Below are 55,661 nucleotides of genomic sequence, written 5' to 3'. Positions count from 1 at the left end.
ACCGGCTGACCACTCCCCGCACAGTGGAGAAAATCCACACCATAGCCAAGATGAGCCAATATCGCCAATTCAAACTGGCGCAGGGCATATTCGGGCGATCCATCACTGCCTGCCAAAGCCTGTAAGCAATGCAGATAATCGAAGAATAAAGCAGAGTAATTGGTTTGATGTTCTAACACGCGGGAAAGCAGCTCATTGACATATAAACCGCTATACAACATAGAGCCAGTCAATGGAAGAGCCAGTGATACTGGCTCAGCACTGCGTAAGGTTTTAACTTCACCACGCCCGGTCCAGCGAACCAATAATGGCGTAAAAGGCTGCAAGCAGCCTTTTAGATTGGAGCGGCGACCCCGCGCACCTTTGGCCAGCACCCGCATGCGGCCCTCTCCTTCAGTAAATAAATCCAGCATTAAACTGGTTTCACTGTAGGGTCGCCCATGCAGGACAAATGCGCGTTGCCAACCGTCCATTGGCAAGTCTTACTTCAGATCGTCGGTATAGCCTAAGCTGCGCAATGCACGTTCGTCATCTGCCCAGCCTGATTTCACTTTCACCCACAGCTCAAGATGCACTTTTGCTTCGAACATTTGTTCCATGTCCTGACGGGCTTCAATACCAATGGTCTTGATTTTCGAACCTTTATTACCGATGACCATTTTCTTCTGGCCTTCGCGTTCAACCAAAATCAGCCCATGGATGTTATAACCACCGCGCTCATTTGGGACAAACTGTTCAATTTCAACTGTGACTGAGTAAGGTAATTCCTCACCCAAGAAGCGCATCAACTTTTCGCGAATGATTTCTGACGCCATAAAACGCTGAGAGCGGTCAGTGATATAATCTTCCGGGAAATGATGACCCGCTTCCGGCATAAGCTTGCGCACGATGCCAGCGATGGTATCCACGTTCATCCCTTTCTCGGCAGAGATTGGTACGACGTCCAGGAAATTCATCTGCTTACTTAAGAACTGAATATGGGGCAACAGCTTGGTTTTGTCTGTTACGTTATCAACTTTGTTGATCGCCAATAATACCGGGCATTGTAAACTGCGCAGCTTATTAACAACCATTTCATCGTCGGCAGTCCAATTGGTGCCTTCGACTACAAAAATCACTAATTCCACATCACCGAGAGAGCTGCTTGCCGCGCGATTCATTAAGCGGTTAATCGCGCGTTTTTCTTCAATATGCAGTCCCGGGGTATCAACATAAATGGCCTGATAAGGCCCTTCAGTATGGATCCCCATAATACGGTGGCGTGTGGTTTGTGGTTTACGTGAAGTGATGGAGACTTTTTGCCCCAACAGTTCATTTAGCAAAGTAGATTTACCCACATTCGGGCGACCTACAATTGCAATAAAACCACAATACGTTTTTTCTACTTCGCTCATTCAAGCTCCAACTGTTTCAGCGCTTGTTCCGCTGCCGCCTGCTCAGCTTTACGGCGACTTGAGCCGGTACCTATTACCGGTTCATTCAAGCCACTCACCTGGCAGTGGATAGTAAATTCCTGGTCATGTGCTTCTCCGCGAACCTGCACAACCAGATAAGAGGGCAATGGCAGATGACGGCCTTGCAAATATTCTTGCAAGCGCGTTTTCGGGTCTTTCTGCTTATCACCTGGGCTGATTTCTTCCAACCGACTGCGATACCAGTCGAGAATCAGCCGTTCAATCATATGAATATCGCTATCGAGGAATATACCGCCAATTAAGGCTTCGACGGTATCTGCCAAAATTGATTCACGGCGGAAACCACCACTTTTCAATTCACCCGGCCCAAGGCGTAAACATTCACCGAGGTCAAATTCACGGGCCATTTCAGCGAGTGTATTTCCTCTAACCAATGTGGCACGCATCCGACTCATGTCCCCTTCATCGACACGGGGAAAGCGACGATACAGCTCATTGGCAACAACGAAACTTAATATAGAGTCACCCAGGAACTCCAAACGCTCATTGTGTTTGCTACTGGCGCTACGATGAGTCAGTGCTTGCAGCAAGAGCTCCTGCTGTTGAAAAGTGTAGCCCAGCTTCCGCTGTAGCCTGTTTATTACGATGGGGTTCATGAGTTACCAATAGATCAAGAATGCGTCAAAAACTACAGCATACGGAACAGGTCTGATCCGCCAATATTGCAGGACAAAACTGTTTCGTTTGCAGTGGCTCCCATAAAGAAGCCAACTTTTATCGCTCGAAGGGTTATTCTACAACGAGTGGAAATATAATGCTGCGTTTAAATACCCTGCTTACTTGAAGTTGCAGCAGTGCTAGCGGCGTTCAAATCTACTCCCAGCAGATTTGTCACCCGAATTACTGACTTTTGTCGGTTCATCGGGATGTGCTCGTTTGCTACCTGGCTGCAACTCCACCATCTGGGTATAGCCGATACTAATGAATTCCACCAATTCGACTTAAACGAACACCCGTTGGCCATTCACCTTCTTGCTTTTCAAAACTCATCCAAATAGCAGTGGCCTTGCCAACTAGATTACGTTCCGGCACAAACCCCCAGAAGCGGCTATCTGCACTGTTATCCCGGTTGTCGCCCATCATAAAATAATGACCTTCCGGCACCACCCAAACCCCTAAAGGCTGGTTAGGTTGTTGATAATAAGCGCCTATCTGCTCCTGACGCCCAGGGACGGTCAGAATATGGTGTGCCACCGGTCCAAGAGTTTCGGTGCGCTCACGCAAACGTACACCACCATCAGGCACTGCCTGATTTGTCGGGATTTGGAAGAAGCCAGCAGAAGCCTCGCCATTGCCGCTATAGCGGAATGTCTGCACAAAATCGCTTGGCTCAGATGCACTGTAAGTAATTGGCAACGCACTATCACAAGAAGTACCGGTATTACATGCAGGCTGCACCGTCACTTCCTTGCTGATTGGATTATAGCTAACGCGGTCACCCGGCAAGCCCACTACACGTTTGATATAGTCCAAACGCGGATCGAGCGGATATTTAAATACCGCGATATCACCACGTTTTGGATGTCCCGTAGGGATCAGCGTAGTTTGCGTGATGGGATCTTTAATACCATAAGCAAACTTCTCAACCAGAATGAAGTCACCGATCAATAGCGTTGGCATCATCGAACCAGAAGGGATCTGGAACGGTTCGTAAATAAACGAACGAACGATAAATACCAGAGCTAACACCGGGAAGACTGAAGCACAAGTCTCTATCCAGCCAGGCTGCCTTGCCGCCTGTGCTAAAGTCTTATTATCTACAGCACAACCCGTTTGTGCCTTGATCGCCGCAGTTTGCGCATTAACTGCCGCAATTTTTGCCTGGCGAGCCGGTCCCCATTTAAACCGCTCGAAGCACCAGATAATCCCTGTCAGCAGTGTTGCTATCGCTAAAATCAAGGCAAACATGTTAGCCATCAAAACTCCTTATTTACTGTCTTTTCCAACGTGCAGAATAGCCAGGAAAGCCTCTTGCGGTAATTCAACGTTACCGACCTGTTTCATACGTTTTTTACCGTCTTTCTGTTTCTGCAAAAGTTTCTTCTTACGGCTAACGTCACCGCCATAACACTTCGCCAGTACGTTTTTACGTAACTGTTTCACAGTAGAACGGGCAATGATGTGGTTACCGATAGCAGCCTGAATTGCAATATCAAATTGCTGGCGCGGGATCAATTCTTTCATTTTCTCAACCAGATCACGGCCACGGTATTGCGCATTATCACGATGGGTAATAAGCGCCAGCGCATCTACACGCTCGTTGTTGATTAACACATCAACACGCACCATGTCAGAGGTCTGGAAACGTTTGAAATTGTAATCCAGCGAGGCGTAGCCACGGGATGTCGACTTCAGGCGATCGAAGAAATCGAGCACCACTTCAGCCATCGGAATTTCATACGTCAGCGCCACTTGGTTACCGTGGTAAACCATGTTGGTCTGCATACCACGTTTTTCAATACACAACGTGATGACGTTACCCAGGTATTCCTGCGGCAACAGCATATGACACTCAGCAATTGGCTCGCGTAGCTCTTCGATGTTGTTCAACGCAGGCAGCTTGGATGGGCTATCAACGTAAACAGTTTCCTGACTGGTGGTGATCACTTCATATACGACCGTCGGTGCGGTGGTGATCAACTCCAGATCGTACTCACGCTCCAGACGCTCCTGAATGATCTCCATGTGCAGTAAGCCAAGGAAGCCACAGCGGAAACCAAAGCCCAATGCGGTGGAGCTTTCTGGTTCGTAGAACAAAGAGGCGTCATTAAGACTCAACTTGCCCAGTGCATCACGGAAAGCTTCATAATCGTCTGAACTAATAGGGAACAGACCTGCATAAACCTGTGGTTTTACTTTCTTAAAGCCAGGTAATGACTTCTCCGCCGGGTTACGGGTCAGAGTCAATGTGTCGCCGACCGGTGCGCCTAAAATGTCTTTTATCGCACACACCAACCAGCCAACCTCACCGCAGTTCAACATATCGCGATCTATACGTTTTGGTGTAAAAATACCGAGGCGCTCAGCATTATAACTCTGCCCGGTACTCATTACTTTAACCTTATCGCCTTTACGCAATGAGCCATTTTTAATACGAATTAACGATACAACACCCAGATAATTATCAAACCAGGAATCGATAATTAGCGCTTGCAATGGACCATCAGGATCACCCTCTGGCGGCGGAATATCACGCACCAAACGCTCAAGGATATCGGGTACACCTACACCAGTTTTCGCTGAGCAACGTACCGCATCAGTCGCATCAATGCCCACGATGTCTTCAATTTCTTCCGCAACACGCTCAGGGTCAGCAGCCGGCAGGTCGATTTTATTTAAAACAGGAACCACTTCCAGATTCATTTCCATCGCGGTGTAGCAGTTCGCCAGCGTTTGTGCTTCAACGCCTTGCCCTGCGTCAACAACCAGCAACGCCCCTTCACAAGCCGCTAAGGAGCGGGAAACTTCATAAGAGAAGTCAACGTGACCAGGGGTATCGATAAAATTGAGCTGATAGGTTTGACCATCTTTAGCATGGTAATCAAGCGTCACACTCTGTGCCTTGATGGTAATACCACGCTCACGCTCCAGATCCATAGAATCCAGTACTTGAGCGGCCATTTCACGCTCAGATAATCCGCCACAAATCTGAATAATACGGTCCGACAGTGTCGACTTACCGTGGTCAATATGGGCAATAATAGAAAAGTTTCTTATGTGCTTCATTTATATGAATTTTTCTCTAGTCGTTGTCTTTAATTAATTATTGGTGGACACAGCGATGGACTCAAACCCAAAACTACCCACATAAATATGCACGCATCTTACACTGTAAGTCTGCCTCGTGAAAGGCATCACACTTAGCTTGTTAGCTGATTTATCCTGTAAAAATGTATCAACGCCTTACCTTACATCGCTATTGATAGTACATACTCTTAGCGCTGTTCCGTGCTGATATCCCGGTAAAAATAGTTTAATACCAATAACTTTATTGTGCCTATCGCTTATAAAGCGCGCTAGTGTCTATTATTTAACTGATTATAATCAGCACGATAGATACCCTACCCGCCTAATTTAGGGGTGCACATATTTCTATTTTGTCGAACTGATGATTAATTCATTTTCGGAAAATGCTCATTTACCCTGTTGGATAATAATTTAAAGTATTCATGTGACTTTATAACAACCAAGTGAAATATCCTCTTGGCGGCCATATGGAGAATATTATGATTGATGAAGGAAAAATACTGAGCCGCCATGAGTTTAGAAAAAATAACTCCAGAGCCACTATCGTCGCAATAATACTTATATTAGTATTTAGTTTTATAATAATTACCTTATCAATAGCGACATCTATTTTTTCAACCCCATCAATTCTTTCGATCTTATGTGTCGCTATTGCAGCTATCTCGCTGAGTACCTTCCTGTATTTGCGCTTACACTGTAATCCAATGTTTACCTACTTTCTTTATGAGAAAGGAGTACGGGTCTTCAATCATCACAGTGGAAATGTCTATTTTATTACATTTAATAAAATACAATACATTCATAAATACCATACAGGAGTAAACCCTAATGGCAAAATTAACACAATGGCATTTCGCACCTCTAAACTGCAGCCATGGAATATTATAATTAATAATATAACTAATGCTTACCCGCTGATAAACACAATAATCCATCAACAAGTCATGCATGTCGGGATAGTAAGTTTAAACTCTTTATCCCGAGGGAAAAAAATTGTATTTGATGTAATTAAAAAGAATGACAACTGGCTAAAATCACTCATATACCATGGTCTTTTAAATGTAATCATGGTGAAAAATGTTCAGATAGATACAACTCCACTTTCACTTAGTGCACACTCATTAATTACAACAGACGGTATTATCAGCATTGAAGACATCCTGCGTGTCGAGACGTTACGCGAGAAAGATCATGATAAAATACGCTTATTTGATGCTAAAGGTAACATACTTTTCTCAGTAGATTACTCAGCGCTTATCAGTGCCGATCTTTTTATTGCTTTAGTTGAACATATGATACAGAACCGTATTCCGGCCTATCATGGGTAAGAGGAAAGGAATTATTCTGTTACTGAATTCGTATAGTCGTTGGGGGTAAACCAATCTGTAGAATCATTGGTTGATAGTCACTCTGTCCTTCAACTCTGCTGGCTAATGTTCTGGCGAGCAAAAAACCTAGCCCCGCACCTAAAATAGCGCCTAGAGCAGTAAAAGCATCGGTGACAAATAAAGCCTGAAATAAACCGCCACCCGCAATCAATCCGGCTAAAGGCGTTAGATAAACCAAAGAAGCAGAACGTAATAAACTCCCCTCACTAATACCGACTTCAACCTTTTGGCCAGGTTCAAGCGGTTGCGAGATAGCTATTTGTAATTGATGCTCCGACTCCGGCCCCAATTCATTTAATAAATGACTACCGCATCCAGTGCGCGCATTGCAACTCCCACAACCAGACTGTGGTTCACAACGCAATAGAGCAACACCATTTTGCCACGAAATAACTGTAGCCCATTCTTTCATCATTTTGTTGATTCCAAAACAATACTGTCAGCGATACGTTTTGCAGTTGTAGGCGGAAGCTCGCCAACTATGGTAATTTCAACATTATTACGAGCTTCAGTATGCACAGTTCTACGACCTTGACGTAAGGATTGCTCTGAAGGCGCATCTTTACCCGCCGGATTTATATTTACTGAAAAACTGAATAACCCATCAGAATATAATCGTGATTCTGTTGGTGCCTCCATATTCGGTAATGTACGGCGACTGCGTGAAATCTCGGAAACACCTTCCGGCAACCAACGTGGGGCCCAGATAAAATCAACCTTGGTTTTAGCAGGTAATGCAAGTAATGGCGGTAAAGAGAGCTTTACCAGACCTTGCAAAATATCCTGAATAGGTTCACCGATAGCAAAAGAAATCACACGAAATTGCTCAAGTGTTTCACCATCACGATCTAACAAATCTACCCGCATTGGGAGTTTGCTCGTTTCATCCATCCAAATAATATAGCTGTATCGGGTACTGTCACGGGCGACTACCCGAATAACCTGACATGGTCGGTCTGCAATACGGGCACGGCCAAGTGCAATATAGTTATAGTATTGTGACAGCTTTTCAAAATCGGGGAATACGATAGACGGCAATGCATCGACTATATGTTCACCCGCCAGAGTGAAAGCATCGAAACCAGGTTCGAAATAACTTATTTCATTACCACGCTGTAAGATCTCAGTACGTGGGCCATCCATACGCAGCAATTGCGCAAAGGTTTTTTTATCTAAAATAGCATGTCGATAGCGAAGAGAATCAATCCCTTGCTTATTAACATTAATGTAGGATAGCTCATAGTTGAGCGACTGGCTGGCACTGCTCATTTCCTGCAACATTGCTATCGGCGTCGTTTCCGCCGAAGCAATTGTTGGCATGAACAGGCTGCCCGTCATTAAACAGACGGAGAACCAAAGTTGCTTCATTACTGCTGCTGCATTCCTAAGGACTGAGTTCCGGGAACCTGAATAGCGGCTTGTGTCGATGTTGAAGGCTGCTGCAACACGTCAGTTTGTGGCAAGCGGCGTTGCAATTCAAAATCTTGCAATTGAGTCATCATATTGACTCGCCGACGTTGCTCCTGAACCTGATGCTGTTGAGACGTTCCGAAAGAACCATCAGCAGGCACACCAAAACTTACTGGCGAGGCTTTACCCATCATCGGTAAGGTATTAAATGCAGGTGATTCTGGTTGCAAATTACCTGATTCGGGCTGGTTGTATTGTTGAACCCCAACAATTACCGCTAGAGAAACACACGCGGCAACCCCAACCTGAGTAATCTGGCTGGCCCATGGGCGAACTTTTTGCCAGAAAGGCATTTTCTGCCAGACATGAGGTTGTGGCTGAGATTCAGGCACAGCAATAGGTACAAAACGAGCAGGCTCGTTTTTGAGTGCCTCTGCGACTCGGCTGGCGATATCCAGATGCAAGACTTCACCAACATCCCCCCGCAGGGTATCACGGATTAAATGGTAGCTCTGCCAGCTTTGCTGCAATGCTTTATCTTTCGATAAAGAACCAAGCAGCTCACTATCGAGAGTTTCTCCGTCCATCAGAGCGGAAAGCTTTTCTTTCTGCATGCCAAATACCCTTTATGTGTCCGCTTATCGCTGAATTAGCGGCTGAACTTTATTATCGATAGCCTCTCTGGCACGGAAGATACGGGAACGAACAGTACCGACCGGACAGTCCATAATCACAGCTATCTCTTCATAGCTTAGACCATCTAACTCCCTGAGTGTAATTGCCATCCGCAGATCTTCAGGAAGTGACTCTATGGTTTTAAAAACTATCTGCCTCAATTCTTCAGACAACATTAAGTTCTCAGGGTTCGATATTTCTTTCAATGCACCCGCATTTTCGTAATTTTCAGCATCATTTGCATCCACATCACTGGATGGTGGGCGCCGCCCCTGAGCAACTAAGTAATTTTTTGCTGTATTCACAGCAATACGGTAAAGCCACGTATAGAAAGCGCTATCGCCACGAAATGACTCCAATGCACGATAAGCTTTGATAAAAGATTCCTGAACTACATCAGGGACATCACCCTGAGGCACATAGCGGGATACAAGGCTCGCAACCTTATGCTGGTATCGAATTACCAGTAAATTGAACGATTGCTGATCACCTTTCTGGACCCGTTCAACCAGCATCTGATCCGTTAACTGCTCGCTCATCCGAGGTGAACTCTCCCGAAATCTATCCTCACGCTAAAAGTAGTACTGCCAGCCATATCTTTATTTTCCTGAGCAAGCACACGCTTGGAGTTTATAAAAATTGCAAAGTTCCATGTTGCCAGATTATTTGTCTGAATATTCTTTAGACATCTTATAGCCATAGCTTTTGCTCTGGCAGATAGGCTAACATGAATTTCACTCTTCTTCTGCACACATCATACGATATGCAATCATCATCTGAACACGTTAGCGATGTATTGATCATCGGGAGTGGCGCTGCCGGTTTGTCATTGGCTTTACGCCTGGCGCCACATTGTAAAGTAACTGTTCTCAGCAAAGGGCCACTTAATGAAGGTGCCACTTTTTATGCTCAGGGAGGTATTGCTGCCGTTTTTGATGAAACTGACAGCATTAGTTCACATGTCGATGACACCCTGATTGCTGGGGCCGGGCTTTGTGACAAAGACGCCGTAGAGTTTATTGCCAGTAACGCCCGCTCTTGCGTGCAATGGCTTATTGATCAAGGCGTCCTGTTTGATACCGAAACCAATGCCAGCGGCGAAGAACGTTATCACCTTACCCGTGAAGGCGGCCATAGCCATCGCCGTATACTGCATACTGCTGATGCTACAGGTAAAGAAGTAGAAACTACCCTGGTAGGTAAAGCAAGGACCCACCCTAACATTTTAGTGAAAGAACGCTGTAATGCTGTCGATCTTATCACGTCCAATAAAATTGGTCTGACGGGCACTAAACGTGTGGTCGGCGCTTATATCTGGAACCGGGAGCTTGAGAAAGTTGAAACTTTTCGGGCTAAAGCGGTCGTTTTAGCTACCGGTGGTGCCGCCAAAGTTTACCAATATACCACTAACCCCGATATCTCTTCTGGCGATGGTATCGCCATGGCATGGCGTGCTGGGTGTCGTGTCGCTAATTTAGAATTTAACCAATTTCATCCTACCTGCTTGTTCCATCCGCAAGCGCGTAACTTCTTACTGACCGAAGCATTACGTGGCGAAGGTGCTTACCTTAAGCGCCCTGACGGCAGCCGCTTTATGCTTGATTTTGACCCCCGAGGGGAGTTGGCCCCGCGTGATATCGTCGCCCGCGCCATAGACCATGAGATGAAGCGCCTTGGTGCTGATTGTATGTATCTGGATATCAGTCATAAACCGACTGATTTCGTGATGCAACACTTCCCGATGATCTACGAAAAACTACTGTCGCTCGGTATCGATCTGACCAAAGAAGCCATTCCTATCGTACCTGCTGCTCACTATACCTGTGGCGGTGTAATGGTAGACCAACATGGGCGTACTGACCTGGATGGTTTATATGCGATTGGCGAAGTCAGCTATACCGGCTTGCATGGCGCTAACCGCATGGCTTCTAACTCTCTACTCGAGTGCCTGGTGTATGGCTGGTCTGCCGCTGAAGATATTCTTATGCGCTTGCCACATGCCAAATTGGCGAAACATTTGCCAGACTGGGACGAAAGCCGTGTTGATAACTCTGATGAACGTGTCGTCATTCAGCATAACTGGCATGAACTGCGTTTATTCATGTGGGATTACGTCGGTATTGTGCGCACCACCAAACGCTTAGAGCGCGCTTTACGCCGTATCAACACATTACAGCAGGAGATTGATGAATATTATGCCAACTTCCGTATCTCCAATAATCTGCTGGAATTACGTAACCTCGTGCAGGTCGCTGAGTTAATCGTGCGCTGTGCCATGGAGCGAAAAGAGAGCCGTGGTTTGCATTATACGCTTGATTATCCTGATCAAATAGAGAATCCACAGCCTACCATTCTCCATCCATAATAGCTTTTCAGGGCGCGTTTCACTATCGCGCCCTGCTTATCCTGATTTTTGACTTATCACTACAACCACTTATCACGATAACTAATAGTTGAGATAAAACTCGCTGATCAACTGACAAAATTCAGGGGAATAGACCCCTTCAGATTGACGCAAAGCTAAATGCTGATACTCCGTCTCTCCCGTCTGGCGCGATAACGTCAATAACATTCTATTTAGCGGCTTACCAGGACGATCCCTGATGTCTACTTGGCAGTGAACGAACCAGTTTTGTTGAATAGCAAGGCGGGAGAGTTCAATTCCCAAGTCATGAGGTAAAACCACACAAAACGCACCGCTCGGTGTGATAAGCTTCTCAGCACAGTTTAGTAAAGCATCATGCGTTAAGGAGCCGGTGTAACGCGCAGTATCGCGGGCCTCATCCCGGCAGGCGACCGCCGGAGCAAAATAAGGTGGATTGCTGACAATCAGATCATACTGATGAGGGTGGTTTTCAGCAAACTGGTGCACGTCCTGCTGATAAATACGAACCCGCTCAGCCCAGGGAGATGACGCCGCATTGCTGCTTGCCTGCCGTGCGGCTTCTGGCTCCAGTTCAACGCCATCAATCAATACCTCAGATGTTGAACGTTGAGCAATCATTAGAGCAATAAGTCCACTGCCACAACCGATATCCAGCACTTTACGGGCTTTTTCCACCGGCACCCAAGCCCCAAGTAGAACACCATCAGTGCCTACCTTCATCGCACAGCAATCATGTGCCACAAAGAATTGTTTAAAAGTGAAACCACCACCACGTAACACCGGTTTTTTTTTCAATTGTTCGCCCACATTAGTCACCAGAATCCATAACCGGCGTAGCATAGGACAATATGATTGAAGGGAAAAGACATCATTACAGCTTAAACAGGTGAAGAATTCGGCTAACCCGTCTATAATCGGCGCCCCAAGTAGAGGAAGACCATGACTGTAACCAATTTTTCCGAACTCGATCTCGATGAACGCCTGATTGACGCACTGCGCGACAAAGGCTATGAGCGCCCTACCGCCATTCAAGCTGCGGCTATTCCGCCAGCTATGGATGGGCGCGATGTATTGGGTTCGGCTCCAACAGGTACTGGCAAAACTGCCGCCTTTTTGCTGCCTGCCTTGCAGCATTTGCTCGATTTCCCACGCAAAAAATCTGGCCCGCCACGGATACTGATCCTGACGCCAACCCGTGAATTAGCCATGCAAGTTGCGGATCAAGCCCGTGAATTGGCCAAGCATACACAACTGGATATCGCCACGATCACCGGCGGTGTGGCTTATATGAACCACGCGGAAGTGTTTAGTGAAAATCAGGATATCGTTGTTGCGACCACTGGCCGCTTGTTGCAATACATCAAAGAAGAGAACTTTGACTGTCGGGCAGTAGAAACCCTGATTCTGGATGAAGCCGACCGTATGCTGGATATGGGCTTTGCGCAGGACATTGAAACCATCGCCGCAGAGACTCGCTGGCGTAAACAAACCTTACTGTTCTCCGCCACGCTTGAAGGTGAAGCTATCCGTGAGTTTGCGGAACGCATCCTGAATGAGCCGGTAGAGTTGGAAGCCGATCCATCTCGTCGCGAACGTAAAAAAATTCAGCAATGGTACTATCGTGCTGACAATATCGAACACAAAACCGCGCTGCTAGTGCATCTGCTCAAGCAACCGGAAGTGCAGAAATCCATCATTTTCGTCAGAACCCGTGAAAAGGTACACCAACTGGTCAGTTGGCTACGTGAGGCCGGAATTAACGCCTGGTTCCTCGAAGGTGAAATGGTTCAGGCGAAGCGCACCGAAGCCGTTATTCGTTTAGGCGATGGCCGGGTTAACGTTCTGGTTGCCACTGATGTGGCTTCACGCGGCCTCGACATCGACGATATCAGTCATGTATTCAACTTTGATCTGCCGCTGACATCTGACGTCTATCTGCACCGTATTGGCCGTACTGGCCGCGCCGGGCGCAAAGGTGTTGCTATCTCATTAGTTGAAGCGCATGACCATCTATTGCTGGGTAAAATTGGCCGTTATCTGAACGAACCATTGAAGCCACGGGTTATTGATGAATTACGCCCGACCAGTAAGGCACCAAGCGAAAAAACCACCGGTAAGCCTTCTAAAAAGGTTTTAGCAAAGCGTAAAGAGCTAAAAGAAGCCAGCAAAGAGAAGGTAAAGGTTAAGGTACGTCACCGCGATGCCAAAAATGTTGGTAAGCGGCGTAAGCCAAAGGAAAAACCTGATACCAAGAGTGCTGATTGATTTAGCATTCTTGCGAAGAAGCCGCTTACAATAGCGGCTTTTTTATTATCAGCACGATGGCGACAACCTTACTGTATTTCGCACTCAAGTTGCGTTTTAGCCTATCCGGCTAATATTCTGCTACTGCTGATAAATCTCAGCGAGTTTCTTCCCGCGCAGCCAGGTATTCAATTGCTGGTGTTTTTGTTGCATTTCAGCACTTTGAATATTCAAAGGCGTCATGGCAAAATATTGTTGAAAGGTCGCCCCCTGCTTGTTGCGTAATTCAGGATCAGCACCGGCTTTTAATAGCCGCAATGCCAGATCTGGCGCATTGGTTTTGCCCGCTAAATGCAGTGGTGTATCCCCCATCCGATCAGCCATATTCGGATCGACCCCAGCAACTAACAGCAGGATAACCTGAACTCCGCGCCCCGCCATAACAGCCGCAGCCAATGGCGTCGCCAGTGTCACACTATTGCGCGCATTAGGTTTCATACGACCTTCAAGTAAAATTTGCAGGTAATGCGCATCTTGCACACTAGCCGCCGTATGCCAGGCGGTATCACCCTGCATGCCCGACTGAAATGGATCAGCATGCTCTTGCAGCAACGCCGCTAAACTTTCTGGCTGTTGGTTGAGAATAGCCCACTGCATCAGGGTTAGCGACCGATCACCTTGCTGCTGCAACAACTTTTCATTTGCTAACTGATGGATCTGTTTTACATCTCCGTGGACAATCGCATCAGCGATCGGTATTACAGTCGGATCAGTAAAAGCTGTATTAATATCTGTCATCGCCTGCCCCTCAAAACTTATTAATGGCATCAAAACACCGTAGATGGCATAACGCAAATGGCGCCTCACCCTCATTGCCAGTGTCGATTCAGGCATACTGCCGCTCCCAAGGTTGTTGTTCACTCATTGAGCTGATCACTTTATCAATACTGTGTGCCGATAAGCGGCGTTCAAGGTGCTTATGTGGCAGCCAATCATCTATCCCTGTGAGTTTGTCACTATTTGTCAGAGTGATTTTATGGCCTACCGCATCAGGAATTAACCACGTAGATTCCTGTGCATCTGTCAGCAAATCATATTGTTCGCTATAGCAGCGCACACCACCGTTTCCTGCTGAAATCCGTGCTTGAGTGGGGTCCATACCAAGGCGATTTATGGTATGGTCTGAAACACCCGCGGCATTAAATGTCACCGCAAATGTTCCACTCGCTAATGCTGCGGTCGCCGCCAAACCGCCCCCCAATGAGTGCCCGGTAATCACCAGCGCATCACCAAATGCCATTTTTGCTGTTTTCCCTACAGCAACGGCTTGATTATACTGTACATCATCGTAGCCAGTGGCTTGCCGGATGTTACTTAGCCAATCATTTACATCATTAGTACCGGCAAAGGATAAAACATACTGCTGATTATCATGATAAATCCCAGCCTGAAATCCTGAAGCACTATTAAATAAACTCGCCGGATCTATTCCCGCAGCCAGTAACTCACCATCACTCAAACGTGTAAACCCGCCGATGCTCCCAGCAGCAGGAGCGTAAACATCTTTAGCGAGTAATGCTAATGAATAGTCCCCTTGCTGTGATCCTTGTCCATTTGATATCGCAACATGCTCACTCCCCGTCGCAGATCCGTTACTTCGTGTCAGGCTAACGTTAGCTTGCATACTGTAACAAAGCTCATTACCTGCCAGCGTTGCTGCTGTATGATGAGTCGGTTGTCCCACTGAAGGCTTGTCCGCGGTGGTGACATCCCTCTTTGGCAGTTCCGATGGGTTCACTTGACTCATTAAACCTACTAATGCAGTAGGCCCAATCAAACTGACAGGTCCACTCATGCCAACTCCTTGTCGAAAGATAATCCAGATAATTAGTTCGGCGTTATGGGTTTATCTATCGACACATCGGATGAGTTCTTAAATGGAAATGATAAGATTTACTTATAAATATAGAGAAGTGTGATCGTTATCAAATTTATCGACCACTAAATAGCAGAGATGAAAAAGGGAGCCGAAGCTCCTTTTATTACATTAATTAAATCAATAAGTTAATTAAAATCAGCGCATTAATGGCGCTTTAAAAACAATCAAACAGTACCTAAATCAACCCTACGTGGTCATTTTGTGGATCATTGACCACGACAGCTACGGGTTCAGTGATTTTTGATGATTTATAATTGTTAAGCGGATTGAATGTAACAGCATCACGCAAATGATCCGGGGAAAAATGGGCATAAACCATCGTTTGATTTATGGTGCTATGGCCTAGAATCTTCTGCAACGCAAGGATGTTGCCGCCATTCATCATGAAGTGACTGGCGAAGGTATGGCGTAATACGTGTACCGCCTGCCCTTTTGGTAAATCCGGCGCGACTTGCTTGATAAGACCGCGGACAGTTTCATAATCAGTAGATGGAAATAATAACCGCTGGGTTCCCTTGGTTATCTCTGCAAATAACTCTTTTGAAATAGGAACGGTTCGATTACTACCGCTTTTAGTTATGGTAAAAGTAATTCTGCTATTAGAGACATATTCACGTTTGAGGTTTGCAATCTCACTCCATCGGCCTCCTGTTGCCAGACAAACTTTAGTAACTAGAAGGCTGTCGCCACTCAACAGATCAAGTAATTCATTTATTTGATTTATATGTAGAAAACCCATTTCTGATGTTTTCATTTTTAGCTTTTTAAAATTCGATAGTGGATTGTCTCCATGATAAAAACCCAACCGAATTAAGGCACCAAAAACACCACTTAACCAATCTTGGTCATGGTTTATTGTATTTGCTGTTTTGCCTGCCTCTAACCGCATTGCTCGATAGTCGGAAAAGGTAGCTGGCGTTATTTGGTCGGCGGTGGGATAACCCATCAGCTTATCAATGGCGACTAACTTTCGCTTTGTGCTGACGCCATCAGTTAAAGTTTGTCCGTGATGAGTCCACCATAGCTCTATTAGTTCAGAAAGGCGTCGACGGTCTGTAGGCTTCTCGATCCAATCTTTATTATTTTGCGTCGCTATAACCCATCGTTCAAAATGTTGAGCCTCAGCTTTAGTGGGGAATTTTTTTCTAACTCGCTTCCCATCCCTGCCTTGGGGGCGAAGATCAACCATCCAGCCATCAGCACCCAATGATTTAATACTCATCGAAATAATTCCTTTCGTAGCAAATCCCGCCTTTACCCCAACAATTCTTTATTTTGTAGGCAGTTAACCAACCTTCCGGTCGTTTTGGTTCTTGGATATATTTTCTTGCCCATCAGGGGAGAGCGCCGGAGAAATTTGTCCGGATTCGGGGGCTGTCGCATCAGTCATTAACCAGAGAGCATATTTTTTAAATCTCTCATGGTTAACAATTTTATCAATAACACTAATTCCAGCATCTCTCTGGCCTGTTTCATAATTCCTTATAGCACCGAGGCTTACCCCCGTTTCGCTTGAAAACTCTGGCTGCGTTAACCCTTCAGCCTTTCTAATATCCTTTAGTTTTTCACCATAACGGCTTGACATAATCCTCTCCTGAAGATTATCCTCTTCAAACATCCTCAAAAGAGGATCATCAAAGACAATCTAAAAGCAATAAACATGATCTAGCGAGGATAGCGCATGAGTAAACCAACACAAAGCACCACGCAATCAAAAGCGCCAGCTAAACGCAAAAATATGACTTCTACCCCTGGTTATCAGCGCACAGCAAAGCATTCTATGCGTGAGGCTTTGGAGCTATCCCTTGCGTTCTTGGCTGAGAATAAAATCAAGCCCAGCATGACATTGAAGGAATATGCCAAATTTACAGGGCAGGATTTACGGCAGGTTCAAAGTGATGCAACACGTAAATACCTCCCTTTACGTAAGCGTCAAAACCCACTACGCCGAGAGTTAATGCAGGTGAACATGGTGGCGTTATATGCAATTCCATTTATGGAAGGCGCGGAGATTTTGGAGAGCCGGGTATGATGAATCTTGCTATCTCAGCCACCAAACGCCTGTTTGAAGAAACACTTAACCCAATTTGTGCGGTGGTTAAAGTCAGCGAACACACCAGCGTTTACCGTGGTTTTTCTATTACCCGACTAAAGCGCAACAAGATAACCACCATTACCCGCTACCACGTCAGCCAGGGCGATCATTCTTACGGCAAGTTTGACGCACAGGCGCAAGCAACGGATTACATCGACCGGCTGCACAAGATGAAAGGAGAAAACCAATGAGCCAATTATTGCCGTTTTCACTTGCAGCTAATTGCATCTTACAGAATCACATTTGTAGAAAAAAAGTGGCCGGCGCTCGTTGGAATTCGAAGTATGGACATACCGAAATAGCTTTATCCGCTGATTTATTAATGGGGTTGGCTAAGGCCGCTTTCTTTACCAATAGTCCAGACGCATATCAGCTACTAGAAGCGGCAGAAAACTGGATAGATACCAGTGTAACTCCCACCCCTTTTTCTGTTTACGCCGTGAGGAAACCGTCATGAAATCGCCTTGCCTACAGATAGCTAACGCCATACTGCAAACTCACAGAGCTGATATGGCTGAGTCATTCAGTCGGTCAGTAGAAAAAAATGGCTTGTTTGCATACAGATCAGACCTTAACCGCCGTGAAAAAAAAACCATCACCAGCAATACCCTTGCAGGCTTAAGCATGATCACCGCTATAGCGTGGCAATTGCGTGAAAACGAATTAGCTACATTCCACCAACTGAATGCGGCCACGCAGCAATTCCGTGAGTCAGGTGTCCTTCCGCCTCCGTTTAATGAAGAGGTGCCGACATGCCAGGGCAACTAATTGAATTGACCGGCGGAGCATTGGCCGCTCTGGCTCTTCTGGTTTGGATTGCCGTTTTATCTGCCCGCGCCGCAATCCGAGATCACCGCCGCCGTACCAGCGCCAAAAAAGAAAAAGAACGCCAGATGTTTCTGGATCGTAAAGCCGAAGTAGAACGCAAAGCGCGCCAGCAGCTTTAAGGAAAAAGGGATGAAACAAGCATATTCCACATTAATTAACGACCTGTTGCAGCAATACCACTTCAAGGCCGAAAACTTGCGCATCGCATCCGCTGTTGCCGACGAGGTGCGAACGTTTTCGCTAAATGATTATGCCTTTCGCCTAAGTGTTGGTCTGGAAGGTCTGTTAAGTGCCGCGCAAGCATCCGGGGATCAAGATAGCGCTCAAACGTTAGAGCTATTGGTCGTTCAGTGTAATGGCGGCAACATCCCCAAACCTTTACCCCACTAATAAACATTAACGTGCCGGGCGTAGAACCGTACTCGGCACCTATCCGCAACTGCATCATTCGGTGTAGTTACTGATGGGTAAACCTCTGGAGAAATAACATGGCATTTTTCGGTTTCGGTAAAAAAGTTGCAGCGGCAAAAGTTGAATTAAAGAAAGTTGAAAATCGCGATCTGCTTGAGGCGATTGTCGGCGGGTGTCTGTTGGTTGCCGCCGCTGATGGTGAGATTGAGAAAGAAGAGGTCGCAAAGCTGGATCAGTTGCTCCGCTCTAACCCACGGTTGGGGCATTACGGTAACGAAATTACCACGCTAATCACTCGCTTTACCGAGCAATTGAACGCCGGTTTCCGTGTTGGTCGCATGAATATCTTGCGTGAAATTGAAGATATCAAAAATGATCCGAAAGAAGCCGAAGAGGTTTTTGTAAACATGATCACCATTGCTGAGGCTGATGGCGAGATTGAACCAGAAGAGCAAAAAGTTTTAGAGGAAGTCGGCCGCCGCTTGGGCTTGCGCACGGACGATTATCTGTAATGGCCGCCATGCTGGACAAATTCAGATTACTGGCCGTCTTGGTATTAGCCTTTATGGTCATTGCCGTAGATTTTACCAGTTATGCATTGTCTGTTTTGGGTGATGCCTTTTTCATTGGCGCTTTGGTTCTTGTTGTCTGGCCGGTGCTGAATAAAAAAGCCACAACAGAAACAGGCCAATAACGTTAACAGGCCGGTGGGTTGTCAGACTCCGGCCCTTATCAGAAAGCACACTAATTTTTACGTATGTTTTCTAATAAGCCACTGTCATACCGAGAGGTGCATGATGGAGCAAATAAAGTCGGACGAATCACCACTTTCAATGCAGGAATGGAATCAGAAAGTAGGTTTACGGCATTTAGATCGAATAAAGGAACTGTTTAAAAAGGATCCAGATGAAGAGTTTGAACGGCGTTTGGAATCATTAAGCAGGGGAAAGACAAAAGGTATTATTTATTATGCGGCTGGGATAAAGAAAGATAGCCATGACAAAAAATTTAGAGAACTGGAGTATCACGAAAGAAAAGCAGTACGTAAAGCGGCGTTGGATTTATGGGTTGATTTAAATTCAATCCCAAAAGACTTGCTATAAAGAAATAAAGTTTCAACTAGTTATTAAACATGACGCATTTACCGCGTCGGAATTCCCATCATCTAAAATAAGGCCAAATATATGTCTACCAATATTAATACTATTAATGCAATTAAAGGGCTGACCTGCGCTATTGATACCTTTAAACATATTGAGCAGTATTTAAAATTTAAAATGAAACACCCAATTAAGCATTTAACCGATGCCGCAAATGAAATCGACCGTCTTAATAATGAAAATATTAAATTGCAGAGTGAGATAGTGAAGTTAAAGGCTGAGCGACCATCGCGATTTGTTCGCTACTGGGAAAGCGTAATTGACGCAGTGAGTGCTACAGCCGCAGGGGAGCGCGTATCTTGTGTTGGAATTTTTGATCCCGATATAGAGACCAATAGAGCAATCGCGGCAATCAATAAAACCGAAGCTGACCGAAAAGAAGCCCAACGCACAGCGGAAGCATTCCAAAAGACACAATCAAAAGTGGAGCCTACAAGCGATCTATTCGATGCCTATGCCCATGCCTATTTTACCAGTTACGCTCCCGCTCATGGCATTTTAAATGGACTTACCGTCCGTCGCCCTGGGAAAGCTACTTACGCGCAATATATGACAATCTCATCTGAAATAATTAATGAGGCTAATCGCGCCTCATTAATACATCCCACATGGCCGACTGATGCAGTTCACGCTGTCTCTATTCTCACAGAAGAATCCGGCGAGTTAATGAAGGCGGCTATTGAATACCATTACAACAATGGCGATCTAGAAGCCGTTCGTGAGGAAGCCGTCCAAACAGGCGCAATGGCTTTACGTGTCTTGATGCATATCGATAAATACAAACGTCCATCTGACGAAAAATAAACACACACCCTCTATCGCATTGCGTTAGAGGGAATTTATCTTAAGGGGACGCGAAATGAAAAGTAATAAATTAGTTATAGCCATTGCAGGATTTTTTGCCGCAGTAAAAAAACTGGGCTTTGAGATTAATAAACTTTTGTGCAAGTTCAGAGCACGTTATCGCGCTAGACGATGGTTAAAAAGTAACTGTCTTATTCTGGATACCGAAACAACGGGCCTTGGTGATGATGCTGAAATAATTGAAATCAGCATTATTGATTGTGCCGGTAAGGTATTGCTCAATACGCTGGTTAAACCACGCAATTTTATTCCTGCCGAGGCAACAGCCATTCATGGAATTACTAATGAAATGGTCGCCGCTGCACCGACATGGCGTGATATTCATTGGCAATTCATGGCGATAACCCATACCAAAACGTTGGTTATTTACAATATAGATTTTGATGTCCGTTTAATTATGCAAACTGCGGCAATAAATAACTGTGGCTTTAGCTTTCTTGAACTTAAAGCTGAATGTGCTATGCGCAATTATGCTGAATATTACGGCCAGTGGGATGAGAAACGTAATAAATTCAAATGGCAAAAACTGGTTAATGCCGCCGAACAACAGGGTGTTGTTATTGAAGGTACGGCACACCGCGCATTATCTGACTGTAAAACAACACTGGGTGTTATCCGTGCTATGGCAGGGGTGAAATCATGAAACGCATTTTCTCCCCGCTGAAATGGGCCGGTTCTAAAGGCCGCATCATGCCAATCTTGCGCCAGCATCTACCAGCCGGAAAGCGTCTGGTAGAGCCGTTCGCCGGTTCCTGCTCAGTAATGTTAAATACAGATTATGACGAATATTTAATTGCTGATATCAACAGGGATTTAATTAATTTCTATCAGCAATTACAAAAAGATTGCGAAACCGTCATTGTTCTTGCGGAAGCGCTTTTCAGGTTGGATAACAACGAAACCGATTATTATTTAAATCGTCAAAATTTCAATGAGCGTGAATTCAGTGATGAATTCAACGCCGCCATGTTTTTGTATTTAAACCGCCATTGCCACGGCGGTATTTGCCGTTATAACCAAAAAGGTGAGTTCAACGTTCCTTACGGAAGATATAAAGCGCCGTATTTCCCCAAAGCTGAGATCCGCCATTTCGCAGAGAAAGCCCAAAAGGCCACGTTTGTGTGCTGCGACTTTTCCGAAGCACTAACAATGACGACTCCGGGCGACGTGGTTTATTGCGATCCCCCCTACATACCGACATCCATGACCGCCGATTTTACTCATTACCACACCAGCGGTTTTAGCCTGAGTGAGCAATTTTGGCTCTCTGAAATACTCACGATAACAGCGGGTCAGGGTTGCCATGTTATTGCATCGAACAGCGATACCCCGCACGGCCGCTATCTTTACGAAAGTTTTGATATTCACAGCATTACCGCCCCCCGATCTGCCAGTTGCAAAGCCGATGGACGCAAGGCAGTGACTGAGATTATCGCGGTTATGCCCCCTCGTTTGTGGGCTGGATTTGATCTCGCTAGCGGGCCAGATTCAACAGTGATGTTTGAAATAACAGACTCCCATAACGTTGAGGGTTTGATATGAAATTACTCTCATATCCACATGGGTTAGTACCTATTGATGAACGAATTTTTGCCAGTGATGCAATCAGCATTATTAGCATGTCCGGTGGTAAGGATTCGCTGGCTCAATCGCTTTTAGCTCATGAGGCCGGTGTAAATCACATCCGGGTGTTTGCTGATACAGGGCACGAGCACCCGCAAACCATGGAATATTTGGATTATCTGGAAAGCCAACTAGGCGCAATTATCCGAGTAAAAGCGGACTTTGTACGGCAGATTAACGGTAAGCGTGATTTTATTGCACGAGTGTGGCCGACTACTTTAGTCACCGAATGCGGCCTAACGCCTGATCAGGCCGCGGAACGGGTCGCCGAAGCACTTGAGGTTTTACACCCCACCGGCAACCCTTTTCTAGATCTTTGTATGTGGAAAGGCCGCTTTCCATCCACCAAGGCGCGCTTTTGTACATTCGAGCTGAAACATGCACCGATTCGTGACCAAATTGTCATTCCCATGTTGGAAGAATATGACGAAGTAATCAGTTGGCAAGGTGTGCGCGCGCAAGAGTCGCCTGATCGTGCCTTGCTGCCTGAATGGGAAACTGATGCAGATAACACACCCGGTTTGAATGTTTACCGCCCGATCCTTGATTGGAAACATGAAGATGTTTTTGCGCTAGCTAAATATCATGGAATTAATCCCAACCCTCTGTATCAGCAAGGGTGCAGCCGTGTGGGTTGTATGCCCTGCATCCATGCCAGAAAATCCGAGTTAGCAGAGATATTCAGCCGATGGCCAGAGGAAATCGCCCGCGTAGCGCGCTGGGAGAGACTGGTTGCATCCTGTTCTCGTCGCGGAAACTCAACCTTTTTCCCATCGACTCAGGATCCGCGCAAATCTGAACGCCGGATTGAATGTATATCTGTTGAATCACACGGCATTGAAACCTATCGAGATTGGGCGCTAACCACGCGCGGCGGTAGTCAGTTTGATTTACTGGCATCAGCAAATGACCACGCCATCTGTAATTCTGTTTATGCCGGTGTATGCGAATGACTGAGCATTCAAACGGCCGTATAGCTCCAACACCGTCGTTATCTTCTCAGAGTGGCGGCGATTTATCCGTTGCCGCGACTTATTGGTGGAACACTAGACACATACCCGCTATCGGTGGTTATGAGTTTTTAGCGCCCGTCGCAGTTGCGCGGAAGCTAAAATCTCATCCGCTGGTTATTCGCTATGTGAAACGCCTAAATGCGCTGGGCTACACCGAACTGCGAGAACCAAATAAAACCTTACTTAAGATGCGCAAGGAACGCGCCGAGCTTGAGCGCCAGGTTTATTTGCGTGAGAAACAGCAATGGGCAGATTCACCGCAAGGTGTCGAGGCCCGCATTGATCAGCAGCCTATTTTTATTAAGTCACACTTTCAAAATAAAATTAGATGGTTACGTGAAAACCATGGCGATAAACATACCAATGCATTCTTAACCGGCACCGGCAAGAATGCATTGTTACGTCTGGATGCTGTGCGCGAATATCAGGGAGTGAGCAAGGGCCATATTTCTGAATTAGTGGCTTATTTTCAGGGTATCTATAGCCATCTTGCCGAACTGAACAAGCGTAGGGTTAAGTCGCTGGCAAATGATGTCGCTGGCCGCATTAATGAAATATTCTGCACTGAGGTATCAACACCCACCGACGAAACCCGCACCTTATCTGATGCCGAGTTATTGACCATTTATCGCAATATTGCGCTTGAAGTGTGGTCATTGCGTGTCAGGCCGCCGCACTGGCGTGAATTAGGGCCGAAGCCAGGCCAGCAGGATGAGCCAGTAGATCGCACCACCTTTTATTCCGCCATTGCCAGATTGATTAATCCAGATTGGTGGGAGCGTAAATTGTGGCGGTTGCGTAATGACTGGCGAGAAAGCCAGTTACGCGCAGCAGGCTTGATCCATAAGCGCGCCGCACCCTATGTCAGTAAAGAGGCGCTAGCTGACTGGATAGAGCAAAAACGCCGCAACCGTGAATTCTTTAAACGGCATGAATTAGTTGATGATGAAGGCAACACCGTTTCTTTAGAGGCAATGGTGGATGCCAGCATCAGCAATCCAACTATTCGCCGCCATGAGTTAATGGCACGCATGAAAGGGATCGAACTGGTCGCACAGTCGCGTGAGGATGTAGGGGTGTTCTACACCATCACTTGCCCATCCAAATATCACGCCAACAACCAAAGCGGCCACGCTAACCCAAAATGGAACCACACCACGCCACCACAAGCGCAAGCCTATCTGACAAAGCTATGGGCCAACATCGGATCCAAACTGGGCCGTGAAAACCTGCGCGTTTATGGTTTTCGTGTTGCCGAGCCACATCATGACGGCACGCCGCACTGGCACTTACTGTTGTTCATGAAACCACAAGAACGCCACGCTATTACTGAGATTATGCGCGCCTACGCTGTAAAAGAGGATCGTGCCGAATTGGGTAAGCGTACCAGCGCCCGGTTTACCGCCAAGCGGCTGGATCCGAAGAAAGGCAGCGCCACCGCCTATATTGCTAAATACATCAGTAAAAATATTGATGGTTACGCACTGGATGGCGAGCTAGACAATGAAACCGGCAAGCCGATGAAAGAAACGGCCCGCTTTGCTATGGCCTGGGCATCACGCCACCGCATCCGCCAATATCAGCCAATAGGCACCCCGCCGGTGACTGTCTGGCGAGAGCTGCGCAAGCTGAATAACAAGCTACTCAATGACCTGATTAAATCAGATGAATTTAAGTTAGCCATACAGCACCTGATCGATGAAGAAACTGACCCCGCAGACATTGCAGCGAAAGTAGCTGCAATGCGAGGGAAAAAGCTATTACTTGATCCGGCAATGGATGCGGTTATGTCGGCGGCTGATGTTAGCTGTTTTGCTACCTACATCATGCAACAGGGTGGCGTTTTAATTCCCCGCGAAGAGTACACCGTGCGCATTGCCTATCAGGACAATGAACAGCCCAATGCCTACGGCGAAATCACTGAGAAGATTTTCGGTATCTATTCCCCGCTTTTGGGCGAGGCGTCGCGCATATGCACCCGTCTAAAAAGCTGGAAGATTGTCGCCCGTAAAAAGGCGAAGCCCGCCGTTGCCGTGGGGGTTGATGTTTTTCAGGACGGCCCCGCCGTCCCTTGGAGTTCTGTCAATAACTCTCCGCGAGAGCAAAAAACAAGCGAACCGGATGAGGCTATAGACAGAACATTAGAAGAAAAAATAATCGATTTCACCGCAATCACCGACGCAGAACGTCGCGCATTGCTGCGCAGGATAAAAAGCGCGCCGACACCAACGATTAAAACCAACTCATTGACGCCAGCCGAGGAATTATCACGCCAGGCATCAGCCGAAAAGGCCGCCCAGCGGCAAGAAAAAACCGCACGTCTGGCGCCAGTGGCAACAAAAATCCGTGATTTTGCACAATCAATCGGGCTTTCCATCAGCGAACAGCAGGCGCAATCACTCGCTTGCGGCGCAACGTTGACCATCGGCGGCCAGAACTGGCGGGCAAGAGAGGATTGTTGTCTTTACCAGTGCCAGCCAACCACCGCCCAGCGGGCATTTAGCGTAATGAGCCGAGTGGCGAAGTTACGAGAGGGTTATCGAGCACAGACATAAGTGTCTGTGCGGTACCAAGCACCATGGCACACAGTTGTTTTTGTCTGTACTGGCCAGCGCGTGTTCGTACCGGCAAACACAGATAAGCATGTCTGTGTCAGATGTAAAAATCCGCTGCAGCACAGATATTTTTAACTATGGAGTATGCCAGTGAAAAACATCACCTACTTAGGCAGCAAGGCAGCCAGCGGAGCATATCAGGCAATCATCGCCCATATGCCACCGCATGAAACCTATATCGAATCACATTTAGGCGCTGGCGCAGTGATGTTTTATAAACCTCGCGCGGTACGGGATATCGGTATTGATATCGACGATAACGCATTTTTATTAACCCGCGCCCGATGGCCTCAAGGTGAAGCGCCACAACTACACCTTGAGCAGTGCGACGCCGTCGATTTTCTTAAACAGTTTAATTATGAAACTGCCGGCCGGGTGTTTGTCTATGCTGATCCGCCCTACCTGCATCAAACCCGCACCAGTCGCGCCCGTTATCGCAATGAATATACCGTTGAGGATCACCGCAAGTTGATCGCCACTCTGCGCGCGATACCGGCCAGCGTGATGATTTCGGGCTATCCGTCAGCGCTTTACGATGAGTTGTTAGGTGATTGGCGCACCTATGAATTTACCGTTATGTCACGCGGCGGCGTGCGCACAGAAAAAATATGGATGAATTACCCAGAGGGTGCAGCCTACAGCGCCGCATTCGCGGGAAAAGATTACATTGACCGGCAGCGAATCAAGCGCAAGGCCGAACGATGGGCCAAAAAATACCGAGCGTTACCTGCATCCGAGCGCCTGGCTATTCTGTCGGAACTAATGACAGTTCATCGGGATGACAATTTATCAAACTTGGAGAATCAAAATGATTAATAATCTGTATGTTAAATTCCATTGATAAAAGGCTAGTTATTAATAGGTTTATTGATTAAATTATTACTTATCTGAATGTATGTAGTCATAGGGGCAATGTAAATGACACCAGAAATTATTAGTAAATTATGTAACTCATGGCTAGCGGCTAGTATCATCCCTGATGGTGGTTTTAGATGGGGTAAGGAAACAGAAAAATATCGATTAAGTAATAACGGAGTTGTTTTTCATGAATTAGACTTTAATACGTTATGCTCTGCCATTATTGGAACTACGAATGTTTTATTACTACCGGGTTTGAATACCATTATAGACCAAGACCATTACCGCTTGTGGTCTTGGTGTGGTGCATTGCTCTTATCAAGAAGGGGATTGAAGTTCACTTATGAACAAATGGAAGCGAAGAAACTACTCGAAACTTCAGTTAGATGTGCTCTAGTTAAATGTAGCCCTCCACTTAAAGACCAAAATGAATGGAGGAAAAATGTTGAAATTATGAGAGTGCAACCGATGAGAGTTACGCACTTAGTTAATAACAGTGATTTAATATTAGCTTATATTAGCTTTCCTTTACTTGAATTTGTTTTAAAAAGGGCATGCTCTATATATGTAAATATGGATGGTGTGATAATTAAACGTTTTAATCGATACACTGACGATGATGTAGGCAAAAGTAAAATAAGTAGCTTGAAAATTCTATTGAAATTACTATACAACCATGTTGCAGACAAAGAATTAAGGTCTTTACTGACTGAATTCCAAGAAAACATTAAAAAAACATGTAACTCGCCAGACGCTTTTGCTTTAATTTATGATTGGAGAAATCAGTCATTACATGGAAAAACAAATTTCTCGACTATTGGAGGGACCTTATTAAGCTTATCTTTACTTATTCTATTATTCGAAATTAAAGACGATTTTGAAAATGTAAAATTAGAAGCAATGATTACTGCACGTGGTCAAGTAAATCCCCATACATCCTATTATCCTCCAGAAGGTTTCCCTCTATAAAAATATTTTGCATTACTGCTGAATAAACCCGCTCCGGCGGGCCTTTATTTACCCGCAAAAAGTACCCCGCAATTCTGCACAAGTTTGCACAATATTTTTGATGCTATTTCGCCCCTTTCAGCCCAGAACTGGCGCGGCCTGCCGCCACTTGCACAAATGCACAAAAAGAGACCCTTTTTGCGTGCAGGCGTGGAGGGGAGACAATCGCGCGCTGAAGGGTCCAAGGGAGGTCGGGCACCTCCGGCTGATGCGCCGCTTGTGGGTCATGGTGATGTGCATTCGTGTGATGGGTGTCGTGATCGGATGCGTGAGGCGTGCACCTCGCTATGGGCCGCACAGCGCGTTATAGCGTGATGAGGGAATTGCACGCGGCGCAGGGCGCGCCGGTGTGGGTATGAATGAAAATTATTGAATGAATCGGTGGGTCAAACTTAAACTTCGGCCAGGGCGTAGGGGTTGAACCGGAATACATCCACGCCCAACCAGTCATTCAGGGCTTTCAGATCTTCCATGATGGGGTACAGCTCGTTGATGGCGAACACCTTCGCGGCTTTTTCAACATCCCCAAAGCCGCTGGTATTGGTCGGCATGATCCCCATCAGTTGCGGCGGTACCCGGTGTGCGGCCAGCAAATCATCGCGGGTCACGTTCTTGATGCCGTTAAACTCATCTTTGGCGGTTATCTCACTGAAGGGCATGATTTGCAGGCCGTCTTTCTTCCCGCCTGCCGCGTACACAAATACGTTCTTAAATGCCCCCTTCCCCCTAGCATCGGTCAGGGTGCGTCTTAGTGCCTGCACATCGGTATCGTTCTGCATGGCGTCAGACAGATAGACAATCACCCCGGCGTGACTGCCGTTAATGTAATACTTGCGCCGGAACAGCGTAGCGTCCTCATTGAGCAACGCCGACGGGATGGCCGCCAGATACCCCGGCAAGCCGTAAATTTCCTGATGGATATCCGGCTCGGCCAGATGGAACACCGAGCCAGGTGCAAAGGCGTAGTCCTCTTTCTCATAGGTCACAAACCAATACTGATCCAGATTACTCCCCCGCCGCATGTACTTGGCCGGAACATGCTTCAGCGCCAGCGGGTCCCCCAGTCTATTTTTGCGCAGTTCAAGATAGGCATTGCCGAACACCAGAAAATCCTGCACAAATGCCCCGGCATCAGCGCGGGACAGTAACGGGTGCGGCCGGTAGCAACTCATCAGTACACGGCGTTTAAAATTAAGCGGTGATTGATGGTGAATGGCTGAGTGAAAAATACGGGCTAACCCGTAAAAACTGATCGGCGTCTCGTACCAATCGCCATTGCGGGCGCACTCCATGCAATCCAATAAGTCGCGCTGATCCAATACCGGCGTTGGGTCACCAAAAGTAAAAGATTCCATCGCTGATATAGGTTGCTGGGCTGGCGGTGCTCCCGTTGTGACTGCTGCGGGTAAAGTTGTATTCATTTCCACGGTTAAAACTCCTGAACAAAGCCGCCGCCGGTGCCGCCGTTTTCTGCGCCAATCGGTTCGTTTTGCAATGCATGCATGATGGCCCAGGCCACGTCGCCGTGACTGGCCCCTTTGGAGCGGTCGGATACGTAAGTCACCATTCCGCCCGGTGTCACTGATTTACGGATAGTCATAAAGGATTGAGCAATCACACTTAGCCCAGCGTCATACTCAAAACGGCCCCGACGCATCACCATTTGCGCCTTGAGTACCAGGGCGGATTTCACACTGATGCTATAAACAAATTTCACGGCCGTTGGGAAAAACCCCTGCACAATCGTATGTACAGCCCCACCAATGCCGGTACCGTCAATACCGATAAATTGCACGTTATAGCGCTGGGTCATTTTCCTAATTTCCTCCGCCTGAAGTTCAAACGGCATGCCACGCAATTGAATGGCTTCCAGCACGCGGAACTTGCCCCCTTCGACCTGTGGCGGGGCGATGGCGACCAGTCCGGCACTGTCCCCCCCTTCGCCTTCCCCGTTAGGGTCATAACCAATCCACACCGGCGTATTGCCCAATGGCCGCGGTGAATACGGCCGCCAGTCGTCCCACACATCCGCGTTCCAGCCATCCACCCCGCAGTTAATCAGCTCACTGTATGAGAACGGCCGCTCACCGTTGGTGATGGGCTGACACATGTACAGATTGTTAAATTCATCCGGGGATTTCTTGGCGATCAGATCGTCCACGTCAATACGGTCAAAGCCCAACGCGGCGGCATCTTTTACGGTAACAATCTGCTTCCATTGCATATCCGCGCAGATCTTGCCGTTTTTCAGATTCTTGTGCGTGATATCAACGGTGACACGGTCAGCCTTTTTGCGACCGTCGTTAAACAGCTCACCCGACCAGAAACGATAGGCTTCGTGTTCCTCACTGGAGACGGTAGAAAAATAGGTTTCTGTCAGCCCGGTTTGTGTTGCCATACCAGCGGCCACACTGCGCAGGTTGATAAAATTGCTGGTCCAGAAATATTCGTCGAAATAGAGGTTGCCGGTATACGACTGTGCCGTCGCCGCCGAGGTGCCGAGGAAATGCAGCTCGGCCCCGTTGGATAGCATGATCGGATCGCCTTTCAGCTCGACGCCCACCTCGGCGGCAAACTTGATAATAAAGCGTTTGAACTGATGCGCCTGAGCGCGGGAGGCGGACAGGAATATCTGATTACGACCAGTTTCCAGTGCGTCAACCAAGGCTTCGCGGGAAAAATACCAGGTTGCCCCAATCTGGCGCGACTTGAGGATATTCCTGATGGTAACCGCCAGACTTTTGGCTTTATACCAGCGCTTTTGGTGCTCATAAAGCCCCTCGTAAAACCGCGTTCTCAGTTGCGCGACCTGCTCATCAGTGAAATGGTTTTTCGGCAGCTTCTTGCGCCCTTCGCCACCCTCGTTATTTAGCTGACGGTCGAAGCGCACCAGTTGGCGCGCCAGCAAATCTATCTCTTTAAAATCCCGCCCACTCTTATCGGTTTTATCAATCAGTTGGTTGTAACGGGCTTCAGTGGTAAAGCGCACCCGGTCAAGGGGCGCGGTTTTGTCCCAGTTCTCGCGCTTACGCCGTGAATACAGCGTGTGCACGTTGAAACCGGTCAACTTGGCGATGTGGGATATCTGGTACCCCTGCCAATAGAGACTACGGGCATCGCGGACAGAATCGGGGGCTAATTTGTTCATGAGGCTAGGCTATCGCGCCCGCGTGACTGTCGGCGAGGCGATAAAGTTGTAGCAGGTCTCTTACAATAACAAGGCTTTGCGCGGGTTTAGGTGCTGGGGTGATGATGGTGTCCGCTGCTTACTGCACACCAATTGCTGATACCCGGAGCATTGTTATATGTCTAAATTATCCAAGTTTTTCCGCGTTGCCGTTGAAGGGGCAACCACTGACGGCCGCATCATTAACCGCCAGGATCTACTCGACATAGCACTCAGTTACGACCCCAAGGTCTACGGTGCCCGCGTTGATTTGGAGCACTACAAAAGCCCCTACCCTGATAGCGTATTCCGCTGTTATGGCGATATCACCGCCGTAAAAACGGAAGAAATTGCCGAGGGTGCACTTAAAGGCAAACTGGCGCTGTTCGCCCAGATTGATCCGACCGACGAATTACTGACGCTGAACAAGGGCCGCCAGAAGGTTTACAGCTCTATTCAGTTCGATCCGAACTTTGCCACCAGTGGCCGCGCCTATCTGAAAGGGCTGGCGCTGACTGACGATCCCGCCAGCTTAGGCACTGAGCTACTTCAGTTCTGCGCGAAACAGGTTGCTGAGTCCAAACCGAACCCACTGGCTGGCCGTAAACAATCCCCTGATTGCCTGTTTACCGCACTGGAAGAAACGTTTATTGAGTTCGAAGAGGTGCAGCCAGCGGACGACACCAGCAAGAAATTCACCGCCAAAATCAAAGAATTGCTGTTTGGTGCTGAAAAGAAAACCGACGGCAATCTCGACGATATTCGCCAGGCTGTGCAGTTGGTTGCTGAGAGTCAAAAAACCGTACTGGAATCCCAACAACAGTTTGCCGCCAATCAGCGGGAAGTCGCTGACCTCAAAGGTCAACTGCTCCAGTTGTCCACCTCGTTTGCCACGCTGACGACCAAGTTGCAATCCGAAGATAGCCAGTTCAATCAGCGACCACCCGCCAAAGGTGGCCCGGAAGGCAGCGCTGACGACACTATCGATTGCTAAACCGCCCTATTGAATGCACAGGAATGAAGAACATGAGAAATGAAACACGTGATAAATGGGACGAATATCTGTCCACACAGGCCAAGCTCAACGGCTTGCCACTGGGACGGGTAAGCAAACAATTTACGGTTGCCCCGTCAGTTGCCCAAACGCTGGAAGATAAAATTCAGCACTCCAGTGACTTTCTAAAACGCATCAATGTAAACCTTGTCCCGGAACAGGAAGGGCAGCGCATTGGCATTGGTGTTAGTGGCCCGATCGCCAGCCGCAATACCTCGACAACGGTCCGCCGTGAACCGAACTCACCGGAAACCATTGAAGATGATGGAAAGTACCGCTGCGAACAAACCAACTCTGATACCTATATCAGTTATGCCCGCCTGGATGCGTGGGCCGGTAAGCGTGACTTTAAAACGCGGGTGACCAATCAGATCATTACGCGCCGGGCATTGGATCGCATCATGATCGGCTTTAACGGGACATCCGTTGCCGCCAAGTCAGATATTGCCGCTAACCCGTTATTGCAGGACGTGAATATCGGCTGGCTGAAAAAATACCGTCTGTTTGCCCCTCAACGCGTGATGTCTGACGTGATGGTTTCCACTCGTGATGAGGACAACAAACTTATCACTAAGGGGCAATACGGCAACCTTGATTCACTGGCTTTTGATGCGGTCAACAGCCTGATCGACCCGTGGTATCAGGATGATACCGGCCTGATTGTTATCTGTGGCCGCAAATTGTTGGCTGACAAGTACTTCCCCGTACTGAATACCGTCAGCGGCAGCAATCCGAACACTGAAGCACTGGCCGGTCAGATGTTGGTATCACAGAAGCAAATCGGCGGCATGCAGACCTACCGCGCGCCGTTCTTCCCCGCCGATGCCATGTTTATCACTACATTCGACAACCTGGCTATCTATGTGCAAGAAGGGACGCACCGCCGCACCATCAAAGAGGAACCGGAATTTAACCGCGTCACCACCTATGAGTCCGACAACGAGGCTTATTGCGTTGAGGATTACGGGTTTGGTTGTTTGATTGAAGGCATCAAAGCCGGTGAGCCGGTTTAACGGTCGCTAGTCACTGAAGGGCGGCTCAGCCGCCCCATTACGCCGAGGGGGCATGATGTTAACTCCAGCACAGCGCCATTACGACAAAGTGATGGCAGAACGGCGCGGCACCAAGGAAGACGTGGTGCAAGGCTCCGCCTACGAACAACAGCTTTACCGGTTGCGCATTGATCAGCGCCGCCTATCACAATTTCAGTCTCATACCACCCGCGCAGAAATGAAGCGTGAAATGTTACCCGCTTACGACGGCTGGATCGACGGCGTCCTGAGTGCCAACAGTGGTCAAAGTGACGAGATTGTCACTACCTGCATGGTGTGGTCGGTGGATGCCGGGTTATACCGTGACGCACTGCGCCTGGCTGAATATGTAATCGGCCATAACCTGCCAATGGCTGACAAATACCAGCGTACAGCCGCCTGTTTCGTTGTCGATCAACTGTCTGAAGCCGCGTTACTGAATTTCAAAATTGCATCTACCAATAATCCGGCGATTGAGATTGATATTTTGTTGCGCCTGCAAGAGCTGACGGCAGATAAAGACATGCCGGATGAAGCCCGCGCCAAGCTGCTTAAGGCCATCGGCTACACCCAGCGCCAAAGTACCAATTTAGCTGATCAGGCATCCGCCCTTATCTGGTTGCAACGTGCTTTAGCCGCGCATAAAGATGCTGGCGTGAAAAAGGATATTGAAGTGCTGGAACGGAACCTGAAAAAAGCTGCACTGATTGCGGCAGGCGCTGCCAGCGCGGAAGGCAGTGGCGTAACCGACACCGGGCAGACCACAGCAACCGACGCTATCACGGTTGCAGATGCTGACGTAGCCGCCACGCTGCCTGATACGCCAGCCGTTACCGAAGAAGCCCCCGCCAGCACAGCGGCGAAACCGGCCAGTAAAACTAAATCTGCTACCGCTGCCAAAAAACCGGCGGCCAAAGCAAAAACAAACACGGTACGCGCCAAACGTACCCCCTGAATCGTGCCCCGCACGTCGGGCGGCACGCAGAAATGAGGTTTACCCCTGATAACTGCGTCCACCGCCCATTTTATTAACGGTGATGCTATGAGTTTTCTCGCCAAAGAGCCGGTACACCCGGCAAGCCCACCAGAAGGGCCGGACGTGACGATCGCCAGCGCTCCGTTTTGGCCGGTGATCTCACTGGGTGATTTACGCAAAGTGATGCGCCTGGGCGGTAATGTCACCGCCGAACGCCTAAAAGAAGCGGTTATTGAGGCTATCAGTAATACCAACGGCCAGTTACGGGCATGGCGCAGTGAACAGGAAGCCGCTGGCGTGATGAGGCTGGAAGATGTCGAGGCTGAAGAGGTTGATGGTGAATCCATGCGGGTGCAGCGCTACCGCCGTGCGGTCTACTGCCATGCCAAGGCCAATCTGACCGAACGTTATCGCGATATGGACACTACCGGCGATGGCAATAAACGGGCGGACGCCCTTGATCCGCAAATCACCGATCTGTGGCGCGATGCCCGCTGGGCTATCAGTGATGTACAAGGCCGTGAACGCGGCATTGCCGAGTTGGTGTAAATGCGTATTCAGGCTCAACAGTATGACACCGTTGACGCCCTGTGCTGGCGTCATTACGGCCGCACCGAGGGTGTTACTGAGGCAGTTTATCAGGCGAATCCGGGGCTGGCTGAACTGGGGCCAGTACTGCCAGCCGGTCACTGGCTGGAGTTGCCGGACACCACCGAACCGGCACAAAAAACCATTATTCAACTGTGGGACTAATCGCCACAGTTACGACTCCCCAAAGGGGGTAACGGACATGAAAATGCCAGAAAAAGATCCGCGCTGGATAGGCGCGATGGTGGATTTTTATTCCACGCATTCAACGGTAATCAACGGCTTTCTGGTCGGCTTTATCGTTGCTTTCCGTCGCGTGGTCTGGGGCGGTGGTAAGTTGCGCGAAGGCATTGGTGAGGGCGTGGTCTGCGGGCTGGTCGGCGTCAATATCGGCCCGGTGATCTCCCCGATGCTGATCCGCGCGATTGATGCCATTCCCTGGCTAAACGGGGCATTGACCCAAGTCGCCGCCGGAAAAGTGGAAATCTTTATCAGTTGCCTGATAGGGCTTATTGGCTTGCAGGCTATCCGTGAGCTGGTCTTTAAAATCGTGAATAAAAAGGTGGGAACCCCTGATGCCAAGCAATAAATTTATTTTCGGCAAGGCCAGCGAAACCAACCTGATCGGCGTGCACCCTGATTTAGTCAAGGTAGTACGCCGTGCGCTGGAGTTGACCCCGATTGATTTTAAGGTGATTGAGGGCCGTCGCACACTGGAACGCCAGCGTGAACTGGTCAAGGCTGGAGCCAGCCAAACTCTGAACAGTCGCCACTTAACCGGCCACGCGGTGGATATTGTGCCGCTGCCGGATGGCAAGGTGAGCTGGGAATGGAAGTATTTTTATCCGATGGCTGATGCCATGAAACAGGCCGCTGCCGAGTTGGGGATCGCCGTGGAATGGGGCGGTAATTGGACAACCTTTAAAGACGGCCCGCATTTTCAATTGCCCGCTCGTCAATATCCGGGCTGACACTATGCCAATTTTCAATGCAGCATCGTTGGTCTGGCCGATTGTCGGCGCGTTACTGGTTATCAGTGGCGTACAGACCCACCGGCTAGCCGAGGCCCGTCAGACATTGATTGACCAGCAAACGGCCGAGACAGTCAGCAAAAACGGTCAACTTATTGCCCTGGCACTGACCGCCAATGCCAACAATCAGGCGCAGGCACAATTGCGCCAACAGGTTGCCAGCGCGGATCAGTTGCTGGCGCAACGTAACAGCCAGCTAAAGAGGTTATACCGTGAAAATGAAACGTTACGCCGTTGGGCTGATACTCCCTTGCCTGATGATATTGTCCGGTTGCGCCGACGTCCCGCCCTCACCGGGGCCACAGATTACCGTCAATGGTTGTCCGAAAGTCACACCCTGCCCGTTTCCAGCGGCAAGCCCACTCACTAACGGTGACTTGAACGACGATATCGACCTGTTGGAAGCCGCTTTGCACGCCTGCGCGGCGCAGGTTGATACCGTGCTCGCCTGCCAGCAAGGAACGCCCGATGTTAAAACCTAATCTGCTGCGTGCTGCACTGAGCCAGGCGGTGCCTTATCTGCGGGAAAACCCCGACAAGCTGGCTATCTGGCTGGATAAAGGTACGGTAGTCGCCACTGGGCAAAAATCCCTGTCATTCGAATACCGCTATACCGTGCACGTTATCGTGATGGATTACCCCTACAGTATGGATACTGTTACGTTGCCCGCGATGCTGTGGATACACCGCCATCAGCCGGATTTGATTTTCAATCCCGACCGGCGCAAAACCGGCTTTACTTTTGAAGCTGATATTCTCAATAACGCCACCGCCGATATAGTGATGCACATCGAGCTGACCGAGGCGGTCAGAGTGCTGGATGTTAACGACAAATTAGAGTTGACCCACCTTGACGAACCCGCCGATCCACGTAGCGATATGCTGGCAACTTGGGAACGGGCCGCCGCCAATACCCCTTGGGCGGGCTGATATCGAGCACAGACAAAAATGACTGTGTTGGCCACAGACGGAAAGAGGCACTATGGATAACGAATTTCAGGAACTTGAACAGTATTTACAGCGCCTAATCAATCGCGGGAAATCGGGCGCGCGGCACAAGCTGAGCCGGGATATTTCCATCACTCTGCGCCGTGGTCAGCAACAACGCATTCGCCAGCAATTAAACGCCGACGGCTCGCCGTACACCAAGCGTAAAGACAGCATTAAAACGGTGCAAAAACGCCTGCGCTTTATTTATCAAGGCTCGGTGCGCGACCTGAAAAACTGGGCGGGCAATAAACGCCAGATAACCGGCTGGGATAACGACCGTAACGCTATCCGCACCTTTAACCGCGTGGATATTGACCGGTTTTTATCGGTGGAAGCTGAAGCCACCACCAAACGCACCAGTAAAAAGCAGCCGATGTTTCGCCGCTTACGCAATGCCACCTTTCTGCGCCTTCAAGCCTTACCTGATTCTGCCGGTGCCGGTTATGTAGGGGTTGCGGCCAGAATTGCCCAGATACACCAGTACGGCGGCACCGACCAGGTTAACCCGTATGTGAAAGCGGATTACCCCGCCCGTCAATTGCTCGGCATCACTAAAAAAGACAGTGATAACGTGCTCAGTCAGGTGTTTGACTTTATCGCCCAGCCTTAAAAGTTGTCACAGTTCCCCTACAACTGCCGCGCGTTGCGCCCCTGCCCGCGCGCGTAAACAATACCGTTACGCTGAATAACGAGTATTGACCGCCATGACCAACGCCGAAATCTATCGCCTGATAATGAATCTGATCCGTTTCGGTATCGTGGAACAGGTGAATTTAGCTCTTGATCCACCCAAAGCCCGCGTGCGGTGCGGTGAATTGCTGACCGACTGGCTGCCGTGGTCTGTCCGCCGTGCCGGTACCGCTAAAACATGGTGGCCGCCGACAGAGGGGGAGCAAGTGATTATTCTGGCTGCTGGCGGTGAACTGTCCGCCGGTGTGATCATTGCGTCCTTGTATCAAAACAGTGCAGCCACACCGATTAACACCGCCAACACCCAGCACACCACCCACTCCGACGGTGCAGTGATTGAATATAACGCCGACACCGGCGCACTGAAGGCCACCGGCATTAAAACGGCAGTCCTTGATGCGAGCGAATCCATCCAGGCCACCGCCCCTGAAATCACCTGTACCGCCTCGGTCAAAATCACACTGGATACGCCCACAGTGGAATGCACCAAACATCTGCAAACGGTCACGCTGAACGTGACCGGCGGCGGGGAAATGTCCGGCAACATTCAGCACTCCGGCGGCTCATTCTCATCCAATGGCGTAGTGGTTGATAGCCACACCCACGGCGGCGTGCAGCGCGGTGGGAGTAACTCGGACGGGCCAAAATAATGATGTATTTAGGCATGAACGCCCAAACAGGGCGACGCATTACCGACATGGATCACATCACCCAGTCGATCACCGACATCATCACCACACCGACCACCACGCGGTGCATGCGCCGTGGCTATGGCTCATTGCTGTCTGACCTGATTGACGACCCACAGAATCCGGTGTTGCGGCTAAAAGCCATGTCGGCAGCCTACAGCGCGATCATGCGTTGGGAGCCGCGTGTGGTACTTACCCGCGTGATATTGAATGAGCCGAAAGCGGGCAAGATGACACTTGAGCTTCACGGCCAGCGCACTGATTTGGCTGATACCTTTAATCTGGCTATCGCAGTAGGAGGTAATGCGTGAGCACCATCGACCTGTCACAACTGCCCGCCCCGCTGGCAGTGGAAGCGCTGGATTATGAAACCCTACTGGCTGAACGCAAGGCGGAACTCATCGCCCTGTATCCGGCCGATGAACAGGGGGCCATCATGCGCACCTTATCGTTAGAATCTGAGCCTTTAGTCAAGCTATTGCAGGAAAATGCGTACCGTGAGCTGGTATTGCGCCAGCGGGTTAATGAGGCGGCGCAGGCAGTCATGGTGGCGTATGCCAATGGCAGCGATTTAGACCAACTGGGGGCAAACAACAACGTTCAACGCCTAGTTATTACGCCCGCCAACCCCGATGCTATTCCGCCGGTCACCGCCGTGATGGAGTCTGACACGGATTTTCGTCTGCGCATTCCCCAGGCATTTGAGGCGCTGAGTGTTGCAGGACCAACAGGCGCATATGAAGCCCATGCCCGCAGCGCTGACGGTAGGGTTGCTGATGCCTCGGCGCTGAGTCCGTCACCGGCGTGCGTCACCGTCACCGTGTTGGCACGTGCGGGGGATGGGAAAGCCTCACCGGAGCTGTTGGACATTGTCAGAGCGGCACTGAATGACGAGGATGTGCGACCGGTCGCTGACCGTATCACCGTGCAATCCGCTGCAATTGTCGATTACCAGATTGACGCAGTGCTCTATATCTATCCGGGGCCGGAAGCCGAACCGGTCCGCGCTGCTGCTCAGGCGAAACTGAATACCTATATCAGCACCCAACGCCGCCTTGGTCGCGATATCCGTATTTCCGCCATTCATGCTGCGCTGCATGTTGAAGGTGTGCAGCGCGTCGAGTTGAATGCGCCGCTGGCTGACGTGGTACTGGACAGCACAAAAGCAGCTTACTGCACCAGTGCCGTGCTGACCGTCGGGGGAACTGATGAATAACCGCCTGCTACCGGCCGGATCATCCCCGTTGGAAATCGCCGCCGCACAAGCCTGCGCGCAGTTGGGGAATGTGCCGGTGCCACTACGCCAGTTATGGAATGCTGACCTATGCCCGCTGCCGTTACTGCCCTATCTGGCGTGGGCGTGGTCGGTTGATCGCTGGGATGAAAGCTGGCCGGAAGCCACCAAGCGCGCAGTGGTGAAATCCTCGGCTTATGTGCATAAACGCAAAGGCACCATTGGCGCATTGCGGCGCGTGGTTGAGCCGCTCGGCTACCTCATTCGCGTAACTGAGTGGTGGAAAACCAATGAAACGCCCGGCACCTTTCGCCTTGATGTGGGCGTGTTGGAAACCGGTATTACCGATGAAATGTATTTTGAACTGGAACGGCTGATTGACGGGGCTAAACCCTGTAGCCGCCATCTGATTGGGTTATCTATCAATCTGGATGTATCCGGCACAATCCCCGTCAGCGTTGCCAGTTACGACGGTGACGAACTGACCGTTTACCCCTATTTACCTGAAACCATTACTGTGACCGGCCAGGGCTACACCGGCGGCATACTTCATATTATTGACAGCGTGAGCGTGAACCCATGACAACAAAATTCTTTGCCGTACTGACTAACCAAGGGGCGGCCAAGCTGGCGAACGCAACGGCCCTCGGTACGCAACTGCAAATCACTCATATGGCTGTTGGGGATGGCGGCGGCGTATTACCACTCCCGAACGCTGCACAAACGCAACTGATCGGCGAAAAACGCCGCGCCGCGCTGAATTCATTAAGTGTGGATGCAGCAAACAGTAGCCAGATTATTGCGGAGCAGGTGATCCCCGAAACAGACGGCGGTTGGTGGATACGTGAAATCGGATTGTTTGATAGCGACGGTATTCTGATTGCTATTGCCAACTGCCCGGAAACCTATAAACCGCAGTTGCAGGAAGGCAGCGGCCGCACGCAAACCGTGCGCATGGTGCTGATTGTGAGCAGCACCGAGGCGGTCACTCTGAAAATTGATCCGTCGGTGGTGTTGGCAACGCGTAAGTATGTAGATGATAAAGTGATCGAGGTGAGAGCCTACGCTGATAGCCTGCTTGCCGCACATTTAGCCGCCACTGATCCGCATACACAATACGCGCCGAAAGCCAGCCCGACGCTAACAGGCAAGCCGCTGGCCCCCACGGCGGTAAAAACAGATAACAGCACACAACTGGCAACCACGGCGCACGTTAAACTGGTTGCTGCTGACTATGCACCCATTGCCAGCCCAACGCTGACAGGTAAGCCGCTGGCCCCCACGGCGGTAAAAACAGATAACAGCACACAACTGGCAACCACGGCACACGTTAAACAGGTTGTTGCAGACTATGCACCCATTGCCAGCCCAACGCTGACAGGCACGCCGCTGGCACCTACGGCCGCAGCGGGAAACAATACACAGCAACTGGCAAATACGGCGTTTGTTCAAGCCGCTATTTCTGCATTGGTTTCATCATCACCGGCGGCACTGGATACACTGAACGAATTTGCCGCCGCGCTGGGCAATGATCCGAATTTTGCTACAACAATGACCAACGCATTGGCAGCAAAAATGGATAAGGCCAAAAATGGCAGTGATATTCCGAATGTAGCGGCTTTTCTTACGAACCTCGGTCTGACGGGCATTGGTATTGGCTTGCCATCTCAGACGTCTATATCTAATTTTGACTTCCAGACCTTTGCATTCACATCTGGCGCTAATTATTTAGCTGTTACTACAAACTGGTTAAACCCTCCGGCTGGAATTAATTACGGAAACGGGTCTGTCAGCATAACTGTGGACTACGTTACAGCGACTAATCGAGTGGGTTTAACGTTACTTCTTGACACGGTATCACAAACTAATTATCGAGTTTACAAAGTGCTGTGCGTTGGCGCGCCTGGTTCTCGCGTATTCACAGTGAGAGAGGAATGGAACTCGGCTAACTCAGTGCCAATTTCTGGCGGTGGAACCGGCGCAACTGATCCTGCTGCTGCTCTTGCAAACCTTGGCGGCATTGGTTTATCGCAATTAACAGGGGTTGTTGGTACATCGCGCAATGCAAAAATGAGCATTACAGCAGCATCTGCGACGGCAACATTCACCGCGGATGAATTAATCGTGCAAACTGCTTTAGGTGGATTGCAGTACAAACTGAGTAGTTTCAACAAAACAATTAACCTTGCGACAACTGGCGCTGGCGGGATGGACACTGGCACCGCGCCAGCAACGGGATTTGTAGCGCTGTATGCAATTTACAACCCAACAACTCAAGTGTCCGCATTGCTGGCAGTTAATGCTACGTCAGCGGTAGCACAAGAGGTATATGGCGGGGGGAATATGCCAGCGGGTTACACAGCATCAGCGCTAATTGCTATTTGGGGGGTGGCGGCATCATTGCTGAAAATAGGCTTTCTTTCAAATAGACATGTCTCAATTTCGGCCACGGGTGTTTATTCTTCAACCGTTGGCTCAACAGCATCAACAGCGCTTGGCTTATCAGCTGCTGTACCTCTTAACGCTGTTAGTGTTGACGTATCGATAGGTATAGGTCAAACAACATCCGGATCAGGTGTAGCAATGAGCCTTTATTCTTCGTCATCAGGGGTTGCACAAATTGGCGCTACAGCAGCTACAAGCGGATCAACATCATCATCAGGGGTCACCGGAACACTGCCCCTTATCGAGTCCCAGCGGCTTTATTATTCAATGTCAAATACGACCGTTGGATCGTACTCCGTAGCGTGCCGGGGATATGAATTTTAATTATAAGGGGTGACTATGTTTGTCCAATTTAAAGATTCAACGAAAGAAGAAATTATTGCTTGCTTTGGTAGTCCGCAAGATTCAAAAGATTTCCCGCATCAGGGAGAAGTTGAACTGAATGACCCTCAGTGGGCTGTTTTTTATGACAAGGTGCATATGTGGGGTGATGGGCTACCCGAGCCAATCGTAACCACTGAATAAAATACAAGTCCGGGCTAAATAGCCCCGCAAATGACAAACAAAAAGCCCGCATAAGTTGCGGGCTTAACGTTGCTGCAGTACAGACAAAAACAACTGTGTGCCCTGGTATTACAAAAAGCCTAATCCCATATCCACATCAGCCAACATTTCGCGTAAATCCTCACTGACCTTTTCCAGACTGAGCGAGAACTCTATTTTTCTCGCCTTGCCATCCTTAAAAAATTCAGTGCGGGTTTCGCTGATGCCAGTAATCACAAACATGCCATAGATCCCGCCGGTACCTTCTATCAGCGGGTAGGCTTTGCCGGTGTAAGCCATGGTGCGCAGTGCCGCCAGCGACACATCACCGCCGGTTACTTCCGGGTACAGCGTCCCGCCCAGCGTGATTTTATCTTCACCGGGACCAATGTATTGATAGCGTGGCGACTTCCCTACCCGACTGTTATTCACGTGTCTGAAGGTACTTTCCTGCCCCAGATTCTGATAAGGCGCGGTGCGCAGTTCAAACACAAACAACCCGAAAACCATCATCATAATTATTGCTCCCTGTCTGTAAACGTGGAACGGCGGCGGGATTCTTTCTGACGCTGTAGCGTGGCGATTTTGTCATACAGCAAATTAACCAGTTTATTCTCGTCTATGTTGGCCGCTTGCTGGCCTTCAAATTTGATTGTTATGTCGAAACGGTCACCCTCATGGGTTATCGGGCCGCTATTTCGCTGCGCACTGAGCGGTTTTCTCGCCAGTTGTGGAATGTCACCGGCCAGTGATAACGCGTCAAAATCATTACCCGGCGCGATCATATCCCGCGTGCGGGCCAGCATATCGCTGGCGCTTTGTTGCATTTTTGCCAACAGGCCAGGCTGTGCTGCCGTTTTTGTTGGGGCAGATAAATACGGCGAGGCCAGCGGCAAATAATCCGGTACGTTTTTAAACACAATATCGCCCAGCTTATTCGGATCGGTAGCAGTAGCGGCGGCCGTGGTTGCAGTGGCTGCACTCTCTTTTGTGCGGTCAACCTTGCCGTAAATTGACGGGGCAGCCTGTGGCGCGGTAGCAATCGCTGATGTTGTCGCGTTTGCCATCGCGCTACTGTTACCAGCAACGGGTTTATCAGGACTCCACGACCAGGCGGATTTCGCTTCCACCATTTTTTTTAGGACCGGATCCCATTCATACATCACCGGCGCTTTCGGCCCATTCATTGCCGCTACCGCCCCGCTGGCCGCATCTGCCGCTTTCGGGATAGCGCCCAGTTTTTCCAGTAACCAGCCTAACCCCTTCGCCAGTTGTTCCACCGGCCAGAACAGACCACTAATCACCGCACCAACCACCTCGCCAAAGGTTTTACCGGCATTAGTGGCCGCTTCCAGCGAGGCTTTCGACGATTCGACCGGCGAAAGCAACTGAGTGAACCAGTTCCACACCCGACCAATCGCGCTGCCGATGGCGTCAAATATGGGAGACAGTGGCGCAAAGGCCGCTTTCACCGGCTGCAATCCCGCCACCAATCCGGTAAAGAACCCACTGAAAAATGCCTGTATCGGTTGCCAATATTTATAAATCAGCACGCCCGCACCAATAACGGCGGCAACCAATAACCCGACAGGGCTTAATACCAACCCCACCGCCGACCCCAGCGCGCCAAAGACGGTGCCGCCGATACTGCCCAACAGGCGAAACGGCGAAGTCGCTACCCATTTCAGCATATTACCAAGTCGCCCCAACGCCGCCCCCGGCTGGCTAAACGCAGCGGACATAGCAGCACCGGCACGCCCAGACGCACCAGACAATGCCATCTGCGCATTGGAACCCAGTAATGCCACTTTTGCCCGTAAGCCACCCAGCGCGGAACCCGCTAGGCTGGCACTGGTACGCCACGACAATAACGCCGGAGATACCCGTAGCAGGTTTGGCACCAGCCGACTGATCCCACCCGTTAGCCAGGTGAATTTTGGCAGCAACGCACCCAATCCCCCGTTACCAGCCAGTAACGAGAACCCCAACCGCAGGGCCAGCATCGGCCCCAGTAATGCCGCCGCAGCCAGCGCCAGCCCACCCAGCGTAATAGTGGCAATCGACAGTGTCGCCACCACTTTCATGATGGTGCCTGCCAGTTTGGGGTTAGCTTCCACCCAGCGACGCACACCGCCAATCATATTTTTCAGCGTATCGACCACGTCAAGCATGGGCGCGCGCAGGGTTTCACCCATAGAACTAAGGGCGTTACCGCCGCCGGTTTTTAACAATTGCAATTGCGCTGAAATAGAGTCTTTATCAATATCAGACTCTTTTTGCATTGAGCCTTTGGAGCCTGCCGAACTGGTCAGTGCAAGCTGTCTATCCAGCTCATCAATGTTATTCACCAGCTTGGCGGCATCTTTACCAAAGTCTTTACCAAACAGTTGCGTAAGCACCCTCAATCGGTCAACGTCAGGCAGTTTTTTAACTGCGCCTAGCACTTCGCGAATAGTGCCCATGGCATCGACCGACATTGCTTTTTCAATCTTTTTTTCGTCCATGCCGAGCGCGTCTAAGCCAGCAAAAAACTTGTCGCTTTGCATAGTGGCAATCGACAGTTCGCGCACCATGGCATTAGATGCACTGGCGGCAATTTCGGCTTGCGCCCCCAGAGACAGGAATGTCGATCCCAGCGCTGCCGCCTGTTTGTAGTTCAGCCGGTCAGCCACACCGCCCATGCGTTGCAGTACATCAATGATATCCGCCCCTTTCGACTGGGCGTTATCATCCAGATAGTTCAGCGCGTCGCCCAGTTGCTCAATATCTTTGGTCGGGATCTTGTACAGGCCGGAGATTTTACCGAGGCTTTCCGCCAGTTCACCGGCAGGCAGTTCAAAGGCTTTGGATGCTTTGGCGGAGACATTGGCAAAATCCAACAGTTCTTTTTTCTGTTGTGCAAAGCTGGCACCTTGCGTTGCCACCCCCATGCGTGCGCCACCTTCAACCAGAGCAGCAAAGTCTGATGCGCCACCCGGTAAAGGGGCGTCCTCGGCCGCATCTTTAATGGCGTTTTGCATTTCATAGAATTGTGCCGTGCGCTGGCCGTTATCATCCCGCAGGCCATCAACCTGCTTTGCCACGCCCTTCATGGCATCTTCCATGCCGGTGTAACTTCTCAGCGCCAGCGCCACCGGAGCCGCCATCACCGCACCGGTGGCGAGTGCGGTCATACCGCCAGATTGCAACTTGCCGCGCAGCTCTTGCCCACGATCGTAACTGCCGCGCGCCGCCGCCACGCGTTTTAGCCGCTGCTCTTGCAGTTGCAACTGGCGGTTATATTGGGCAGTGCGGTTAGTGATTTGCTCCGTGGCGGTACTGTTGCTGGCAACCGAAACACCGTGCTGGTAAAGACTGGCGCGCAATTCAGCCAGTCGCCGCACTTCAACGGTCTGTTTTTCCTGTAACTTACCCAGGCGGCTGTCCCACTTTTGCACAGCGGCGATCTGCTTCTGGGTAGGATTATCGAGGGATTTGACCGCGTCGGAGGCCCGGCGCAATTTCTCTATACGGGCGGCGGCTTTATTGCTGGATTCGGCCAGCTTGTCGAAACTGGCGGCCTGTTTGGGTAAGTCACGCAGGTTATCGCGTGTGGCTTTGATTTGCCGCCCTAGCGCGGCGGTACTTTTCTGGGCGGCATTAAAAGGTTGAGTCAGGTTATTGACCGCCCCTAAAGCTACTTTTATCGATAGGTTGCGGTCAGTCATGGATTATTCTTCCGTGGTTCCCCAGCGTACCGCAGCACGCTCACGCCAGGCTAAAAGGTCGGGCACGGTCATTGCCCAGAGATCGGACAATGACCAGTGAAAAACAAAGGCAATATCAGCGATCACATCTTCTATTTGGCTAAATCCAAATTCGCAGGCGGGGTTTCCGTTAGCGTCAACTCCCCCTCCGAGGCTGGTTGTAAAAAAGTAGCCACTTCCTGTGATAGCTGAGCAAAGTCCCAGGTATCCATCGAGATAATTTCTGCTTCAGTCAACGCAGGAGAAGTCACGCGCGGCAGTAATTTAATCAGTGAATCAACATCACTGGTCATGATGCTGTACAGCTTCAAACCACGCAGGGAACCGGCTTGTTTCAGTGCGCCAGTGAGAGAAACCTCTTTGATAACTGACTTACCGCGCTTGATCGGTGTTTGTAAAACAATGGTATTCGACATAAATAAATTCCTAGATTAAAGGCCAATGTTAGCGCGGTGTTTTTCCAGCATATCCACACCGTTCACCCGGCAGATCATGTTCAGGACATCAATCTCGATCAGTTCCTCGTTGTTTGCCGTGATCTTGCAGTAGGTGTTTTTCAGCGTGTATTTATGGCTGGTATCATCACCCTGTTTCGCGCTGCCGGGATCGTGCTCTGTGTAACGGCCGCGCGTCTGGATTTCCAGCGGGATAGCCTCGCCGGTATCTTCCGCTTGGTATGAGCCAGCAAAACGGAACTGCACCCCGTCAGCGGTCGGCGTGCCCCACAGTTTCAGTAATTCAGGGGCCAACCCGCCGAGGGTTAATTCCATATCCAGCGCCCCCGCCTCAAAACCGAGATCCACCGCGACCGAGCCGGGCATACCTGCACCCTGATAATCTTCCGTCTTGATAGTCAACTTCGGCGGCGTCAGCTCCGAGGCTTGCCCCAGATAGCTGGCACCATTGACATAGACGTTGAAATACTTAAGTTTTCTTGGCAATGCCATAGTAATAACCCTTAGCTATTGACGGCATTCGCAAAACTCGCGAAATATTCGTCGGTGAATTCCTGAATTAACCCCAGATTTTCTAGCGGCGGCACAGGGGTGTAGTTGTAGCGGATAGTCAGCTTGCCCAGCTTCAGCGTGTCGGTGCTGTTGGCGTCGGTGTCATACCAGCAACGGGCACCCAACAAGCGACCGGCAGTTACATAGGCCGACAATTTGCGGTTGATACCGTCGATAACATCTTTCGCCAGCGACGGCGTTAGCGGCTTGTCGATATAGTAAAAATGGGCCTCCGCAATGGTATCCATTAGGATTTGCGCGGTGCGGGTATAGCTTTCGAAAATAAAGACCTCTTCCTCGCAGGTGCGGGAACCCCAGAAACGGAAACCTTTTTGCTTGATCAGCGTGGTGATGTGGTTACTGTTCAACTCGTCGGCGTCGGTATCTTTGCCTTGCAGGGAGAAATAGATATCAACCGAGGTGCCCAGCACGCCATCAACCGGCACGTTGGACAAGGTTTTATGCCAGCCGATATCCGCATCAATCTTGGCACGCAACCCCAGCGCATAAGCCGGTGCCGGTACCACAACGTTGCTTTCTGCCTCGCTGTCATACGCCAGCCAGTCGGGATAAATCACCATCACTTCCCGCTGAATAAAGTTCTTGCGGTAAAGTTTGGCTTCCGCAATAGTTTTGCAGCCGTTAGCACTGATATAAGCAAATGCCTTCAGTTCGCGGGCAAAAATGGCAATTTGGTTTGCCACTGGCAGCGTATCCAACCCCGGCGCGCCGATAATGCGCGGCTTTACACCGACCCGCATTTCAGCAACCAGCAAGGCATAAAGACCGGTATAAAGCCCGTTTTCATCCACACCGCCAATCACATTGGCTTCGGTGCTTTTTTCGCCCTCTTCCGTACCACCTTCAGCCACGCGGATAACCACGGTTTGCGGGCTGGCCTGGTCAGAAATGGCTTTCAGGGTTTGGCGTAATGTGCCGGTTTTCCCTGCTTTGCCGAGCACGTTTTTAACGCGCGTCAGTAATACCGGCGTATTCAGCGGAAAGGTGACGGCGTCGGCGTCGTCCGCCGTACAGACCACGCCAATCACGGCGGAGTCGATATCGTTAATGATGGTCGATGTGTCAGTCGTTTCCTCACCGCTCACACCGTGGTGATAATTTGTTGCCATTGGGGTACGCTCCGAAAAGGATTAATCCTTGCCGAAATCATCAACCAACCTCGCGCGTAAATCACCGCCTGCCTGTTGTATCAGGCATGACACAATAAACAGCGGTATGTCAGCGCGGACTTTCCCCGCAAAATCAAACCATGCAACTGTTACCCGACGACCTCACCCCGCGCCCCGCCTTTGATATCAAAATAGGCGGCAAAACCCAGACCACGGTTAACGACCGGCTGATCAGTTTAACGCTGACTGATAACCGTGGTTTTGAAGCCGATATGCTGGAACTGGTCATTGACGACGCCGACCAGAAAGTCGCCCTGCCCGCGCGCGGGGCACTGATTGATATTGCACTGGGCTGGAAAGATGAACCGCTAATCAATAAAGGCCGCTTTACCGTGGATGAAATCAGCCACATCGGCCCGCCGGATCAGCTGATTGTCACGGCCCGCAGTGCTGATTTTCGCGATACGTTCAATGTGAAGCGGGAATATAGCTGGCACGATATTACTGTCGGTAAACTGGTTGCCAGCATTGCTTCGCGCTATGACCTGAAAGCCGGAGTCAGTGAGGACTTGGGCAAGATAGAGATTGACCACGCCGACCAGACCAGTGAGTCAGATATCAGCTTTTTAACCCGCATGGCGGAAAAGCTGGGCGCAATTACCACCATCAAGAACGGCATGTTGCTATTCATGCACCCAGGCCGTGCAGTATCGCAAAGCGGCAAGCTGTTACCGGCCATCACTATTACGCGCGCCAGTGGTGACAAGCACAGCTTCCGGGTGGCTGACCGTGACGCCTATACCGGCGTAACCGCCTACTGGCTGGATCTGAATTTTGGCAAACCCAAAAAAGCCACAGTCAAACGCCGCCGCCGCAGGAAAGCCGCAACACCCGCACCCGCCAAGAAAGCGAAAGAACCGGCATCAACCAGTAAAGAGGGTGGATATCTGGAAGGCGTGGAGGGGAATGTTTTTGTGATGCGAGAAACATTCAAGACGGAACGCGCAGCACGTCGCGCCGCTGCCGCGCGGTGGTCCAAACTGCAACGGGGTGCCGCTGAATTTACTATGACACTGGCACGTGGACGTGCTGACTTATTCCCAGAACTGCCTGCTGTCATGCAAGGATTTAAACCAGAGATTGATCAGGCGGCGTGGATAATTACCCAGGTCACGCACACCATCGGGGATAATGGATTTACTACCGCGCTAAATTTTGAAGTGAAAATATCCAGTTGGGACATGGCCGGAGAGGAAACAGAGTAAAAGAATTCGGGGAATGAATAGGTTATACTTTAGCCAAGCAAGAAAAGGTTGGAGTTATTATCATGATGTCATGCCCACAATGTGGTGCTGTTAGTCGCACCCGCACAAGCAGAATGATAACCGGCAATACAAAAGAGAACTACCATCAGTGCCAAAATCTGCTTTGCAGTTGTACGTTCACCACACTGCAATCAGTCGATAAAATCCTGTCCCGCCCCAGCCGTAATAATACCGCAACCCTACCCCGCGATCTGTTTCTGCCAGGGCATCTGGGTGACGACCAATTTGATTTGGGTTTTTGATACTCCAACGTTTCCAATCAGCCTGCCGCGTGCGGGCTTTTTATTGGATTGATGGCTTGTTACTCATTACAATCACTGAAGTATTAAAACCACTGGGCTAGAAGTAATTACATAAAGGGAATAAGTAGATGGCATTAGTTCAATGTTCTTCATGTACCAATAATGTTAGTGATACTGCGTTTAAATGCCCGTCCTGCGGACATCAGCTAAGAAAACCAAAGCGTACATTCTTTGGGAAAATCATTAAGTGGAGTTTTATTTTATTTAATCTGCTTATGATTTATTGGTTAGTTGCGGGCGTCGGTTCTACTGGCGAAGTAATACAAAATGCTGGCTCTGATGCGGAACGTGCAGGGGCGGCTATCGGTACAGGTATCGGCATGATGATGATCGGCACCATTTGGGTTATCGGCGATATCATTATCGGGATGTTAGTTTTGTTTACGCGACCAAAATCGAACTAATTATTTTGCTATAAAAAGAATTAACTAGGCCCGCAATGCGGGCCTTTTTATGCATTTTAAATATCAACGCCCCCTTGGTCACGATGCGGACATTTAAAATAAATAAACCATATAAATCATTATGTTGAGTGAAATAAAAAGGGAGCAGAAGCTCCCTTAGAATTTTTGAATGACTTAAACGTTATGACAAAAATTACAGACTTTCAGTGAAAGTACGAGTAATCACATCACGTTGTTGTTCTGGTGTCAGGGAGTTAAAACGCACTGCATAGCCAGAAACACGAATCGTCAACTGAGGATATTTTTCTGGATTTTTCACTGCATCTTCCAGTGTTTCGCGGCGCAGAACGTTAACGTTCAAATGCTGACCACCTTCAACACGCACTGTTGGCTGCACTTCCAGTGGAACTTCGCGATATTCAATCTGGCCTAACTCACTGGCAGGAACTATCTGATCTTCGGCATAACCCGCTTTAGCGCAAACGCAGCGCAATTCAGATTTTTCATCATCCAACAGCCAAAAAGAGTTCAGTAAGGCTTCATTGTTAGCTTTAGTAATTTGAATACCAGTAATCATTTGGTGCCTCCATAATGCGGATATAAATTCCAAGGGGGAGAAACTATCTTGGTTATTTGGTAAAACCATTGTTGTCTTATTGTTCTGTATACCAGTCAGACCGTCGCAATTCTTTGACTTAAATCAATCTTTCGGCCATGTCAGTAATAACTCCATCGGCAAATTTATGTTTTATATCAATTTTATCAAAACAACTGACAGCAAATATTTTTGTAAATTTTCAACATTTCTTTGCATAAAGAGGTCAAAAAATCATCATTACGTCACAGAGTCAGGTTTAACGGTTTCACTCACCGGTTTGAACCGGTAAGCTAACGCACATCAATACTTTGCAGAAACCAAGGAGAGTGTTTATGTCTGCCTCCCTTACCTGGCACGATGTGATCGGCCTGGAAAAAGAACAGCCTTACTTTAGAGATACACTGGCCTATGTGGCAGCAGAACGCAGTGCTGGCAAGACTATCTATCCTGCGCAAAAAGATGTATTTAACGCATTCCGCCTGACTGAATTGGATCAGGTTAAAGTGGTTATTTTAGGGCAAGACCCCTACCACGGCCCCAATCAAGCACATGGATTATCATTTTCTGTGTTACCTGGTGTGCCGGCGCCTCCCTCTTTGGTGAACATGTACAAAGAGTTGGCTACCGATATTCCAGGCTTTGAGCGCCCCAATCATGGCTTCTTGCAAAGCTGGGCCGAACAAGGGGTATTGCTGCTCAATACCGTGCTAACCGTTGAAGCAGGTAATGCGCACTCTCATGCTAACCTTGGTTGGGAAACCTTCACTGATAAAGTCATTGCAGCCCTGAATGAACATCGTGATGGGGTGATTTTTATGCTGTGGGGAGCACATGCCCAGAAGAAGGGCCGGATCATTGATACCCAACGCCACTTTATTTTAAAAGCGCCGCACCCATCGCCGCTGTCTGCCCATCGTGGTTTTCTTGGTTGTAAGCACTTTTCACAAGCAAATCAGCTACTGCAACAGCACAATCAACAAGCTATTGATTGGCAACCAAAACTACCAACAGCAGATTAAAATACCAAGATAGTTAAATAAAAAAAGGCACCCGAAGGTGCCTTTTTCACGTCAGGACACCTTAAGCTTTCGCTTTAGATACCGCAACCATTGCCGGGCGTAGCAAACGGCCATTTAGCGTATAGCCTTTTTGCATCACCATCATCACATGATTTGGTTCATGATCAGCAGATTCAAGCATCGTCATTGCCTGATGAACATCAGGATTAAACGGCACATGGGTATCAGCGACAACCTCAATGCCGAATTTACCTACTGCATCGAGCAGTGATTTCAGCGTCAACTCGACACCTTCAATCATCGAAGTCAGTTCGGCATTGCTTTTATCAGCAGTATCCAGTGCACGTTCCAGATTATCGATCACTGGCAATAATTCAGATGAAAATCTTTCCAGTGCAAACTTATGCGCTTTTTCAACATCCAATTCAGTACGACGACGGATATTCTCAACTTCAGCCTTAGCGCGTAGCAAGCTTTCGCGCTCACGCTGTACGGCTGCAGCCAACTGCGCTTCAAGCTCGGCAACACGCGGATCTACACCTTCACCCGTCTCTTGTGTCGCTTCCACTTGCTGCTCTGCTGCATTTTCCATTTCTTCCGAGACTTGCTCGTTTGGTGTTTTCTGTTCTTTACTACTCATGGATATCTCCGCGTTTTAGCATTAATCTCGCTACTTGGCTTATTATGGGGATCAAAACCGGGGATTCAAGGGAACCGGTCATAATGTGGGGTAAAAGACGCCCCAGTAAGGAAAATCACGGCAATGAATAATAAAAGATTCAATTGTATTGGTATTGTCGGTCACCCACGGCATCCGGCGGCACTTGCCACCCATGAGATGCTCTACCACTGGTTAAACGCCAAAGGTTATGACGTGATGGTTGAACAGCAGATCGCCAAAGATCTAAATTTAACCGATGCCATTACCGGCAGCTTGGCTGATATTGGCCAAAAAGCCGATTTAGCCGTGGTGGTCGGGGGCGACGGCAATATGCTCGGTGCCGCGCGAGTACTCGCTCGCTATGATATCAAAGTCATCGGTGTCAACCGAGGCAATCTGGGCTTTCTGACTGATTTGGACCCGGATAATGCCCAACAACAACTTTCAGATGTACTGGAAGGCGAATACCTAAGCGAACAACGCTTCTTACTAGAAGTACAAGTGACTCGTACCAATCAGCAAAGCCGCATCAGCACAGCAATCAATGAAGTGGTTTTGCATCCGGGTAAAGTGGCACATATGATTGAATTCGAAGTGTATATCGATAACCGCTTCGCTTTTTCTCAACGTTCAGACGGCCTGATCATTGCCACCCCTACCGGCTCGACGGCTTATTCGCTCTCGGCTGGTGGCCCAATCCTCACCCCCACCCTAGACGCCATCGTATTGGTCCCGATGTTCCCACACACTCTAACCGCCAGACCTCTGGTCATTAATAGTAGCAGCACCATCCGATTGAAGTTTTCGCAAATCACCAGCGACCTAGAAATAAGCTGTGATAGCCAGATAGCACTACCGATTCAGGAGGGTGAAGAAGTATTAATTCGCCGTAGTGATTTTCACCTTAATCTTATTCATCCAAAGGACTACAGTTATTTCAATACGTTAAGTACAAAACTAGGCTGGTCGAAAAAATTATTCTAAAAAGTGCCGCAAGGACTTTACTGTATATAAAACCAGTTTATACTGTATTCAAATACAGCCATGTGTTTATGTACAGGAGATTTACCATGCTGGCCCAATTAACCATCAGTAATTTTGCAATTGTGCGTGAGTTAGAAATCGATTTTCAACCCGGGATGACAGCAATTACTGGCGAAACAGGGGCAGGTAAATCTATCGCCATAGATGCATTGGGGTTATGCCTTGGTAGCCGCTCAGATGGCAGCATGGTGCGTTTAGGTGCAACGCGTGCTGATATTTGTGCTCGCTTTTCACTGACAGACACCCCATCGGCCCGACAGTGGTTGGAAAATAACCATCTTGATGACAGTAATGAATGCCTATTGCGGCGGGCTATTGGAACCGATGGCCGCTCAAGAGGCTTTATTAATGGTACGGCAGTCCCCCTGTCACAACTGCGAGAGTTAGGCCAACATCTCATCCAGATTCACGGCCAACATGCCCATCAGTTGCTATTAAGACCAGATCATCAAAAACAGCTATTAGATGCCTACGCAGACCAGTCTGCTTTGCTGAGCGAAATGAAAGCAGCCTATCAAATCTGGCACCAAAGTTGCCGGGCACTGGCACTCCATCAACAGCAATCTCTGGAACGTAACGCCCGAAAGGAATTATTGCAATATCAGTTGAAAGAACTAAATTCATTTGTCCCACAAGCGGGGGAATATGAACAAATTGATATCGAATATAAGCGTTTGGCAAACAGTGGGCAGTTGTTGTCACTCAGCCAACAAGCCTTACAATTGCTGTCGGATGATGAACAGAATAACATTCTCAGCCAGCTCTTCTCAGCCAAACACCAGTTAACCGAACTGGCTGGCATGGATGAACAATTTAATAATTTATTAAATATGCTAGAAGAGGCTTCTATCCAAATCAGTGAAGCCAGTGATGAGCTACGCCATTATGCGGAGCAATTTGATATGGACCCTAACCGTTTGTATGAATTGGAACAACGGTTATCTCGTCAATTAAATCTGGCCCGTAAACACCATGTAGCACCAGAAGAGTTACCCTTGTTTCACCAGCAATTGCTGGATGAGCAAGAACAGCTGTCACGGCAAGAAAACGACCATGAGCAACTCAGCCACGCGGTAAATACTCACTATCAACACGCGTTAGAGATAGCTAACCGGTTGCACCAAGAACGCCAGCATTATGCTGATGAATTGGCCGCGCTAATTACCGAAAGCATGCATGAATTATCAATGCCACATGGCCAATTCACGATTGACACCCATTTTGAGCCAGAGCACCTCAGTGCTGAAGGGGCGACCCGCATTGAGTTCTGCGTCACTACCAACCCAGGTCAACCGCTACAAGCACTGGCCAAAGTCGCCTCCGGTGGTGAACTGTCTCGCATCGCATTGGCGATTCAGGTGATTACAGCGCGTAAAATGGATACTCCTGCGCTTATCTTCGATGAAGTTGATGTTGGTATCAGTGGACCAACGGCAGCCATAGTGGGCCGCCTGTTGCGTCAGCTTGGTGAATCGACTCAGGTTATGTGTGTGACCCACCTTCCACAAGTTGCGGGTTGTGGCCATCAACATTTCTTTGTGAGTAAACAAACCGATGGCACTGAAACCGAAACCCATATGCATCGGCTAGATAAAAAAGCCCGCTTGCAAGAGTTGGCGCGCCTTCTGGGCGGCAGTGAAGTGACGAAAAACACCTTGGCAAATGCAAAAGAATTGCTCGCAGCATAGAAAAGATTAACTTTTTTCCTTTCCAGAGGTCATACAGGTGCCCTGTAAAGGTTTCCAACTGCTGCAAGGTCTATTATCATCGTCATCCTACGCCCTAAAGGAATGTGATTACTATGCGCTGTAAAATGCTGACTGCCGCCGCTGTGATGCTTGCAATGCTTACTGCGGGTTGTTCAACGCTGGAGAAGGTGGTCTACCGGCCTGATATTAATCAGGGTAACTATTTATCACCTAATGACGCGTCCAAAATTCATAAAGGTATGACCCAGCAACAAGTGGCATATACCTTAGGCACACCAATGCTACAGGACCCGTTTGGCACCAAAACCTGGTTCTATGTGTTCCGCCAACAACCTGGCCACCAGAAAGTAACACAACAGACGTTGACGTTGACCTTTGATAGCAGCGGCGTGCTGACTGATATCAAAAACGAACCAACATTAGCAGGAAATTAATTTATCCGAAGATTGCAGAACAGATGAAGGGAACGAATACTGATTATGGTTTTAGGCAACAAGCCGCCTAATGCTTATGCAACCATAGGATGGCGTACGCTTTTTC

Annotated in this window: 67 protein-coding genes (1 of these 67 only partly in view); 43 read left to right on the top strand and 24 right to left on the bottom strand. The window is 49.0% G+C overall.

The window, feature by feature from the left end:
- The 5 genes from recO to lepA form a co-directional block, all read right to left on the bottom strand.
- Nucleotides 1-473, bottom strand: the 5' portion of a protein-coding gene (gene recO / locus V2A84_RS01965) for a DNA repair protein RecO (RefSeq protein ID WP_083163139.1). The gene continues 253 nt to the left of window position 1, outside the view; 473 of the gene's 726 nt are visible here — the first part of the coding sequence; it begins with the start codon at nucleotides 471-473; the stop codon falls past the left edge of the window.
- A gap of 9 nt (nucleotides 474-482) precedes the next feature.
- Nucleotides 483-1,394 (bottom strand): GTPase Era, encoded by a 912-nt coding sequence (gene era, locus V2A84_RS01960; protein ID WP_083163137.1) that lies wholly within the window; start codon nucleotides 1,392-1,394, stop codon nucleotides 483-485.
- Nucleotides 1,391-2,071, bottom strand: a complete 681-nt coding sequence (rnc, locus tag V2A84_RS01955) for a ribonuclease III (protein WP_083163135.1) — start codon at nucleotides 2,069-2,071, stop codon at nucleotides 1,391-1,393. Before rnc ends, era begins: the two co-directional genes overlap by 4 nt.
- Before the next feature lie 322 nt (nucleotides 2,072-2,393).
- Nucleotides 2,394-3,392, bottom strand: a complete 999-nt coding sequence (gene lepB / locus V2A84_RS01950; RefSeq protein WP_083163133.1) for a signal peptidase I — start codon at nucleotides 3,390-3,392, stop codon at nucleotides 2,394-2,396.
- A gap of 9 nt (nucleotides 3,393-3,401) precedes the next feature.
- Complete coding sequence (lepA, locus tag V2A84_RS01945) at nucleotides 3,402-5,201, bottom strand: translation elongation factor 4 (RefSeq protein WP_083163131.1); 1,800 nt, start codon at nucleotides 5,199-5,201, stop codon at nucleotides 3,402-3,404.
- Between the two features lie 500 nt (nucleotides 5,202-5,701).
- Between lepA and V2A84_RS01940 the strand changes: the two genes are divergently transcribed.
- Entirely contained in the window at nucleotides 5,702-6,550 is an 849-nt protein-coding gene (locus V2A84_RS01940; RefSeq protein WP_083163128.1) for a hypothetical protein, read from the top strand.
- Nucleotides 6,551-6,569: 19 nt separating this feature from the next.
- Here the strand turns inward: V2A84_RS01940 and rseC are convergent, their stop codons facing one another.
- The 4 genes from rseC to rpoE are packed head-to-tail and all read right to left on the bottom strand — an operon-like array spanning nucleotide 6,570 to nucleotide 9,234.
- Nucleotides 6,570-7,025 carry a SoxR-reducing system protein RseC gene (gene rseC, locus V2A84_RS01935; protein WP_442848557.1) on the bottom strand — a complete coding sequence of 152 codons (456 nt, stop codon included), beginning with the start codon at nucleotides 7,023-7,025 and terminating at the stop codon, nucleotides 6,570-6,572.
- On the bottom strand, nucleotides 7,022-7,978 hold the full coding sequence (gene rseB / locus V2A84_RS01930; RefSeq protein ID WP_442848556.1) for a sigma-E factor regulatory protein RseB: 957 nt from the start codon (nucleotides 7,976-7,978) through the stop codon (nucleotides 7,022-7,024). The genes rseC and rseB overlap by 4 nt, the downstream gene beginning before the upstream one ends.
- Complete coding sequence (gene rseA / locus V2A84_RS01925; protein ID WP_083163122.1) at nucleotides 7,978-8,634, bottom strand: anti-sigma-E factor RseA; 657 nt, start codon at nucleotides 8,632-8,634, stop codon at nucleotides 7,978-7,980. The genes rseB and rseA overlap by 1 nt, the downstream gene beginning before the upstream one ends.
- A gap of 24 nt (nucleotides 8,635-8,658) precedes the next feature.
- Entirely contained in the window at nucleotides 8,659-9,234 is a 576-nt protein-coding gene (gene rpoE / locus V2A84_RS01920) for an RNA polymerase sigma factor RpoE (protein WP_005159396.1), read from the bottom strand.
- A 224-nt stretch (nucleotides 9,235-9,458) separates the two neighbouring features.
- Between rpoE and nadB the strand changes: the two genes are divergently transcribed.
- On the top strand, nucleotides 9,459-11,060 hold the full coding sequence (gene nadB / locus V2A84_RS01915; RefSeq protein WP_193784795.1) for an L-aspartate oxidase: 1,602 nt from the start codon (nucleotides 9,459-9,461) through the stop codon (nucleotides 11,058-11,060).
- A gap of 81 nt (nucleotides 11,061-11,141) precedes the next feature.
- Here the strand turns inward: nadB and trmN are convergent, their stop codons facing one another.
- Entirely contained in the window at nucleotides 11,142-11,888 is a 747-nt protein-coding gene (trmN, locus tag V2A84_RS01910) for a tRNA(1)(Val) (adenine(37)-N(6))-methyltransferase TrmN (RefSeq protein WP_193784872.1), read from the bottom strand.
- Between the two features lie 132 nt (nucleotides 11,889-12,020).
- Between trmN and srmB the strand changes: the two genes are divergently transcribed.
- Nucleotides 12,021-13,346 (top strand): ATP-dependent RNA helicase SrmB, encoded by a 1,326-nt coding sequence (gene srmB, locus V2A84_RS01905; protein ID WP_005188653.1) that lies wholly within the window; start codon nucleotides 12,021-12,023, stop codon nucleotides 13,344-13,346.
- 120 nt (nucleotides 13,347-13,466) lie between these two features.
- On the opposite strand, the gene V2A84_RS01900 is transcribed toward srmB, so the two are convergent.
- From V2A84_RS01900 to V2A84_RS01885, 4 genes are all read right to left on the bottom strand, one after another.
- Complete coding sequence (locus V2A84_RS01900; RefSeq protein ID WP_083164120.1) at nucleotides 13,467-14,123, bottom strand: ankyrin repeat domain-containing protein; 657 nt, start codon at nucleotides 14,121-14,123, stop codon at nucleotides 13,467-13,469.
- 88 nt (nucleotides 14,124-14,211) lie between these two features.
- Nucleotides 14,212-15,180, bottom strand: coding sequence for a DUF2974 domain-containing protein (locus V2A84_RS01895; RefSeq protein ID WP_083163118.1), 969 nt, complete (start codon nucleotides 15,178-15,180; stop codon nucleotides 14,212-14,214).
- A gap of 259 nt (nucleotides 15,181-15,439) precedes the next feature.
- Nucleotides 15,440-16,486: a phage integrase gene (locus V2A84_RS01890; RefSeq protein ID WP_442848555.1), complete on the bottom strand. Its 1,047-nt coding sequence runs from the start codon at nucleotides 16,484-16,486 to the stop codon at nucleotides 15,440-15,442.
- 63 nt (nucleotides 16,487-16,549) lie between these two features.
- Entirely contained in the window at nucleotides 16,550-16,849 is a 300-nt protein-coding gene (locus tag V2A84_RS01885) for a helix-turn-helix domain-containing protein (RefSeq protein ID WP_054878551.1), read from the bottom strand.
- A gap of 96 nt (nucleotides 16,850-16,945) precedes the next feature.
- On the opposite strand from V2A84_RS01885, the gene V2A84_RS01880 reads away from it, so the two are divergent.
- From V2A84_RS01880 to V2A84_RS01805, 16 genes are all read left to right on the top strand, one after another.
- Nucleotides 16,946-17,296, top strand: a complete 351-nt coding sequence (locus V2A84_RS01880; protein WP_442848554.1) for a hypothetical protein — start codon at nucleotides 16,946-16,948, stop codon at nucleotides 17,294-17,296.
- Complete coding sequence (locus V2A84_RS01875; protein WP_442848553.1) at nucleotides 17,293-17,550, top strand: hypothetical protein; 258 nt, start codon at nucleotides 17,293-17,295, stop codon at nucleotides 17,548-17,550. The genes V2A84_RS01880 and V2A84_RS01875 overlap by 4 nt, the downstream gene beginning before the upstream one ends.
- Nucleotides 17,547-17,816 (top strand): hypothetical protein, encoded by a 270-nt coding sequence (locus tag V2A84_RS01870; protein WP_442848552.1) that lies wholly within the window; start codon nucleotides 17,547-17,549, stop codon nucleotides 17,814-17,816. Before V2A84_RS01875 ends, V2A84_RS01870 begins: the two co-directional genes overlap by 4 nt.
- Nucleotides 17,813-18,127 carry a hypothetical protein gene (locus V2A84_RS01865; protein ID WP_442848551.1) on the top strand — a complete coding sequence of 105 codons (315 nt, stop codon included), beginning with the start codon at nucleotides 17,813-17,815 and terminating at the stop codon, nucleotides 18,125-18,127. Before V2A84_RS01870 ends, V2A84_RS01865 begins: the two co-directional genes overlap by 4 nt.
- Entirely contained in the window at nucleotides 18,112-18,306 is a 195-nt protein-coding gene (locus V2A84_RS01860; protein ID WP_442848550.1) for a hypothetical protein, read from the top strand. The genes V2A84_RS01865 and V2A84_RS01860 overlap by 16 nt, the downstream gene beginning before the upstream one ends.
- A gap of 10 nt (nucleotides 18,307-18,316) precedes the next feature.
- A complete protein-coding gene (locus V2A84_RS01855; RefSeq protein WP_442848549.1) occupies nucleotides 18,317-18,577 on the top strand; it encodes a hypothetical protein in 261 nt (86 codons plus the stop codon).
- A gap of 98 nt (nucleotides 18,578-18,675) precedes the next feature.
- Nucleotides 18,676-19,110 carry a tellurite resistance TerB family protein gene (locus V2A84_RS01850; protein ID WP_442848548.1) on the top strand — a complete coding sequence of 145 codons (435 nt, stop codon included), beginning with the start codon at nucleotides 18,676-18,678 and terminating at the stop codon, nucleotides 19,108-19,110.
- Nucleotides 19,110-19,292 carry a DUF3927 family protein gene (locus tag V2A84_RS01845; RefSeq protein WP_442848547.1) on the top strand — a complete coding sequence of 61 codons (183 nt, stop codon included), beginning with the start codon at nucleotides 19,110-19,112 and terminating at the stop codon, nucleotides 19,290-19,292. Before V2A84_RS01850 ends, V2A84_RS01845 begins: the two co-directional genes overlap by 1 nt.
- Nucleotides 19,293-19,392: 100 nt before the next feature.
- Nucleotides 19,393-19,701, top strand: coding sequence for a hypothetical protein (locus V2A84_RS01840; RefSeq protein WP_442848546.1), 309 nt, complete (start codon nucleotides 19,393-19,395; stop codon nucleotides 19,699-19,701).
- Between the two features lie 81 nt (nucleotides 19,702-19,782).
- The gene (locus V2A84_RS01835) at nucleotides 19,783-20,562 is read left to right on the top strand and encodes a hypothetical protein (RefSeq protein ID WP_442848545.1); all 780 of its coding nucleotides are present in this window, start codon (nucleotides 19,783-19,785) and stop codon (nucleotides 20,560-20,562) included.
- Nucleotides 20,563-20,617: 55 nt separating this feature from the next.
- Nucleotides 20,618-21,265: a 3'-5' exonuclease gene (locus tag V2A84_RS01830; RefSeq protein ID WP_442848544.1), complete on the top strand. Its 648-nt coding sequence runs from the start codon at nucleotides 20,618-20,620 to the stop codon at nucleotides 21,263-21,265.
- The gene (locus V2A84_RS01825) at nucleotides 21,262-22,164 is read left to right on the top strand and encodes a DNA adenine methylase (RefSeq protein ID WP_442848543.1); all 903 of its coding nucleotides are present in this window, start codon (nucleotides 21,262-21,264) and stop codon (nucleotides 22,162-22,164) included. Before V2A84_RS01830 ends, V2A84_RS01825 begins: the two co-directional genes overlap by 4 nt.
- Nucleotides 22,161-23,198, top strand: coding sequence for a phosphoadenosine phosphosulfate reductase domain-containing protein (locus V2A84_RS01820; RefSeq protein ID WP_442848542.1), 1,038 nt, complete (start codon nucleotides 22,161-22,163; stop codon nucleotides 23,196-23,198). Before V2A84_RS01825 ends, V2A84_RS01820 begins: the two co-directional genes overlap by 4 nt.
- Nucleotides 23,195-25,813: a replication endonuclease gene (locus tag V2A84_RS01815; protein WP_442848541.1), complete on the top strand. Its 2,619-nt coding sequence runs from the start codon at nucleotides 23,195-23,197 to the stop codon at nucleotides 25,811-25,813. Before V2A84_RS01820 ends, V2A84_RS01815 begins: the two co-directional genes overlap by 4 nt.
- 159 nt (nucleotides 25,814-25,972) lie before the next feature.
- The gene (locus V2A84_RS01810; RefSeq protein WP_442849105.1) at nucleotides 25,973-26,689 is read left to right on the top strand and encodes a DNA adenine methylase; all 717 of its coding nucleotides are present in this window, start codon (nucleotides 25,973-25,975) and stop codon (nucleotides 26,687-26,689) included.
- Nucleotides 26,690-26,791: 102 nt separating this feature from the next.
- Nucleotides 26,792-27,700, top strand: a complete 909-nt coding sequence (locus tag V2A84_RS01805; protein WP_442848540.1) for a hypothetical protein — start codon at nucleotides 26,792-26,794, stop codon at nucleotides 27,698-27,700.
- Nucleotides 27,701-28,131: 431 nt separating this feature from the next.
- Here V2A84_RS01805 and V2A84_RS01800 read toward each other — a convergent pair whose 3' ends face one another.
- Both V2A84_RS01800 and V2A84_RS01795 read right to left on the bottom strand, forming a co-directional pair.
- Nucleotides 28,132-29,160 carry a phage portal protein gene (locus V2A84_RS01800; RefSeq protein WP_442849104.1) on the bottom strand — a complete coding sequence of 343 codons (1,029 nt, stop codon included), beginning with the start codon at nucleotides 29,158-29,160 and terminating at the stop codon, nucleotides 28,132-28,134.
- An 8-nt stretch (nucleotides 29,161-29,168) separates the two neighbouring features.
- Nucleotides 29,169-30,887, bottom strand: coding sequence for a terminase large subunit domain-containing protein (locus V2A84_RS01795; RefSeq protein WP_442848539.1), 1,719 nt, complete (start codon nucleotides 30,885-30,887; stop codon nucleotides 29,169-29,171).
- Nucleotides 30,888-31,044: 157 nt separating this feature from the next.
- Here V2A84_RS01795 and V2A84_RS01790 point away from each other — a divergent pair, with 157 nt between their 5' ends.
- The 17 genes from V2A84_RS01790 to V2A84_RS01710 all read left to right on the top strand — a co-directional run bounded on the left by V2A84_RS01790 (nucleotide 31,045) and on the right by V2A84_RS01710 (nucleotide 42,158).
- On the top strand, nucleotides 31,045-31,899 hold the full coding sequence (locus tag V2A84_RS01790; RefSeq protein ID WP_442848538.1) for a GPO family capsid scaffolding protein: 855 nt from the start codon (nucleotides 31,045-31,047) through the stop codon (nucleotides 31,897-31,899).
- 32 nt (nucleotides 31,900-31,931) lie between these two features.
- Entirely contained in the window at nucleotides 31,932-32,972 is a 1,041-nt protein-coding gene (locus V2A84_RS01785) for a phage major capsid protein, P2 family (protein ID WP_420071937.1), read from the top strand.
- A 52-nt stretch (nucleotides 32,973-33,024) separates the two neighbouring features.
- Complete coding sequence (gene gpM / locus V2A84_RS01780) at nucleotides 33,025-33,945, top strand: phage terminase small subunit (RefSeq protein ID WP_442848537.1); 921 nt, start codon at nucleotides 33,025-33,027, stop codon at nucleotides 33,943-33,945.
- An 87-nt stretch (nucleotides 33,946-34,032) separates the two neighbouring features.
- A complete protein-coding gene (locus tag V2A84_RS01775; RefSeq protein WP_442848536.1) occupies nucleotides 34,033-34,515 on the top strand; it encodes a head completion/stabilization protein in 483 nt (160 codons plus the stop codon).
- Nucleotides 34,516-34,719, top strand: a complete 204-nt coding sequence (locus V2A84_RS01770; RefSeq protein WP_442848535.1) for a tail protein X — start codon at nucleotides 34,516-34,518, stop codon at nucleotides 34,717-34,719.
- Nucleotides 34,720-34,756: 37 nt separating this feature from the next.
- A complete protein-coding gene (locus tag V2A84_RS01765) occupies nucleotides 34,757-35,143 on the top strand; it encodes a phage holin family protein (RefSeq protein ID WP_221863833.1) in 387 nt (128 codons plus the stop codon).
- Nucleotides 35,130-35,525, top strand: a complete 396-nt coding sequence (locus V2A84_RS01760) for a M15 family metallopeptidase (RefSeq protein ID WP_442848534.1) — start codon at nucleotides 35,130-35,132, stop codon at nucleotides 35,523-35,525. Before V2A84_RS01765 ends, V2A84_RS01760 begins: the two co-directional genes overlap by 14 nt.
- Before the next feature lie 4 nt (nucleotides 35,526-35,529).
- Nucleotides 35,530-35,955 carry an Rz-like lysis system protein LysB gene (gene lysB / locus V2A84_RS01755; RefSeq protein ID WP_442848533.1) on the top strand — a complete coding sequence of 142 codons (426 nt, stop codon included), beginning with the start codon at nucleotides 35,530-35,532 and terminating at the stop codon, nucleotides 35,953-35,955.
- Nucleotides 35,849-36,067 (top strand): Rz1-like lysis system protein LysC, encoded by a 219-nt coding sequence (gene lysC / locus V2A84_RS01750; RefSeq protein ID WP_442848532.1) that lies wholly within the window; start codon nucleotides 35,849-35,851, stop codon nucleotides 36,065-36,067. The genes lysB and lysC overlap by 107 nt, the downstream gene beginning before the upstream one ends.
- On the top strand, nucleotides 36,054-36,515 hold the full coding sequence (locus V2A84_RS01745; protein ID WP_442848531.1) for a phage tail protein: 462 nt from the start codon (nucleotides 36,054-36,056) through the stop codon (nucleotides 36,513-36,515). The genes lysC and V2A84_RS01745 overlap by 14 nt, the downstream gene beginning before the upstream one ends.
- A 52-nt stretch (nucleotides 36,516-36,567) precedes the next feature.
- Nucleotides 36,568-37,185, top strand: a complete 618-nt coding sequence (locus tag V2A84_RS01740; protein ID WP_442848530.1) for a phage virion morphogenesis protein — start codon at nucleotides 36,568-36,570, stop codon at nucleotides 37,183-37,185.
- A 94-nt stretch (nucleotides 37,186-37,279) separates the two neighbouring features.
- Complete coding sequence (locus tag V2A84_RS01735; RefSeq protein WP_442848529.1) at nucleotides 37,280-37,915, top strand: phage baseplate assembly protein V; 636 nt, start codon at nucleotides 37,280-37,282, stop codon at nucleotides 37,913-37,915.
- Nucleotides 37,916-37,929: 14 nt separating this feature from the next.
- Complete coding sequence (locus tag V2A84_RS01730; RefSeq protein WP_442848528.1) at nucleotides 37,930-38,265, top strand: GPW/gp25 family protein; 336 nt, start codon at nucleotides 37,930-37,932, stop codon at nucleotides 38,263-38,265.
- Nucleotides 38,262-39,170: a baseplate assembly protein gene (locus V2A84_RS01725; RefSeq protein ID WP_442848527.1), complete on the top strand. Its 909-nt coding sequence runs from the start codon at nucleotides 38,262-38,264 to the stop codon at nucleotides 39,168-39,170. The genes V2A84_RS01730 and V2A84_RS01725 overlap by 4 nt, the downstream gene beginning before the upstream one ends.
- Complete coding sequence (locus V2A84_RS01720) at nucleotides 39,163-39,771, top strand: phage tail protein I (protein ID WP_420071949.1); 609 nt, start codon at nucleotides 39,163-39,165, stop codon at nucleotides 39,769-39,771. Before V2A84_RS01725 ends, V2A84_RS01720 begins: the two co-directional genes overlap by 8 nt.
- The gene (locus V2A84_RS01715; RefSeq protein ID WP_442848526.1) at nucleotides 39,768-41,957 is read left to right on the top strand and encodes a phage tail protein; all 2,190 of its coding nucleotides are present in this window, start codon (nucleotides 39,768-39,770) and stop codon (nucleotides 41,955-41,957) included. The genes V2A84_RS01720 and V2A84_RS01715 overlap by 4 nt, the downstream gene beginning before the upstream one ends.
- A 15-nt stretch (nucleotides 41,958-41,972) precedes the next feature.
- Nucleotides 41,973-42,158 (top strand): hypothetical protein, encoded by a 186-nt coding sequence (locus V2A84_RS01710; protein WP_442848525.1) that lies wholly within the window; start codon nucleotides 41,973-41,975, stop codon nucleotides 42,156-42,158.
- Between the two features lie 108 nt (nucleotides 42,159-42,266).
- Here V2A84_RS01710 and V2A84_RS01705 read toward each other — a convergent pair whose 3' ends face one another.
- From V2A84_RS01705 to V2A84_RS01680, 6 genes are read right to left on the bottom strand one after another with little or no spacing between them, the layout of a single operon-like run.
- A complete protein-coding gene (locus tag V2A84_RS01705; protein WP_048619992.1) occupies nucleotides 42,267-42,692 on the bottom strand; it encodes a phage tail protein in 426 nt (141 codons plus the stop codon).
- 2 nt (nucleotides 42,693-42,694) lie between these two features.
- Complete coding sequence (locus tag V2A84_RS01700) at nucleotides 42,695-45,883, bottom strand: phage tail tape measure protein (protein ID WP_442848524.1); 3,189 nt, start codon at nucleotides 45,881-45,883, stop codon at nucleotides 42,695-42,697.
- A gap of 3 nt (nucleotides 45,884-45,886) precedes the next feature.
- Nucleotides 45,887-45,955: a GpE family phage tail protein gene (locus tag V2A84_RS01695; RefSeq protein ID WP_229695880.1), complete on the bottom strand. Its 69-nt coding sequence runs from the start codon at nucleotides 45,953-45,955 to the stop codon at nucleotides 45,887-45,889.
- A 59-nt stretch (nucleotides 45,956-46,014) separates the two neighbouring features.
- Nucleotides 46,015-46,338: a phage tail assembly protein gene (locus V2A84_RS01690; RefSeq protein ID WP_442848523.1), complete on the bottom strand. Its 324-nt coding sequence runs from the start codon at nucleotides 46,336-46,338 to the stop codon at nucleotides 46,015-46,017.
- Between the two features lie 15 nt (nucleotides 46,339-46,353).
- Nucleotides 46,354-46,869, bottom strand: coding sequence for a phage major tail tube protein (locus V2A84_RS01685; protein WP_271311801.1), 516 nt, complete (start codon nucleotides 46,867-46,869; stop codon nucleotides 46,354-46,356).
- Nucleotides 46,870-46,880: 11 nt separating this feature from the next.
- Nucleotides 46,881-48,059 carry a phage tail sheath protein gene (locus V2A84_RS01680; protein ID WP_442848522.1) on the bottom strand — a complete coding sequence of 393 codons (1,179 nt, stop codon included), beginning with the start codon at nucleotides 48,057-48,059 and terminating at the stop codon, nucleotides 46,881-46,883.
- A 140-nt stretch (nucleotides 48,060-48,199) separates the two neighbouring features.
- Between V2A84_RS01680 and V2A84_RS01675 the strand changes: the two genes are divergently transcribed.
- From V2A84_RS01675 to V2A84_RS01665, 3 genes are all read left to right on the top strand, one after another.
- Entirely contained in the window at nucleotides 48,200-49,324 is a 1,125-nt protein-coding gene (locus tag V2A84_RS01675) for a phage late control D family protein (RefSeq protein WP_418395565.1), read from the top strand.
- Between the two features lie 62 nt (nucleotides 49,325-49,386).
- Nucleotides 49,387-49,626 (top strand): ogr/Delta-like zinc finger family protein, encoded by a 240-nt coding sequence (locus V2A84_RS01670; protein ID WP_420072158.1) that lies wholly within the window; start codon nucleotides 49,387-49,389, stop codon nucleotides 49,624-49,626.
- A gap of 128 nt (nucleotides 49,627-49,754) precedes the next feature.
- Nucleotides 49,755-50,090, top strand: coding sequence for a hypothetical protein (locus tag V2A84_RS01665; RefSeq protein ID WP_271311799.1), 336 nt, complete (start codon nucleotides 49,755-49,757; stop codon nucleotides 50,088-50,090).
- A 193-nt stretch (nucleotides 50,091-50,283) separates the two neighbouring features.
- On the opposite strand, the gene grcA is transcribed toward V2A84_RS01665, so the two are convergent.
- Complete coding sequence (gene grcA / locus V2A84_RS01660) at nucleotides 50,284-50,667, bottom strand: autonomous glycyl radical cofactor GrcA (RefSeq protein WP_005188661.1); 384 nt, start codon at nucleotides 50,665-50,667, stop codon at nucleotides 50,284-50,286.
- 353 nt (nucleotides 50,668-51,020) lie between these two features.
- Between grcA and ung the strand changes: the two genes are divergently transcribed.
- On the top strand, nucleotides 51,021-51,707 hold the full coding sequence (ung, locus tag V2A84_RS01655; protein WP_083163116.1) for a uracil-DNA glycosylase: 687 nt from the start codon (nucleotides 51,021-51,023) through the stop codon (nucleotides 51,705-51,707).
- Nucleotides 51,708-51,768: 61 nt separating this feature from the next.
- On the opposite strand, the gene grpE is transcribed toward ung, so the two are convergent.
- Complete coding sequence (grpE, locus tag V2A84_RS01650; RefSeq protein ID WP_083163114.1) at nucleotides 51,769-52,347, bottom strand: nucleotide exchange factor GrpE; 579 nt, start codon at nucleotides 52,345-52,347, stop codon at nucleotides 51,769-51,771.
- 123 nt (nucleotides 52,348-52,470) lie between these two features.
- Between grpE and nadK the strand changes: the two genes are divergently transcribed.
- From nadK to bamE, 3 genes are all read left to right on the top strand, one after another.
- Nucleotides 52,471-53,352, top strand: coding sequence for an NAD(+) kinase (gene nadK, locus V2A84_RS01645; RefSeq protein ID WP_083163112.1), 882 nt, complete (start codon nucleotides 52,471-52,473; stop codon nucleotides 53,350-53,352).
- 86 nt (nucleotides 53,353-53,438) lie between these two features.
- Nucleotides 53,439-55,100: a DNA repair protein RecN gene (gene recN, locus V2A84_RS01640; protein ID WP_193784794.1), complete on the top strand. Its 1,662-nt coding sequence runs from the start codon at nucleotides 53,439-53,441 to the stop codon at nucleotides 55,098-55,100.
- Nucleotides 55,101-55,213: 113 nt separating this feature from the next.
- On the top strand, nucleotides 55,214-55,555 hold the full coding sequence (bamE, locus tag V2A84_RS01635; RefSeq protein ID WP_083163108.1) for an outer membrane protein assembly factor BamE: 342 nt from the start codon (nucleotides 55,214-55,216) through the stop codon (nucleotides 55,553-55,555).
- Nucleotides 55,556-55,661 lie beyond the last annotated feature (106 nt).

This window comes from Yersinia sp. 2553 StPb PI, from assembly GCF_052217105.1.
Taxonomy (GTDB): Bacteria; Pseudomonadota; Gammaproteobacteria; order Enterobacterales; family Enterobacteriaceae; genus Yersinia; species Yersinia enterocolitica_E.
The sequence above is the reverse complement of the archived record's forward strand: the minus strand, read 5'-3'. Positions and strand labels throughout refer to the sequence as shown.

Coding starts and splice junctions, on each gene's coding strand:
- V2A84_RS01895 (WP_083163118.1), bottom strand. CDS start 15,180: ATGAGTGGACCTGTCAGTTTGATTGGGCCTACTGCATTAGTAGGTTTA.
- V2A84_RS01705 (WP_048619992.1), bottom strand. CDS start 42,692: ATGATGATGGTTTTCGGGTTGTTTGTGTTTGAACTGCGCACCGCGCCT.
- V2A84_RS01785 (WP_420071937.1), top strand. CDS start 31,932: ATGAGAAATGAAACACGTGATAAATGGGACGAATATCTGTCCACACAG.
- V2A84_RS01675 (WP_418395565.1), top strand. CDS start 48,200: ATGCAACTGTTACCCGACGACCTCACCCCGCGCCCCGCCTTTGATATC.
- V2A84_RS01685 (WP_271311801.1), bottom strand. CDS start 46,869: ATGGCATTGCCAAGAAAACTTAAGTATTTCAACGTCTATGTCAATGGT.
- V2A84_RS01700 (WP_442848524.1), bottom strand. CDS start 45,883: ATGACTGACCGCAACCTATCGATAAAAGTAGCTTTAGGGGCGGTCAAT.
- V2A84_RS01870 (WP_442848552.1), top strand. CDS start 17,547: ATGAGCCAATTATTGCCGTTTTCACTTGCAGCTAATTGCATCTTACAG.
- V2A84_RS01690 (WP_442848523.1), bottom strand. CDS start 46,338: ATGTCGAATACCATTGTTTTACAAACACCGATCAAGCGCGGTAAGTCA.
- V2A84_RS01880 (WP_442848554.1), top strand. CDS start 16,946: ATGAGTAAACCAACACAAAGCACCACGCAATCAAAAGCGCCAGCTAAA.
- ung (WP_083163116.1), top strand. CDS start 51,021: ATGTCTGCCTCCCTTACCTGGCACGATGTGATCGGCCTGGAAAAAGAA.
- lepA (WP_083163131.1), bottom strand. CDS start 5,201: ATGAAGCACATAAGAAACTTTTCTATTATTGCCCATATTGACCACGGT.
- V2A84_RS01775 (WP_442848536.1), top strand. CDS start 34,033: ATGAGTTTTCTCGCCAAAGAGCCGGTACACCCGGCAAGCCCACCAGAA.
- V2A84_RS01720 (WP_420071949.1), top strand. CDS start 39,163: ATGAATAACCGCCTGCTACCGGCCGGATCATCCCCGTTGGAAATCGCC.
- V2A84_RS01670 (WP_420072158.1), top strand. CDS start 49,387: ATGATGTCATGCCCACAATGTGGTGCTGTTAGTCGCACCCGCACAAGC.
- V2A84_RS01730 (WP_442848528.1), top strand. CDS start 37,930: ATGAACGCCCAAACAGGGCGACGCATTACCGACATGGATCACATCACC.
- recN (WP_193784794.1), top strand. CDS start 53,439: ATGCTGGCCCAATTAACCATCAGTAATTTTGCAATTGTGCGTGAGTTA.
- V2A84_RS01680 (WP_442848522.1), bottom strand. CDS start 48,059: ATGGCAACAAATTATCACCACGGTGTGAGCGGTGAGGAAACGACTGAC.
- V2A84_RS01855 (WP_442848549.1), top strand. CDS start 18,317: ATGAAACAAGCATATTCCACATTAATTAACGACCTGTTGCAGCAATAC.
- gpM (WP_442848537.1), top strand. CDS start 33,025: ATGATGTTAACTCCAGCACAGCGCCATTACGACAAAGTGATGGCAGAA.
- V2A84_RS01885 (WP_054878551.1), bottom strand. CDS start 16,849: ATGTCAAGCCGTTATGGTGAAAAACTAAAGGATATTAGAAAGGCTGAA.
- V2A84_RS01740 (WP_442848530.1), top strand. CDS start 36,568: ATGGATAACGAATTTCAGGAACTTGAACAGTATTTACAGCGCCTAATC.
- V2A84_RS01805 (WP_442848540.1), top strand. CDS start 26,792: ATGACACCAGAAATTATTAGTAAATTATGTAACTCATGGCTAGCGGCT.
- rseC (WP_442848557.1), bottom strand. CDS start 7,025: ATGATGAAAGAATGGGCTACAGTTATTTCGTGGCAAAATGGTGTTGCT.
- V2A84_RS01865 (WP_442848551.1), top strand. CDS start 17,813: ATGAAATCGCCTTGCCTACAGATAGCTAACGCCATACTGCAAACTCAC.
- V2A84_RS01845 (WP_442848547.1), top strand. CDS start 19,110: ATGGCCGCCATGCTGGACAAATTCAGATTACTGGCCGTCTTGGTATTA.
- grpE (WP_083163114.1), bottom strand. CDS start 52,347: ATGAGTAGTAAAGAACAGAAAACACCAAACGAGCAAGTCTCGGAAGAA.
- V2A84_RS01850 (WP_442848548.1), top strand. CDS start 18,676: ATGGCATTTTTCGGTTTCGGTAAAAAAGTTGCAGCGGCAAAAGTTGAA.
- V2A84_RS01790 (WP_442848538.1), top strand. CDS start 31,045: ATGTCTAAATTATCCAAGTTTTTCCGCGTTGCCGTTGAAGGGGCAACC.
- V2A84_RS01830 (WP_442848544.1), top strand. CDS start 20,618: ATGAAAAGTAATAAATTAGTTATAGCCATTGCAGGATTTTTTGCCGCA.
- V2A84_RS01835 (WP_442848545.1), top strand. CDS start 19,783: ATGTCTACCAATATTAATACTATTAATGCAATTAAAGGGCTGACCTGC.
- lysB (WP_442848533.1), top strand. CDS start 35,530: ATGCCAATTTTCAATGCAGCATCGTTGGTCTGGCCGATTGTCGGCGCG.
- V2A84_RS01890 (WP_442848555.1), bottom strand. CDS start 16,486: ATGAGTATTAAATCATTGGGTGCTGATGGCTGGATGGTTGATCTTCGC.
- V2A84_RS01860 (WP_442848550.1), top strand. CDS start 18,112: ATGCCAGGGCAACTAATTGAATTGACCGGCGGAGCATTGGCCGCTCTG.
- rnc (WP_083163135.1), bottom strand. CDS start 2,071: ATGAACCCCATCGTAATAAACAGGCTACAGCGGAAGCTGGGCTACACT.
- V2A84_RS01940 (WP_083163128.1), top strand. CDS start 5,702: ATGATTGATGAAGGAAAAATACTGAGCCGCCATGAGTTTAGAAAAAAT.
- V2A84_RS01840 (WP_442848546.1), top strand. CDS start 19,393: ATGATGGAGCAAATAAAGTCGGACGAATCACCACTTTCAATGCAGGAA.
- nadK (WP_083163112.1), top strand. CDS start 52,471: ATGAATAATAAAAGATTCAATTGTATTGGTATTGTCGGTCACCCACGG.
- V2A84_RS01770 (WP_442848535.1), top strand. CDS start 34,516: ATGCGTATTCAGGCTCAACAGTATGACACCGTTGACGCCCTGTGCTGG.
- V2A84_RS01825 (WP_442848543.1), top strand. CDS start 21,262: ATGAAACGCATTTTCTCCCCGCTGAAATGGGCCGGTTCTAAAGGCCGC.
- V2A84_RS01735 (WP_442848529.1), top strand. CDS start 37,280: ATGACCAACGCCGAAATCTATCGCCTGATAATGAATCTGATCCGTTTC.
- V2A84_RS01665 (WP_271311799.1), top strand. CDS start 49,755: ATGGCATTAGTTCAATGTTCTTCATGTACCAATAATGTTAGTGATACT.
- V2A84_RS01710 (WP_442848525.1), top strand. CDS start 41,973: ATGTTTGTCCAATTTAAAGATTCAACGAAAGAAGAAATTATTGCTTGC.
- V2A84_RS01815 (WP_442848541.1), top strand. CDS start 23,195: ATGACTGAGCATTCAAACGGCCGTATAGCTCCAACACCGTCGTTATCT.
- V2A84_RS01795 (WP_442848539.1), bottom strand. CDS start 30,887: ATGAACAAATTAGCCCCCGATTCTGTCCGCGATGCCCGTAGTCTCTAT.
- V2A84_RS01745 (WP_442848531.1), top strand. CDS start 36,054: ATGTTAAAACCTAATCTGCTGCGTGCTGCACTGAGCCAGGCGGTGCCT.
- V2A84_RS01820 (WP_442848542.1), top strand. CDS start 22,161: ATGAAATTACTCTCATATCCACATGGGTTAGTACCTATTGATGAACGA.
- bamE (WP_083163108.1), top strand. CDS start 55,214: ATGCGCTGTAAAATGCTGACTGCCGCCGCTGTGATGCTTGCAATGCTT.
- V2A84_RS01760 (WP_442848534.1), top strand. CDS start 35,130: ATGCCAAGCAATAAATTTATTTTCGGCAAGGCCAGCGAAACCAACCTG.
- V2A84_RS01715 (WP_442848526.1), top strand. CDS start 39,768: ATGACAACAAAATTCTTTGCCGTACTGACTAACCAAGGGGCGGCCAAG.
- rseB (WP_442848556.1), bottom strand. CDS start 7,978: ATGAAGCAACTTTGGTTCTCCGTCTGTTTAATGACGGGCAGCCTGTTC.
- rpoE (WP_005159396.1), bottom strand. CDS start 9,234: ATGAGCGAGCAGTTAACGGATCAGATGCTGGTTGAACGGGTCCAGAAA.
- nadB (WP_193784795.1), top strand. CDS start 9,459: ATGCAATCATCATCTGAACACGTTAGCGATGTATTGATCATCGGGAGT.
- V2A84_RS01800 (WP_442849104.1), bottom strand. CDS start 29,160: ATGAATACAACTTTACCCGCAGCAGTCACAACGGGAGCACCGCCAGCC.
- V2A84_RS01765 (WP_221863833.1), top strand. CDS start 34,757: ATGAAAATGCCAGAAAAAGATCCGCGCTGGATAGGCGCGATGGTGGAT.
- rseA (WP_083163122.1), bottom strand. CDS start 8,634: ATGCAGAAAGAAAAGCTTTCCGCTCTGATGGACGGAGAAACTCTCGAT.
- era (WP_083163137.1), bottom strand. CDS start 1,394: ATGAGCGAAGTAGAAAAAACGTATTGTGGTTTTATTGCAATTGTAGGT.
- V2A84_RS01875 (WP_442848553.1), top strand. CDS start 17,293: ATGATGAATCTTGCTATCTCAGCCACCAAACGCCTGTTTGAAGAAACA.
- srmB (WP_005188653.1), top strand. CDS start 12,021: ATGACTGTAACCAATTTTTCCGAACTCGATCTCGATGAACGCCTGATT.
- grcA (WP_005188661.1), bottom strand. CDS start 50,667: ATGATTACTGGTATTCAAATTACTAAAGCTAACAATGAAGCCTTACTG.
- lepB (WP_083163133.1), bottom strand. CDS start 3,392: ATGGCTAACATGTTTGCCTTGATTTTAGCGATAGCAACACTGCTGACA.
- V2A84_RS01900 (WP_083164120.1), bottom strand. CDS start 14,123: ATGACAGATATTAATACAGCTTTTACTGATCCGACTGTAATACCGATC.